Origin of the sequence: Nodularia sp. LEGE 04288 (assembly GCF_963896525.1) — a bacterium.
Taxonomy (GTDB): Bacteria; Cyanobacteriota; Cyanobacteriia; order Cyanobacteriales; family Nostocaceae; genus Nodularia.
Genome location: NZ_CAWQOY010000171.1, coordinates 57,672 through 107,325, shown reverse-complemented (window position 1 = coordinate 107,325; position 49,654 = coordinate 57,672). Strand labels below are relative to the sequence as shown.

Below are 49,654 nucleotides of genomic sequence, written 5' to 3'. Positions count from 1 at the left end.
GGGCAGGGGGGAATAAATTAGAATATCTTCATCCTTTCTCCTGGATGGGCGGGTTTATTAAGAATTTCGTCTGTCCACAGACTTACTGCTTCAACCCGCCCCTACCTACTCCCTACTTAAAAATATGGCAATTACTACTGGGCAATTAATTCAATGGAAACAACAGGGGCGGTCAATTGTAGCTTTGACTGCCTGGGATTATGCGATCGCTCAAATTCTGGACGCTGCTGGGATAGACTTAATCCTAGTGGGGGACTCAATGGCTGCTGTTTTAGGATACAAAACGACGCTACCAATTACCCTAGAAGAAATGCTGCATCATGCTAAAGCTGTGCGCCGTGGTGTAAAACAGGCTTTAGTTGTGGTTGATTTGCCATTTTTAACTTACCAAGAAAGTATCTCCCAAGCGATGCACTCAGCCGGTTTGGTGTTGAAGGAAACAGGCGCTCAAGCGGTGAAGTTAGAAGGTGGTTATCCGGCGATGCTGGAAACTATTGCTCGGTTGGTACAGGCGGGAATTCCGGTTATGGGTCATGTCGGCTTGACACCCCAATCTGTTCATCAACTGGGACTGCGACAACAGGGGAAAACTCAAGAAGCTGGGGAAAGAATTTTTAACGAAGCGATCGCACTCGAACAAGCCGGTGTATTCTCTATAGTGTTAGAGCATATCCCCGCAGATTTAGCAATGCAGATTACACAAAAATTGAGCATTCCCACCATTGGTATCGGTGCGGGAGTTCATTGTGATGGACAGGTGTTAGTTACCTCCGATGTCCTTGGTCTATCAGAGAAGCAGCCACCTTTTGCCAAAGTTTACACAAATCTGCGCGAGACAATTACCAAAGCTGTCCAAGATTATGCCTCAGAAGTGCGCGATGGGCAAAGCCCCCCCTCCGGGGATCGCCAATTTCCCTAACTGAATACTAGGAGTAGTTTTATGGTTCTACAAATTCACCCTACTCAGAAAACTCAAAAAGAATTAAATATTACTTGGGAAGCACTTCCCCCAGATTTTATTTTACCTGATGATCCAGTGGAAAATATTCAGCAACCGGCGATCGCATCAGCTTTGACAGATGCTTTAGGATCTGCACAACGCATCCAACCCCAGATGCTGATTGGCTCTAATTTTGGGCTTGTAGCCACAGTCAACAAAAAAATCGTTGTCAAAGCACCTGATTGGTTTTATGTGCCGCAAGTGCAGCCTGTAGCCCCAGGTGTAATTCGTCGTAGTTATACCCCCAATTTAGAAGGTGCGGCTGTGGCTGTGGTCATGGAATTTTTGTCAGACACGGAAAATGGCGAACTATCAATTCGTTCCACGCCACCCTACGGTAAACTGTATTTTTACGAGCATATTCTTAAAATTCCCACTTACGTCACCTACGACCCCTACGAAGTCATTCTAGAAGTACGGTGTTTAGAGAATGAAAAGTATACTTTGATGGCAACAGATGCCAATGGACGTTACTGGATTCCTGAGTTAGAATTATTTCTCGGAATTTGGCAGGGTGAAAGATTATGCCAAACTATGAATTGGCTGAGGTGGTGGGATAAAGAAGGCAATTTGCTGTTGTGGAGTAGTGAACAAGCCGAACAAGAACGCCAACGAGCGGAACAAGAACATCAACGTGCGGAAATGTTAGCAGCAAAGTTACGTGAGCTAGGTGTTGACCCTGAAGCGATCACTTAAAATATATAATTTATACAATACCTTTGCCAAAATAAGAGGTTACAACGATTTTGGCAAAACTGGCAAAATCACCCATACATAGGCATTTCGCTAAAAAGGTAGTTTTTCATCTCAAACCCTTATACTGCGGTTAATACGTTAAAAAACCTTTGTGGGAAACCTTGAAGGAATTTTTATGACCTATTGTTTTTGCCAAGCCTCAAAGAAATGGGAATTAATGGTTAATGCATAATCAACTCACCCTCGTAAATTGGCGAAGGTAGTAAGACGCGAAACATGGGGTGAAAAAGGAAAGCTTGACACTCCCCGCGATAAATCGACGGGGATTCTTGGTTCAACGAAACCACTTAACCTAGAGTCCTTGCGTTGTCTAAACCAGAGGTGGGATTCTCCCCAAGCGTTAATTCGGGTATGCCCTACCCTATTTGCATGAGTGCAAGTCCTGTTTGGTTTGAAACAATTTGTTTCAAAATGCTGATTCGTCTAGCCCCTATGAATCTTTTACCTACTGCTAGGAGGAAACTAGAACAATGCAGTAGAACCGCATAGATGAGGCAGTGCGGTCTTGGGGTCTCCCCAATTAGAGCAACTGCCGTTCAATTATCAAGGTTCAGGCTTTGTCTTTCGACAGCTAGGTTTTTTAAGTGGTTGATTACCTTTCCACCACAATCAGTATAGCAGCACCTTAGTACATTAATGAATTAAAAGCCGTCGTAGAACGACGGGGCTTTAAACCCAATTTTTCGGTAAGAAAATTACTGGACAACGCCGCAGAGGTAGGGTTAAACTTACGTGTGGATTAAGATTCAGACATCACACGCTTGTGTTATGTAAGGGCTGGATACTTGGATTCACTAATTAACGAATCGTACTTAGGGTGATAGTTTATGAGTCCTGAAGTTTTAGATACTTGCATCTCACAGCAAGTGAGTAGTGTTGTAGTTATTCAAGAGCCAGAAAGAATTTGTGATACAGATCATGGCTATGTTCGAGGCTGGGGTGTAACTGAAGAAACTGCCAAATCAAAGCACCTTAGTATGGCTCACGGCATAATTCCTCCAGGAGCAGGTGCAACCCCACACTACCATCCTTTTGAGACTGCGATATACATTATTACGGGAACGTGCAGAGTTTTGCTAAATGTTGAGAATGATACATTTGTAGATATCAAAGCAGGCGATTTCCTCTATATTCCAACTGGTGTCGTGCATTGTCCGGTTAATTGCGGGCAGGAAGTGATGGAATATATCGTTGCCCGAAGTTCGCCACAAGAAATTTGTCTTTATCCTGAGCAAAAATTCAGAAAATAAACTTTAGCTCATGATTTGATGCAGAGTTGGATTTCGCTTTAGGCTATAACGCTTGAATTGGCGTTACGTTTGGCTCAATTTATGGATTCAAGTCACACAAATACAACACCCATTTTTTTCTAATAGGATAGCTTGTATTAATTGCCTGATGAGGCTTCTAGCGATCGCCCTCTCGGAGAGTGACAGAAGAGGGATAAAAAGGCAGTATCAGCAATACCGTTACCATGTTATATGCACATATTTGATATTTTAACGGGAAAAGACGAGCATCCAGCCTTGTTAACACCCGATGAACTGACTCTGACATATCAGCAACTACGGGCGAATGTAGCTTCTCTCGTTGCACAGTTGCACAGCTTTGGCTTAGGTAAAGGCGATCGCATTGCCATTGCCATGACTAACGGTTCTTCAATGGCGTGTATATTTCTTGCAGCTAGTCTATGTGGAACTGCTGCCCCCCTCAATCCCAAATACAAACAAGAAGAATTTGCTTTTTACTACGAAGACCTCCAAGCCAAAGCATTAATTACCTTACCTGGGACACCAGAGGCGGCTATAACTGCCATTCATCCTGATATGCTACTCATCCAGGTAATAACAAACGCTGACGGTACATTGAGTTTGGAATTGAGTCAGGAAGTCACTCAGCCACAAAGAGAAAATTCTACCCCTGACCTTCCCCAAGATGATGATGTAGCGATGATTCTGCACACTAGTGGAACTACTAGCCGTCCCAAGCGTGTTCCCATTCGACACCGTAATCTCATCGCCTCTGCCCACAATATCATCGGTGTCTACAACCTTACTCCTAACGACACCAATTTATGTCTGATGCCACTATTTCACATTCACGGATTAGTGGGGTGTTTACTATCCACCTTGGCATCGGGAGGGACATTTATTTGTCCCACAGGGTTTAATGCCTTAGAATTTTGGAAACTGGTTGAGCGTTACAAACCCACTTGGTATTCTGCCGCACCGACCATACATCAAATGATATTAGCGCGAGCCAGTCGCAACGAAGATATTGTTAAATCCCATATCTTCCGGTTTATTCGTTCTAGTAGCGCACCGCTACCGCCAGTAATTATCGAACAAATGGAAGCAGTTCTCAACGTGCCAGTGGTAGAGTCATACAGCATGACAGAAGCTGCACATCAGATGACATCCAACCCCTTACCGCCCAAAATCCGCAAACCGGGAAGCGTTGGCTATGGACATGGTGTAGAAGTCGGGATTATGGATGAAGATGGAAACTTGCTTTCCCAAGGTAGCCTCGGTGAAGTAGTAGTAAAAGGAGCCAATGTTATCGATGGTTACGAGAATAACCCCCAAGCCAACGCCACCGCCTTTGTTAACGGCTGGTTTCGGACAGGTGATCAAGGTAAACTCGACCCAGACGGCTACCTTTACCTGACTGGTAGAATCAAAGAATTAATCAACAGAGGTGGGGAAAAAATTTCCCCCTTAGAAATAGATGATTTATTGCTGCGTCATCCTGCGGTAGCTGAAGCCTTAGCTTTTGCAGTTCCTCACAAAACCTTGGGAGAAGAAATTCATGCTGCGGTTGTACTCAAAAGTAATACAAGCGAACAGGAATTAAAATCCTACTGCTCCCAACACTTAGCAGAATTCAAAGTACCAAAGCAAATTCATATTCTCGAAGCATTACCCCGTGGCGCTACAGGGAAACTGCAACGGTTGAACATGGCCAAATTCCTAAAATTAGACACTGACAAATAGAAACACTCAAAAAGCTAACTTATTGACATACGCTCTCGCTCTCTTCCTTATTGCTCAGTGTTCTCTGCGCCTCTGTGGTTCGTTTATACATTTAATTGCGAAGAACCGCGCCGAATTTCAAACTAGATCCCCGACTTCTTCAAGAAGTCGGGGATCTGAACCTTTAAAAAATCCCTTAACAGCAAAAAGTCTATGAAAATCTGTATTGTCGGTGCGGGTGCGATCGGCGGTTATTTAGGAGCGAAACTAGCTCTAGCAGGTGAAGAAGTCACCTTAATTGCGCGTGGACAGCATCTCGAAGCAATTCAAAACCAGGGACTAGAGCTAATCATGTCCGATGGCTCAAGTCATGTAGTAAATCCATCTTTAGCCACCAGTGATATCAATCAAGCAGGAACTCAAGATGTGGTGATCCTGGCTGTAAAAGCTCAGAGTTTACCTGCGATCGCATCTGCTCTACCATCACTCTACAATCCTGATACAATCGTAGTCACTGCCCAAAATGGTATTCCTTGGTGGTACTTCCACAAGCATGGTGGAGAATATGAAGGACAACAAATTCACGCCGTTGACCCAGAAGGGATAATTGCCGCCAACATTGATGTAGATCGGGTAATTGGTTGTGTAGTGTATCCCGCCGTAGAACTACAATCACCAGGAGTAATTCGTCACATTGAAGGCGATCGCGTCAGCCTCGGAGAAATCGATAACACCAAAACCGAACGCATCCAAAAACTAGCTCAAACCTGCAAACAAGCCGGATTAAAAGCTCCAGTGCGGTCTAAAATTCGCACAGAAATCTGGATCAAATTATGGGGAAACTTAGCCTTTAATCCCATCAGTGCCTTAACTCGCGCCACTCTAGAGCAGATTTGCCAGTACCCCTTGACCCGTGAACTGGCAAGGCAAATGATGATGGAAGCCCAAACCATAGCTGAAAAACTGGGGATTGAATTCGGGATCAGTTTAGAACAGCGCCTCAATGGGGCTGAAAAAGTTGGCGCTCATAAAACTTCTATGCTCCAAGATATCGAAGCCGGTCGGGCTACAGAGGTAGAAGCCATCCTGGGATCTGTGATTGAACTCGGCAAACTCACCCACATCCCTACACCCTATATGGATACGGTCTATGCTAATGTCAAACTACTAGAAAAAACTTTACTGGTTTATTTATAAAAATATTAGGTTTTTCACCCTAGACATGGTTTATATTACCGTAGGGGTGGCACAAAATAACCACTCGTCTTCAGATACCAGGAGGCATCACCAGACTATCTCTGCAATTGATACTTTAAACCTTGAGCATAAAAGGTGAGTGAGGACGAGGTTGATATTCAAATGCCTAATTTTTGCTGAATTGCCACAGATAAAGACTAAACTAAAAAGTCTTGTGCAGCAAAACCTGTAACGTTAAAAGAAATGAAGTAATCATGTCCAAGGTTCTCGTCTCCGATCCGATTGACCAAGCTGGAATTGACATTCTGACCCAAGTTGCTACTGTAGATGTCAAAACAGGTCTCAAACCAGCAGAACTGATCGAAATTATTGGTGAATATGACGCGCTAATGATTCGCTCTGGTACGCGCGTTACACAAGAAATTATTGAAGCTGGGACTCAGTTAAAAATCATCGGTCGTGCCGGTGTGGGTGTGGATAATGTCGATGTTCCCGCAGCTACCCGCCGAGGAATTGTCGTTGTCAATTCTCCAGAAGGTAACACAATCGCCGCCGCTGAACACGCCCTGGCAATGATGTTATCTTTATCTCGTCACATCCCCGATGCTAACGCTTCCGTTAAAAGCGGTGAGTGGGATCGCAAAAGCTTTGTGGGCGCGGAAGTTTATAAAAAAACTCTCGGCGTTGTCGGCTTAGGTAAAATTGGTTCCCATGTGGCGACTGTAGCCAGAGCAATGGGGATGAAACTCCTAGCTTACGATCCCTTTATCTCCACAGAACGCGCCGAACAACTTGGCTGTCAGTTGGTAGATATGGATTTGCTGATGCAGCAAGCAGACTATATTACGCTGCACATCCCCAAAACACCAGAAACAACCCACTTAATTAACGCTAAAAGTCTGGCAAAAATGAAACCCACAGCCAGAATAATCAACTGCGCTCGTGGTGGAATCATTGATGAAGCTGCTTTAGCCGTAGCGATTAAACAAGGTCAAATTAAAGGTGCAGCCTTGGATGTGTTCGAGTCAGAACCACTGGGTGAATCTGATTTGCGATCGCTTGGTAAAGAAGTCATCCTTACCCCCCATTTAGGAGCCTCCACAACGGAAGCACAAGTCAATGTGGCTATTGATGTTGCTGAACAAATTCGCGATGTTCTCTTAGGACTAGCAGCCCGTTCCGCAGTGAATATCCCCGGATTTGGCCCCGATGTCCTAGAAGAACTCAAGCCTTATATGCAACTAGCCGAAACCCTCGGTAACTTGGTGGGACAGCTAGCTGGTGGACGGGTAGAATCACTGACTGTCCGACTACAAGGCGAACTAGCAACCAACAAGAGTCAGCCTTTGGTTGTGGCTTCCCTGAAAGGACTACTTTACCAAGCCCTCCGGGAACGGGTAAACTATGTCAACGCTACTATCGAAGCTAAAGAGCGTGGCATTCGGGTGATTGAAACCCGTGATGCTTCAGCTCGCGACTACGCTGGCTCGTTGCATTTGGAAGCGACAGGTACTTTAGGTACTCATTCGGTCACAGGGGCTTTATTGGGCGACAAAGAAATTCATCTCACCGATGTTGATGGTTTCCCCATTAATGTTCCACCCAGCAAATATATGCTGTTTACCTTGCACCGTGATATGCCAGGAATTATCGGCAAACTCGGTTCTCTACTGGGCAGTTTTAATGTCAATATTGCCAGTATGCAGGTAGGCCGGAAAATTGTCCGTGGTGATGCTGTGATGGCTCTGAGTATCGATGATCCCTTACCTGATGGCATTTTGACGGAAATTGTCAAAGTATCTGGAATTAGGGACGCATACACAGTAACTTTATAAACTGCTGCGTGACTGAATAAAAAGTGCTGAGTGAAGCAAAATGTGAGTAGTAACTCCATAGCTGTTAACTCATAACTCTGTTAGACTCAGCAATGGCTCACGCCCTGCTCCGCTAACAGCACTCAGCACTCAATATGGCAAACACTTGGTGGGAACTACAGATTTTATGTGATCCAGCGCTGGAAGAGACAGTATTTTGGCGACTGGAGGATTTTAGCAGCCGTGGTACAGCGAGTGAAAGTAAAGGTAATTTCTGTCTAGTCAAAGCTTACCTACCGAGATTTCAAGCACAGTTACTAGATTTGGCGGCGCTATCGCTGTGGTTGCGTCAAGATGCCCTTTGTATCGGATTGTCTATTCCTACCCTAAACTGGGAGTTAATCGATGAGGAAGATTGGGCTACTAGCTGGAAACAATACTGGAAACCTGAAGAAATCGGCGATCGCTTTTTAATTAATCCTGCCTGGCTACCCTTACCAGAAACAACAGAACGGTTAGTGATTCGTCTTGATCCTGGGGTAGCATTTGGTACGGGAAATCATGCCACAACTCAATTGTGTTTGGAATCGCTAGAAATGCGGTTAAGTCAAATACCTGCTTCTTTTGTGGGTAAGAGTGTTAAACAAGAGCCTCTGATCATTGCGGATATCGGCTGTGGTTCTGGTATACTTTCCATTGGAGCATTGCTATTGGGGGCTGAAAAAGTCTATGCAGTGGATACTGATCCCTTGGCGGTGCAATCAACCTTCAGCAATCGCGCCCTGAACGACATTAAGCCAGAACGCTTGGTATCAGCAGAAGGTAGTGTAGACATGATCCTCAAATTGGTGGATAAACCAGTCGATGGTATTGTCTGTAATATTTTGGCTGATGTCATTATTCAGTTGGTTCCAGAAATGAGTGCGATCGCTAAACCCAGTACTTGGGGAATTTTTAGCGGGATTTTACTCGAACAATCTCAAGCGGTTGGTGATGCGTTAGAAAAAAATGGTTGGATTGTTGCTACCCTGTGGAAAAAGAAAGAATGGTGTTGCTTGAATGTGCGACGTTCTTAACGCTATGCAGATCAGAAACAAATAGCACATACTAATTTGCATGAACTTTCTCAAAAAGAGATACAAGACGTGACTTTAGATTATTCATTGGCAGGGTATGATTACGCATTACCAACCGAACTTATTGCCCAAAATCCGGTATTTCCTAGAGATAGTTCGCGTTTATTAGTAGTGGATTCTCCCACCACAGGCCAAGAAACTGCACCTCTACACCAGATTTTTCGAGATTTACCAGAGTTATTACGTACTGGTGATTTATTGATCATCAATGATACAAAAGTGATTCCGGCGCGGCTGTATGGTCGTAAATCCACTGGTGCAGAAATCGAGGTTTTGCTCTTAGAAGAACGTCAATATAACTGTTGGTTAGCTTTAGTTAAACCAGGAAAACGCTTCAAACTAGGAACAGAAATAATTTTTGAATCGAGGGGATTAGGATTGAGGAATCAAACAGATTCTCAGCCACTCCCGACTCAATTAACAGCGACAGTTATGGAAACAGACGCAGCCACGGGAGGGCGTTTATTGCGTTTTGATGTGCCTGAAGGCAAAGCTTTGGTAGAACTGTTAGATCAATTCGGTGAAATACCCCTACCGCCTTATATCACGGCATCGACTGCTGCTGATGAACAATATCAAACAGTTTATGCACAACAGCCAGGAGCGATCGCTGCGCCGACGGCAGGATTACATTTTACCCCAGAGTTGCTGTCAAAGTTACGCGATCGCGGCATAAATCAAGCTTTGATCACATTACACGTTGGCGTAGGGACATTTCGCCCCGTAGAAATAGAAGAAGTCACCAGCCACCAGATGCATGAAGAATGGATTTCCGTTCCCCCCGCCACAGTCGAACAAATCCGCGCCACTAAAGCTGCTGGGGGTCGAATTATTGCCGTGGGGACAACAGCAGTCCGCGCCTTAGAAGGGGCAGCAAAATCTGGGGATTTACACCCATTTTGTGGGAAAACAGACTTATTCATCTATCCCGGTTATCAATGGCGGGTAGTAGATGGACTGATTACCAATTTTCATTTACCACGTTCTAGTTTGCTAATGCTGGTCAGTGCCTTGATTGGTAGACAACGTTTGATAAATATATACCAAGAAGCGATCGCCTCGAAATATCGCTTTTATTCCTTCGGTGATGCCATGCTCATTCTTCCAGAAGCTAGAGGATGACTGAGTTAGGAATTTTTAATTTTTAATTTTTAATTTTGGCTCTCGTTGTGGGTACTCTGAGTTATAGGAATATAAAAAACTACAAAAGTGCTATTTATGTATAAACAGCATACAATTCGTCAGTGGTTCTGCCCGGTGATCAATTGGCAGCAGCTGCATCTAGGACTTCTCTGTGCTACCTCTGTGTGTTTGGTGTTGGCTGCACCGACCATCTTGCAATTACCAGAAAGCCAGCTGCTGGCACAAAAAGCAGTTTCTCAGGACTTGGAAACAGCTAGCCTCTACCAGCAAGGAGTCACACGTTACCACCGAAATGATTTCCAGGGTGCAGAATCTGCCTTTCGTCTAGCCTTAGAGCGAGATCCGAACCTCGGCATAGCACGCAATTATCTAGGTAATATTTTGCTGATGCAAAATCGCCTGGATCTAGCAGTCAAAGAATATCGACAGGCGCTCAGAATTAATCCCAATCTGAGTGAAACTTACTATAATTTAGGGTTAGCATTACACCGACAAGGGCAAGAAGCAGCGGCGATTCCTGCTTATAGACAAGCTTTGTCCATCGATCCTACAAGGTCGGCAGCACAGTATAATTTGGGATTAGCGCTGTATGAATTAGGACAAGAGCGGGAAGCGATAGCCGCCTACGAAGCCGCAATTAATCTCGATAGTAGTAATGCCAACGCTTATTATAACTTAGCGATCGCCCAGCAGGAGCAAGGAGAAATAGAGCCTGCGATCGCCGCTTATCGGCAAGTCCTAGAACTTGAACCTCAAAATGCCACAGCTTACCATAACTTAGGAGTTATTTTATACAATCAAGGTGAACTCCAGGAAGCTAACGGTATATTCAAACGCGCCTACACAGCATACAAGCAGCAAGGCCAGTTAGAATCAGCCGAGAAAATGAAGCAATTAATCCAGCAAATTGCCTTGGTGATAGAACAACAGCGTCAAGCCACTCAAATGGCTAATCCCGCCGAAAATCCTCCGCCTACAGGTAATACAGTCATGCCTGAGATAACTCCTGAGTTTGTGCCAGTGATTTTCAATAAATAGCCGACTTCAACGCATCTAGTCCGATAAAATAACCCGTAGTGGACTGACAAGCTTAAAATAGTGTATTGTGTTTCTCTTGTGGAACAGGCAAGATGCCTGTTCTGGGCGGGCTAGAAGCCCACCCCACAGTATTTATGCTTATGTACTAATTTAAGCTTGCCACGCCAGTAGTGTGTGTTGTCGCCCAGCGCAACGCACCATCCTCATCTAAGCTAATCGGCATTTAAGGGACTTTTGTACTGAGCAGTTTATTTTTTTGTATCCTGACCAAACGGTAAATCCTGATTAATCGCTTCCATCTCCTGCTGTTCTAATTGATTGACTTCCCGAATATAAGGGCGAAGAATTTGGTCTAAACGACTATTGTAAAAGCGGTGCAAACTGTAATTAGGCATAGCCGGAAAACCGCGACGTTTTTTGTGTCGTCCCCCAGCACCGGGATCGAAACTTTGAATCCCGTGAGCGATCGCCCACTCAATGGGTGTATAGTAACAAGCATCAAAATGTAAGCAATCTATATCTTCCAAACTACCCCAATAACGTCCATATAAGCGATCGCCTTTAAATAAACAAAAGGACATCCCCACAGGTTGGCTTTGATCTTCTTCTGTATATGCTGGGAAAAACACCACTCGATGGCGATAATTCGTGTGTAGCTGCTCAAAAAACTGCTTTGTCAGGTATTTACTACCCCACCAGCCGAACTTATCACAAGTATCAGCATAGAAATCGTACATCAACGGAAATAAAGACTGCGGAATTGCATCACCAGTCAGTGGTTGTAATCGTAAACCCACTTTTTCCACAGCTTTGCGTTCTCGCTTAATATTGCGGCGCTGATTGGCGTTGAATAATGCTAAATAATCATCAAAAGTTTTAAACTCGACATTTTCCCAAATGTAGCTATGGTGTAACCAAGTTGTAAAACCTTGCCGTTCCAGGACTGCACGCCATTGGGGATCGACGTAGAGAAAATGACAACCAGAAATCCGATGTTTAGTGCAGAAAGCATCAATCTCATGCACCATTTTGGCAGTAATTTCATCCTCATCTTCCCCAGGGGCGATTAAAAACCGATAACCTTCAGCCGGGGTAAAGGGAGTCATACCCAGCAATTTAGGATAATACTCTACACCAATGCGATCGGCTAATTCTGCCCATTGGTGATCAAAGACAAATTCGCCATAACTATGGCCTTTGAGGTAAAGTGGCGCAACAGCAATCAACGTCCTGTCTCGCCAAAGAGTTAAATGATTGGGTAACCAGCCGGTTTTAGCTGTAGCACTCTGGGAAATTTCCAAATTATTCAGCCAATCCCATTCTAAAAACGGCGTTTTCAGTGGCATTGCTAAAGCATCCCAGGCATCTTGGGGTACTTCCGCGATTTTGTTAATCCAAAGGCTAGAGTAGCGAGGCTTGATTTGTTCCACCATTATGAGGCTGTTCTAGAAAGGAGTAGGGAGTAGGGAGTAGGGAGTGGGGAGTAAAGAATTTTGGATTTTGGAGAAAGCGATTTTAGATTGCAGTCTAATCCAAAATCTAAAATCTAAAATCTAAAATTGATTGACCAATGACTATTAGCGTAGTCTAATTTGCTCAACGTTGCAGCCGATAGTGGAGAAACACCTCTTGTTCAACTTGATGAACTTCTAAAAGTTCTAATTTGGGAGCGAATGGAGCTAAAAATCCGACCCCTTCTACTGGTGTGGGTGCAGATGCACCGCCTAAAATCAATGGACAGACTGTCAGCCAGAGTTCATCAATTAAATCTGATTGCAACATAGAAGCTACTAATTCACCGCCTCCTAATACAGCCAAGCGTGTTATATGTAGAGATGCCAGGTGTTGCAAAGCAGCAGACGTGTCAACCTTTCCCGTTGGTGTGTCAAAAACTATAATCTGATCAAATTTCGCCGGACACTCCTGTGCGGGTGTTAACCTGGTTGAATCCAGTGTCTGTTCTCGTTTGTGCCAAGAACGTTCCCCGATTGTTGTTGTCAGCAACCAGCGTTCGATTGGCTGTTGAAAAAACTTAATTTCCGGATTGAGATTAGCAGATTGTGTAATGACTATATGAACCGGCTGGGCGGGCTTACCCCCTTTTATTCGATGTTGCAGCAGTATTGGTTGTGATACGGTAAGTGTTGTACCGTAAGCACGAAGAGTACCAGCACCTAGTAAAACGGCATCAGAGGCAGCAATTTGTTTTTCCAGGTGCGTTTTATCGGCTCCTGAGCCAAAGCGAGCGGGCGATCGCCTGAAATCTGCTATTTTGCCATCTGCACTCATTGCCAAAACTACTGTGGTATGAGGACGAAGTTGCATCATTGGGTTGGTTTGATAGTCTTGAGATTTTGCTTGTTAGTGGATTGATTGGAAAAAATATTTACCCGCAAGCTCCCGTTTAGTATTTTCATAACTGTATCTATATGCAACACCAGTCACTTTCACATCTAGCCTGTATGAGTTTTGCTATGGCTGATTCCTTGTTATCCCTTCAATATTTGCAACTTTTGAGAGTTGACAAGAAAACTCTTATAACTTAGCAGAATATCTCCTTGAGCGGTTCTAATTGCACATCGTTACTTTTGTGGTTTACAGATGCAAAGTGAGATACTCGATGGCCAAGCCTCGTCAATCATCCTTTAGACGTATTTTAGTAACAAAAATTTTGCTGTTGTTTGTCCCAGTTTTATTGCTGGGGGAGCTTGTGGCGTTGAATAAAGCCAGATCAAGCCTGTTGAAAACTGCTAGTCAAAATCTGACAGAGAGTGCGATCGCCAAAAGTGAGAAAATTGCTCATGCGATCGCCACCCTGAAAATTCACTTGCTAACTTTCAGTCAAACAACCGTTATTCAGTCTGGTTCGGCTAACAAAGAAGTACAACAATATCTGACTCAGCTAGCAACAGAATTGCCCACCTCCATTGAGTGCCTGCAATTAACTGATCTACAAAGCAGTAAAATCATTGCCAGTAGCTGTGGTAACCAAGAACTTACAGAATGGAAATTATCTTTTCCTGATCGAGGAAAAAAAATTGATATCAAAAAAATCTTTCCTCCCAAGGCAGGAACCACAGGACAAAAAAATCCCTATAATCAACTGCAATTGTTGCTATCGATCCCAGTTTACAGTCGCACTGGGGAAGCCCGATATGCTTTGAGTATTCAATCAGCACTATACAAACAAACCAAAAATCAGCCGGGTTCGTTAACTGGCGCTACCCTCGTAATTTCTGAAAACGGAACAATTCTCGCACATCCATCAGCAGAGCTAGTTGGGAGGAATATTCACGAATACCCAAAGCCTGACCAACTGCAAGACATTGTGAAAAAGGCCTTGGCTGGAAAAAGTAATTCCATAAATTTACTTTCTCAAGAAGGCGAAGAATTAATAGTTGGTTACACAGCTATTGCCAATCCCATTACACAAGAGCCGGGTCAAAAATGGATAGTCCTAGCTGTGACAACAGTCGATAATGCTCTGCTGGGTTTAGAAGAAATCAAACTGATCCTGATTGTTTTAACAGTTGGTTTGATTGGTGCGAGTTTGTTGGCATCCCTATATCTAGCCCCTTACCTAGCCAATCCTCTAGAAGAATTGCGAGACTATGCCCTGAATCTCCACAGCCACCACGCCGCACAACCAGTACCACGCAACTTCAAAATTCGCGAGTTCAACCAACTAGCGCAAGCAATAGAGCAAATGGTTGAGAGACTCAAAGCCTGGGCAGAAGAACTAGAAATAGCTTGGAAAGAGGCAAAAACCGCCAACCAAATCAAAAGTCAATTTTTGGCTACCACTTCCCATGAATTGAGAAATCCCCTCAATGTAATTATTAACTGTGTGCGCGTAGTTCACGAGGGTTTGTGCGATAGCCGGGAAGAAGAAATAGAGTTTCTCAAACGTGCCGATGAAACAGCGATTCACTTGCTAGGTATTATCAATGAGCTACTTGATATTTCCAAAATTGAAGCTGGTAAGCTTTCAGTAGTGAAAGTACCGATTGATCTCCAACAAACACTGCTGGAAGTGATTAATTTACAATCAGTAAATGTGCAGAAAAAAGGCTTGCAGTTAAAAACTGATTTAGGTACTGACTTGATTCCCGTAGCAGCAGACGCAGCAAAATTAAAGCAGGTACTCATTAATATCATTGGTAATGCCACTAAGTTTACCGATGCGGGCAGCATCACGATTGCTACAGCAACTTCCAAAGACAGTGAGGATCAATCTCAGGTGATTGTCAGCGTCACAGATACCGGTTTAGGCATTGAACCTGCCCAGCAGCACAAATTATTTCGCCCCTTCGTCATGCTAGATGGCGGTGCGACACGCAAGGTTGAAGGTACAGGACTAGGACTAGCGATTTCCCGAAACTTAATTGAACTTATGGGAGGTAGCATTACTCTGGAAAGTGCAGGTATAAATCAAGGCACGACCGTGAAGATTACCTTGCCGATGATTGATAGCACCCTATTAACTGCTTCAGTAAAAGAAGAGGATTTAAATCATTGGGGTATTGCTTCTGGGGATGAGGAAGTCAGGGAGATCAACTTATCGCCGATTCATCGGGAAGAGACCCGGCAAAACTCCAACGAGATCAATGGATCTCAGAACCCAGATTTAGATACTGACATTTCCGAACTATCACTGATAGAGAATAGTGAGAAGGTTTGGCAATTAGGTGAGGTGCATGATAGCTTGCGTGGTGTAGCCATAGAAATCAGAAAGCGTTGATTGATAAAATAATCGGTTGTCCTCCCTGATTCAGAGATGCTGTCAGACCAGTGAGAATCTGTACTAAGGTAGTGCCTACCCAACCAGATGAGATGTCTGGGGCGGTATTCTCGATCATACTGATAATAAAGCGATCGCACACCCGCTGCAATGGTTCGCCCGGATTTAATTCCAGCACCTCTCGTTTTTGATTCACAGGCAAAAACTGATTTCCCTGACGTTCAAACTCACCATGTAACAAAGTTAAAGGTGATGAAGTGGACATTTCATCAAAAATCAAGCAACCACGGCTACCCACAACCGCCAGGCGGCGCTGTTTATCAGGATTTCCCCAGCACAGGTGAATATATACCTGAAAGCCATCCGGATATGTCAGTGTTACCCAGACTAAATCGGCTAATCCTGATCCAGAGTGGTTAAATTCCCCATTCCCTTGTAACCACACCGTACCCGTAGCCTGTACTTTCACTGGTATCTGACCCAGCCAGGTATTAAAAATAGCAATATCATGAATAGCCAAGTCCCACAAAGCATCTACATCTTGGCGGACTGGCCCTAAATGGGTACGTGTCGCATAGCCATAGCGTAAGCTCCCTAATGTACCGGACTTAATGACAGTTTGCCCTTGCTCAACAGCTGGATGAAATAAATAAGTATGGTCAACCATCAGGATTAAATGCTGTTTTTCTGCAATCTGGCAAAGTTCCAGACATTCTACTGGGTCTAGAGTTAAGGGTTTTTCTGCCAAAACATGGTATCCTAAATTCAGCGCTTCCTTAATTAAGACATAGTGGGTTGTAGCTGGAGTGGCGATCGCAACTGCTGTCAGCCCCGCTACTTGCTGTAAATCTGACCACTGAGTAGTCAATAATATATTTTCATCTAAATTAAACTGTTGCTTCACTGCTGCTAATCTTTCGGCTTGGGGGTCTACTACCGCCACCACACTCACCAGGGGATGTGCTAAAAAATTTCGCAGTAAATGTACTCCCCAACGTCCCACACCAACAACAGCAATTTTCATCTTATTTTTACAAGAAAAACCTAAGCGTGGAGTAGATTACCACAGAATTAGGCCTTTTAACTGATGTGGGCAAGAGCAGATATGCAAATCTTAAGTTTCCGGATTTTCCGGCTGAGGAATGGCTAAAAAAGCTACTTTCGCTGCGGCTTGTTCTGCGGCCTTAATTGACCGTCCTTTACCTTCACCTAGTTTGTTCTCATACAGCCAAACTTCAGCAGCAAAACGCTCTTGATTTTGGTTAGTTTGATTAACCTCAGTGACGCGATACTCAGGCAAAACTTTAAATTCTGCTTGTGTCCATTCTTGCAGGGCGGCTTTGTAATTAAGTCTAGCGGGATCGAGGCGAATTTCCGTTGCTAACTTTTTAAAGTGAAAATCTAGCCAAGGACGAATTAATTCCAGATTCTTCGTGCTGAGATAAAGCGCACCCAGAACAGCTTCAAAAGCATCTGCCAAGCGTGATTCTTGACCAACTTTATCACTGGTAGCACTACCAGCCACCAGTAAGTATAATTCCAAACCATATTCTCTGGCCAGTTGAGCGAGGATGCGATCGCTGACCAACACTGAACGAATTGCCGCAAAATCCCCCACAGGACAATCAGGATAGGTTTCCCACAACACTACCGCCGCCGCTAGTCGCACCACTGCATCACCGACAAACTCCAATTGTTCATAATTTGCCGATTCCGAAACAGTAGGATGAGTCAGCGCCAAATCCAACAGTTCCCACTTAATGGGTAAACCTGTTGGCAGACCTAACCTTCTGACTAAACTTTCGAGCTGTCGCTGACGGCGTGGATAAACAAGTGTCATCAAGGGGATGGGGGAGATGGGGGGGATTAACTTCCTTTGTACAGACGCGATTCATTGCGTCACTACTCAGCATTTAATAAAGAGGGGAGAGAGTCGGACATAAGCCGGGTTCTGTTCTCGCCAATGTTTAAAAACACCGTTGAGGGCAGTTATCTATCTGGGACGCTTGTTACCAAACGCCTCTAGCGGCTCTACTTCCGGAAACTGGTAAAAGACCAACCATAGTCTCCATTGCCTTGCTCCCAACCGGGGTTTACCGAGCCAGCGCCTCTCGACGCTGCTGGTGCGCTCTTACCGCACCTTTGCACCCTTACCATTATCAGTTATCAGTTGTCAGTTATCAGGTTTTCACTGTTCACTGTTCACTGTTCACTGAAGATGGCGGTATCTTTCTGTGGCACTATCCTCACGATCGCTCGCACTGGGCGTTATCCAGCAAGTTTGGTCTTTCGGGAGCCCGGACTTTCCTCAAACCAGTCAATCTGACTGATCTGCAACCGCCTGCGCCTACTCCCTCTCCAACTCCAGTGTAATCTGGGATGGCATCATGTGTCCGGTTCGGATTACTTCTTTTTCTTCCAAGGCAGAGCATAAGTCCAGGGTAATTTTCTAATCGTGAAGGGACAGTTGATAATGCACATCGGGGGGATATTGACACCTGGAGCTAGACCTACACGGACTTCAGAGATGCGTAGCACCAGCTGTAGTGAAAATTCCAACTCCTTTCTTTCTTGCATAAAGTCGTTATATAACTTTTTTTGCGGTGGTCCACCTTTGCTGAGACTGGTAATGTTAATTATGGGTTTTGTGGCTAAGTAGGTTCCATCTTTACGCTCAAAAACATCTTCTGCTGTGACTGTTTCCGAAAGTTTTTTCTGCGGAGCAATCAGACTAGGACTTTGCGGGACAGCTAAGTCACGGGTTAAGTCTGGTGATTTACGAATGACTCGGCGCGATTGCTTGCTATGTTCGACAACTAAAGAGCTATTATCCCAGTCAACATATATAGCTATATTGTCAGATTTATTCTCGATACTCAGGGATAAATCTTTAAGATCGTCTATGGGATATGAGGCTTTGAAGTTAACAGAAATCCCCACTTGGTCTTGGAGATTTTGTTCTTTGAGTTGCTCATCAACGACTGCTTTTTTAAATTCAAATTTAATTTGATCGTCGATAGACTCAACCATGCGGTTAAAGACGTAGGAAACGCCAATAATATAAAGGGTCAAAATAACTAAATTTTGGTCACCACTCCTCATAACTGTGAATTTTAACTCCCTGTAATATTTTTGTATATTTGACCAATAATTTCTTAATGGTACAATCCTTCTGATTTATCTGTGGGTCGAACCAAAATCTAAAATCTAAAATTGTTTGACTAATGAGCTATTTCCCATCTGGGTTAATTGTGGAAGAATTCTTGAGCCAACCTCGCCGCCAGAAGAAGAATAGCAAACCAAAAGCGATCGCTGCCATCACTGCCAAGCAAATTGGATAACCCCAATACCAATTCAGTTCAGGCATATTGTATGGAGATTTTTCGGTATTAAAATTCATCCCATATATTCCAGCTACAAAAGTTAAGGGAATAAAGATGGAAGAAATCACCGTTAGCAGCTTCATGATTTCATTCATTTTGTTACTCACTGAGGACAAATAAACATCCATTAATCCAGATGCTAGTTCCCGGTAATTTTCCACCATATCCATGACTTGCACGGCATGGTCGTAACAATCTCGCAGATAGATTTGCACTTCCGCTCCTATGAGTTCACTGCCATCTCGAATTAAAGAACTAGTTGCATTTCTCTGAGGCCAGATAGCACGACGTAGTTGCAGTAGTTCTCGCCTAACTTCATATATTTGTTGTAGTGTTTTTCGGGTAGGATTGAGGATGACTTCCTCCTCTAACTCTTCCATTCGCTCCCCGTACATTTCCAGTACTGGAAAAAAGCCATCAATAATGGCATCAAACAGGGCATAAGCTAAATAATCGGCTCCTTGTTTGCGAATGATCCCTTTACCTCTAGAAATTCGTAACCTCACTTCTTCAAAGCAATCATGCTCTGGTTCTTCCTGCACTGTGAGCAAATAATTTTTTCCCAAAACAAAACTCACTTGCTCGCTGTAAAAACCACAGTTGTTTTCCATTGGAACTACCATCTGGGCGATTATGAGTAATTGGTCTTCATAATCTTCAATTTTGGGACGTTCTCCCATATTGACTACATCTTCTAAAACTAGAGGATGTAAATCAAAAACTTTACCCAATCGTTGTAATGTGTCTGGATTACCTAATCCCTGTACATCCACCCAAGAGACAGATTCTTGATCTAGATAAGTCGCACATTCTTCAGGAATTTGTATTTGTTTGCGAATGAAGTTTGTTTGATTATAATCAAACAAAATAATTGTGGTATCTTCAGCATTTTCGTCAATGATGATCGTCCCTGGCAGAGTTCCTGGTTTGTGATAAAATTCCTTGTCGTAGAACTTTTTCACTGCTTTGGGTATACGGCGAAATTTTCTTACCATGCATTTTTTCCTAATACTTAATAGTCATTAGTTTATGATCAAAAACTTTCAATTTGGAACTTTTGACTTTTAAGGTTTTGTCAAATATTACATCAGTATGTAAGCGGTTATCATATCACTTGATTGTATTTGAATCAGCAAGGGTATAAAAAAACAGTTTGCCGTAACCAGACAAACTGCTGAAAAATATTTACATGAGGCTACAGAGTTTAGAACATACCCATGCCGCCCATGCCGCCCATACCGCCCATACCGCCCATGCCGCCCATGCCGCCCATGCCGCCCATATCAGGGGCTGGAGCCGCAGATTTTTTCTCTGGTTTTTCGACCACGATGGCTTCGGTGGTAATCACCATACCAGCAATGGAACCGGCATTTTGCAAAGCTGAACGCACGACTTTAGCAGGATCGATGATGCCAGCAGCAATCAAATCCTCAAATTTTCCAGTAGCGGCGTTGTAACCGATATTGCCACCGCTTTCTTTGACTTGAGAGACAATCACAGAACCTTCGTCACCAGCATTATCTGCTATTTGACGTAAGGGAGCTTCCAAGGCTCGTTTGATAATATCTGCGCCAATTCTTTCTTCTTCGCTCAGGCTGGCTTTGATTGCGTCTATTTTGCTAATCAAGTTAATTAGGGTTGTGCCACCACCGGGAACTATGCCTTCTTCCACGGCTGCTTTAGTGGCGTTGAGCGCGTCTTCAATCCGCAGTTTGCGGTCTTTGAGTTCGGTTTCTGTGGCTGCACCCACTTTAATGACTGCAACACCACCAGCTAGCTTGGCAATGCGTTCTTGGAGTTTTTCTTTATCGTAGTCAGAATCAGTTTCTGCTAATTGCTGACGAATTTGAGCAACCCGTGTTTGGACTTCTGGTTTGGTGTCACCAGCCGCGACGATTGTGGTGCTTTCTTTGTCAATGGTGATTTTGCGGGCTGTTCCCAGCATTTCCAAAGTAGCGGTGTCTAGGCTTAAACCGATTTCTTCAGAAATCATCTGTCCATCGGTGAGAATAGCAATGTCTTGTAACAACGCTTTACGGCGATCGCCAAATCCCGGAGCTTTAATCGCAGCCACAGCTAGGACACCGCGGGCTTTGTTGACTACCAAAGTTGCCAAAGCGTCGCCTTCTACGTCTTCAGCAATAATCAGCAAGGGTTGACCCAGACGGGCAACTTTTTCCAACACAGGAACTAAATCCTGAATGCTGCTGATTTTTTTGTCGGTAATCAGGATACGAGGGTTTTCAAATTCTACGAGCTGCCTGTCGTTGTTGGTGATGAAGTAGGGAGATACATAACCCCGGTCAATCTGCATCCCTTCCACAACTTCCAGTTCTGTGGTCAGAGATTTGGATTCTTCAACAGTGATTACACCGTCTTTGGTGACTCTTTGCATAGCCTCGGCAATCATCGCGCCGACTTCTTCATCATTACCAGAGGAAACAGTGGCAACTTGAGCGATCGCACTGCCTTCTACTGGCTTGGCCATTTGGGCAATTTCTTTCACCAGGGCTTCAATGGTTTTGTCGATTCCCCGCTTCAAGCTGATGGGGTTAGTACCAGCTGCGACGTTCTTCAAACCTTCTCTAATAATCGCCTGTGCTAAGACTGTGGCTGTCGTAGTGCCATCACCAGCGATATCCTTAGTTCTGGATGCCACTTCCTGAATCAGTCTCGCACCAGTGTTTTCTAAAGGGTCTTCTAATTCAACTTCTTGGGCGACAGTGATCCCATCATTGACGATTTGAGGTGCGCCATATTTTTTTTCTAACAGGACGTTGCGGCCTTTTGGCCCCAAGGTAATTTTCACTGCATCAGCCAGGGCGTTGACTCCCCGTTCTAGCGCCCGCCGTGAATCTTCATCAAAGGAAATAATTTTTGCCATGTTTAATCTCTCTAGCGGTTCCCTTAGACAATTTAGCACTCACAAAGGCAGAGTGCTAATCACCCAAGCAGTTCAGATTATAAATGCAAATAAAAAAAATTGATTAATATTACAGTTGATACTCATATAGGATACTGGCAGTAATGCTTGAATTGGGGGATGAATTTATACAACTTTCTTGAGTCCCTCGGCATTGCCGACCCTCGCGGCTCCGGCTGGTTGGCAGTATTATTTACATTTCTTTTGGCTTGGCTGGTAACGTGGCGTTTGATTCCCACAGTCCGCCAATTTGCCCTGCGGGTAGGTTGGGCTGACCAACCAAACGCTCGACGACTCAACCAGCAGCCCTTGCCCAATGCCGGGGGTTTGGCTATTTATGCGGGAGTAATTGCCGCAATGGTACTAGCTACCCTGTTACGACCTATTGCCCTGCAAAACGTATTGGCTCAAGTGCTAACTATTCTACTAGGAGGTTCAATCCTAGTGCTTGTCGGTTTTATTGATGATCAGTTCGGGTTACCGCCCTCTGTGCGCTTGTGGGCGCAGATTGTTACGGCATTGTTGCTGTATGCGAACGGCATCAGTATTGAGGTTGGTTTCAGTACACCCATTGACTCGCTGCTTTCTATTTCGGTGACGGTACTTTGGGTAGTTGGAATCACTAACGCGATCAATTTGATGGATGGTATGGATGGATTAGCGGGGGGAGTTAGTTTTATCACCGCTATGAGTTTATTAGGGGTTGCAGCCCAATTTCCCAATCGCGCCGCCGCTATTTTAGTGCTAGCAGCTTTAGGGGGTGGAGCCTTGGGCTTTTTGCGTCATAACTTCCACCCTTCAAAAATTATCATGGGTGATGCGGGTGCATACTTTTTTGGTTATGTGCTGGCTGCAACCAGTATTTTAGGTAATCTGCAAGAAAGTACCATTTTCGCCCTGGGACCGACAGTGTTATTTGTGCTGTTGCCTGTACTGGATACTACACAAGTGTTTATCCGCAGGTTATTGGCAGGAAAAAACCCTCTCAGTACCCCAGGTAAAGACCACCTACACCACCGTTTATTGGCTTTGGGATTTTCCCAGCCCCGTGCGGCGTTAACTCTGTGGTCAATCACTCTCGTTTTTAATTTGCTGGCCATGAGAATACAAGGCATGAATTTTGTGGTGATAATTTCTACCGCCATTAGTATTGTTTTTCTGTTGGGCTTTACTGTCTGGCGAAAAAATAGCCAACCATCTTGAGTTATTTCATGTCTGGTTAAAGACTTAACAGGGTAGCAATTTTACTTAAATAAACCACAATGTAGGGGAAAACAATTTGCACCCCTACAATATTTTGTGGTGCAAATATCTGAATTATTCAGCATGGCGCTTCAGATCCCCGACGAATTGAAGAAGTCGGGGATCTTTAAATGAATAAGCTTGATAACTGTTTACTGATTATGCCATGACCATGCCACCATCAACGTTAAAGACTTGTCCGGTAATATAAGCCGCAGCAGGATCGGCTGCTAGGAAGCGCACCATGCCGGCTATTTCTTCTGGTTGACCGTAGCGACCGAGGGGGATATATTTCAAAATATCTTCGGTGTTGCTGAGGTTGCTGGTCATGTCTGTGGCGATGAAACCAGGGGCGACGGCGTTGACTGTAATCCCACGCGAGGCTAGTTCTTTGGCGACGGTTTTAGTAAAACCAATGACTCCGGCTTTGGCGGCGCTGTAGTTGGCTTGACCTGGATTTCCCATTTGTCCGGCGACGGAGGCGATATTTATAATCCTTCCAGAACGTTGTTTGAGCATTATTTTACTGACTGCGCGTGTACATAAGAATACACCAGTTAAATTGAGGTCAATCACGGCTTGCCAATCTTCTGGCTTCATGCGTAATAGTAAGGTGTCGCGGGTAATTCCGGCGTTATTGACGAAGATATCAATGCGCTTGAATTTATCCATGACGGTGCTAATTAGTGTATCTACTTGCTCGGCTTTGGATACGTCTGCTTGGAGGGCGATCGCCTGACCGCCGGCGGCATTAATTTCTGCAACTACAGTGTCAGCAGCACCGCTAGAACTAGCATAATTAACTACGACAGTCGCGCCCTGTGTCGCTAATTCTAATGCGATCGCCCGGCCAATTCCCCGTGAAGCACCTGTAATAATTGCGACTTGTTCCTGTAAGATTCCCATAAATTAATCCTGTTGCTTTTTAAATAACCGCGCTAATGATCTTATGGTGATTTGTGCCTATATTTAAAGGATTTTAGATTTAGATGCTTCCTGAATCAGACATCTATACCTTTGGGAACAGTGGGAAATTAAGCAACAATAAAAACAAAATGATCATATACCGATTCTTTGAGGTACACATTACCATTGAAAGCAATCAATAAAAATTTGGTGTGTGTCACATGGCTACAAAAAAAGAATTCAACAGTTTTGAAGAGATGTTATCTGGTTCTGATGTCCCAGTGTTAGTAGATTTCTATGCTGATTGGTGTGGCCCTTGTCAGATGATGGTGCCAATTTTAGAACAAGTTAATGCCCAACTCCAAAATAGTTTGCGTATTGTCAAAATTGACACTGAAAAGTATGCGGGGCTAGCAACTCAGTACCAAATTAATGCCTTACCCACATTGGTACTATTTAAGCAGGGTCAGCCAGTAGAGAAAATTGAGGGTGTGATGCAAGCAGAACAATTGGTGCAACATCTTAAAAATTTCATTTAAGAAATATTAAGTGTAGAGGCGCGAAACTTTGCGTCTCTAGATATGAAAAAAATAAATTTTCTGCAATTGAACGTTAAGATTAATTAAATAATCTGACATCAAATTTAATTTATAATTAGAACTTAAAGCACTTTCAGAGTTCCGCAAAAGATAGCTTGACTACATTTGTTCTCAGCTAGGGACTTTATATTTAAGGTATTTATGACATTTTGAAATCAGGCGCGAGCCAAGAGGATCGCGGTTCAAGATATCGGGATTCCGGAACTTTGAAATCTCAAATGTCATCAGGGTCTGATATCAACTCTGACAGATTAATAGTGCTGAGGAAAGTCATGCTTCCAGGAAATAAAAACACAGTTGTGATCACAGGAGCATCAACAGGAATTGGTGCGGCCTGTGCTTTACTCTTAGACGAGTTGGGCTATTTTGTGTTTGCTGGTGTGCGTAAAGATGAAGATGCTCAAAGACTTCAAGAACAAGCATCACTAAAATTGAGACCAATCTTTTTAGATGTGACTGAGGCGGAATCGATTAAATGTGCAGTTGAAACAGTCACAAATATCGTTGGTGATCGGGGAATTTTAGGTTTAGTAAATAATGCGGGTATTGCCGTTCCTAGCCCATTAGAATTATTACCAATTGCTGAATTTCGACAGCAGATGGAAGTTAATGTCACGGGACAATTAGCTGTTACACAAGGATTTCTGGATTTATTACGCCTGGGTAAAGGTAGAATTGTGAATATGGGTTCCATTAGTGGTAGAAGTGCTGCGCCGTTTCTGGGAGCTTACAATGCTTCAAAATTTGCCCTGGAAGCACTAACCGATGTGATGCGTATGGAGTTGCGACCTTGGGGAATTTCAGTTTCAATTATAGAACCAGGTGCGATCGCTACCCCAATTTGGGAAAAATCGTTTCTGCTAGTGGACACAGCACGGAAAAACCTCCCACAATCAGCAGAAACACTTTACGGTGAAGCCATGAGTGCTGTACGTCAGAGAGTGGGGGCGATCGCATCTGGGGGAATTTCTCCGGATCTCGTCGCCCAAATTGTGATTCAGGCGCTGACTGCAAAGCAGCCCAAGACACGCTATGTTGTGGGAAAAGACGCTAAAATTGCCGTCCTACTGAAGTATCTTTTGCCAGATCATCTTTATGACCGGGTAATGTTATATTCAATGGGCTTGTGATTGAGTAGCAGTGAAAAAATTGGCCTTTTCGCTAAAAAAAGCAGTTTCACCTCTGACTCCTTCACGAAGCTTGCCGTTACATGAATTTACAATGAAGTTTTCAGCAGTTAAAGATATAACTTATTGTCATGTAATTGTACTGAAAATATCTTTGAGGTAATTGGAAAAATCAGCGCTGACACTCTTGGTATATTTGAGTTTTTTCTCTCAATACCCTGTGATTTATACAAGTAATTCCTTTGGGAAGTGATGTGCCATTATTTGCTGCTATGTAGTGAGGATACGCAACTGGGATGTAAATTAGCATAACAGGGGAGCATTAATCATTATAAAAATTGGGTAAACCTCCCCATACAAAAACGGGTGCTTTTACCCTACCGGAAACAGCAAGCTATTTACGAAGATAGAAATGTAGGATGGGCTTTGATCCCCAGCAGCAACTATGGAATATTTGTATTACCTGGCAAATGCCAGTCTAACTCTGAGAATTGTACAACATCTGCACGCCAGACCTCAGATGCCCGTTTCTTTCGTCACCGTGATTCATCAAATTGACGGCTGGGTGGTGAGGATAAAATTCAAAGAACAAGTTTCGCTTCAAGAAGATGGGGACTTTCGGGCTTTTCTCAATGAATTAGGAATTAGCTATAAGCCACCGATGCGCGTGCAAATGGCACTTTGGAGTTTAGAAGCCGGACAAACCCCTGTAGACGTAATGCGTCGCTACCAAGTTGCGATCGTTTCTCATGGTAGTCCAGAGAGAGAAGAAATTGAAGCGTTCCGGCAACAATTCGTGCGGGGGCTGGGTTACTGTCCAGAAACACTGGCTTAATCTTCCTCAGATTCAGCGCTGCTACCAGATAGGTAATTTTGTGGCTAATGAACGAGACAACTAAGTAGATTTTCACCAGACTAATCTAAAATCATCAGCTAGGCATCAATTGCAGAGTCAAAAGCTCCTGGTAGATATTCTTGCAGATAAAATTGGTATCCATCTGCTGATAAGCTAGCTAAAGCTTCAGAAGTCAATTTTAGCTCAGGGCGCTGTTTGGAGAGGCGCTGACAGGAGACAATCGCAACATCAAAGCGACATGGGTAGTCTGCTTTTTCCGGATACTGAGCTAAAAATATTCTCGCCGTCCGTCCAATTTTTGCCTGCTTTTGTTGTGTGATAGCACTTTTACCTCCAACATCCCAATTACCTTGACTACGGGTTTTCACTTCTACAAATGCTACTTGGGGTAATTGGTTAACCAAGAGATTCTGTTCACCGCAGACCTGTTTTTCATCAAGCTGGGCGATCATGTCGATTTCTCCCCAACGGCTGGAAAAGCGCCGATGTAAAATCTTCCAGCCGGTAGACTGTAACCATTGTGCTACGAGGTCTTCTCCTAATTCACCAATATCGGGATAATGAGAGGGATGAGGGTTCGCCATTGGTTAAAAATATGATGAATAATAAATTAAGTAATCGAATTGGAGCCAGTATACTCAGTGTATTACTTTGGGTAGTAGTTGGCATCACAGCAATTGTCGGGTATACGCCAACAGCTTTCGCCCTGGAATATAACAAAGAGATTTTGGTAGAGGCTGATTTTTCTGGACGTGATTTAACAGACTCTAGTTTTACCAAAGCTAATCTCCGCCAGAGTGACTTTAACCATGCTAATTTGCGTGGTGTCAGCTTTTTTGCGGCAAATTTAGAATCGGCAAATTTGGAGAGTGCTGATCTCTCATTCGCCACTTTAGATTCAGCGCGATTAATCAAAGCTAATTTGACCAATGCGGTTTTAGAAGGTGCGTTTGCTTCTAACGCTCGGTTTGATGGTGCGATTATTGATGGAGCAGATTTTACTGATATTCTGTTGCGTCAGGATGAGGAAAAAAAATTGTGTCAACTGGCTAAAGGTACTAATCCGGTGACTGGTAGAGATACCAGGGATACGTTATTTTGTCCGTAGTTTAGATGGTGGGTTACGGCGCAAAATTGAACATCTTCATCTTGATCATTGATCTCGCCTAACCCACTCTACTGGACTGACACGCCTAAAATAGTGCATTATGTTTCTCTTGTGGAACAGGCAAGATGCTTGTTCTGGGCAGGCTAGAGAGCTTACCCCACACTATTTATGCTTATGTACAAAATTAGATTCACCCTATCCTGATCATTGGATTTTCAAAAGTTAAAACTTGATGGCTCTATGGTATGAGATCATTAGAGCATCAAATATGTCACAAGACGATTCATGCAATTTTAATAAAATGGCACAAGATCAGAAGTCAACAGTCGTAATCACGGGCGCTTCCTCCGGGGTGGGTTTGCAAGCCGCGAGAGCGCTTTCCCAAAAGGGGTGGCACGTGGTGATGGCTTGTCGGAATTTATCCAAGGCGGAAGAAGCTGCTAAATCTTTGGGGATGGAGCCGGATAGCTACACAGTCATGCACATTGACTTAGGCTCTTTAGAGAGTGTGCGGCAGTTTGTGAAGGACTTTAAAGCCAGTGGTAAGTCCCTGGATGCTTTGGTTTGCAATGCGGCAATTTATATGCCTTTAATCAAGGAACCATTGCGAAGCCCAGAAGGATTTGAATTGAGTGTGGCGACAAATCACCTTGGTCATTTTCTGCTGTGTAACCTGCTTTTGGAAGATTTGAAAAATTCACCTTCTTCTGAGCCGAGGCTGGTGATTTTGGGAACTGTTACCCACAATCCGAAAGAATTGGGCGGTAAGATTCCACCCCGTCCGGATTTGGGCAATTTGCAGGGTTTTGCAGAGGGTTTTAAAGAACCGATCGCCATGATTGACGGTAAGAAGTTTGAACCTGTTAAGGCTTACAAGGATAGCAAGGTATGTAATGTGTTGACGATGAGGGAGTTGCATCGGCGCTATCACGAGTCACACGGTATTACTTTTAGCTCTCTTTATCCTGGTTGTGTGGCGACAACGGCGCTATTTAGAAATCACTATCCTTTGTTTCAGAAGATTTTCCCTCTTTTCCAAAGGTATATTACTGGGGGCTTTGTGACTGAGGAAGAATCTGGCGATCGCGTGGCGGAAGTTGTCAGCGATCCTCAATATAATCAATCTGGTGCTTATTGGAGTTGGGGAAATAGACAAAAGAAAAATGGTAAGTCTTTTCTGCAAGAGGTTTCCAATGAAGCCAGCGATGATGATAAGGCTGAACGGATGTGGGAGTTGAGCGCTAAGTTGGTGGGATTGTCTTAATACTTTTCCTAAGTTGAACCACAGATGAACACCGATAATTTAATTTTGAATTGTTTATCTGTGGTTTTTTTTGTTGTTTACAGGGATTCCCCATTTTAATTTAGAGAGTAAGTTTATCAGTAAATTGTGATTTGATAAGGTTGAGATGGAATATGTTGGGGTCGCACCGAGCGCTCCTGGAGAAGATTTATATGGTTTCAGATTTTCACGACAAGCAGCAGCAGTCTTCTGTCAGCGACAAGAACGCGAATGGGGAGTACCACAACTATTTGACTAGCAGTGAAATCAAAGCAGGTTCAAAAGTTGTTATGACTCACGCCGAAAGGCAAGCTTTTATGAAAACATCTCCTTTAGGACAACTATTTGGAGTGTCACATTTACTCCCTGAAGTTGAAGGTTTAATGAGCAGCAACCATTGACCTATTTTTTAGGAAATACCTGAGATAAATCCAAAACTAAATCAGGGAAAACGGACAGATTCACTGTCTCGTTAGGCAAGAAAATTAATTTGCAGCGATAACCAAATTTGTCTTGGAAATCTTGATAAGGCTCGCTGTAGCACTCTAAATAATTATCGACTAAATTGAAGATCCAATAATTAGTAATCGCTGCTTTTGCATAAATCGGTAATTTTATTTCTTGGTCATATTTTAAAGAGGAATCAGCAACCTCAATTACCAGCAATATATCAGATGGCTGAGGATGAGCCGAAAGATAATTATCATCAACATTACGCACAATGGTTAAATCTGGTTCAGGTTCACTGTGTTGGGAGATGATAATTGGTTGTTGATTTCGTACTAAAGCACTGTCTGCTACAAGCTTGATTAACTCCCTAAATAAAAGTGTTTCACAAACAGAGTGTGCTGTACTTTTAGCCACCATCTGGACTATTTCTCCTTCAATTAGCTCAACTCGGTCATCTTCGGTGAAGAAGCTGAGTTCTGCCAGACGGTGATATTCATCTATGGTGAAGCGTTTAGCAGTACTTAGGCTCATAACAGCTAAGGCATACAGGATTATTGTAATCTTACAGGAGTTTCTAGCACGTTTACATCAACTAAGGGTGTGGCGTTAAAATTTTGTTTTAATAATTGAGTTTGAATTGATTGGGTGAGGCGATCGCGAATTTCTTCACTAGATGCTGTAATTTGCGGTTGACGCTGCACGTAAATCACACAAAGTAGAGTATTCTGACCAGCAATATTAGCTCTGGTAAAGCGTACATTTGATTCGACTAATTCTGCTAACCCAACTTCTTCTACAGTTTTTTGGACTTCAGCGTTAGCACGTTGGGCTAGACTAGAGCGTTGGAGATTGGGAGAATTAATAAATTGCCAACTTAGCAAACCGCCCAAGCCGATGACAGTGATCACCAAGGCAGAAAAGAATATCTGTTTTTTACCACGCTGATAGCGAGTTCCTTGGGGAGACAACCCGAACACTCGAAACAAGAGGGCTGCTGAAAGATTAATGCCACATAGTTGCAAAAACAGTAAGAACAGCCCAGAAATTACCATATCCCATCTGCCTACTGCACTAGCCATACCGATAATTCCCGCAGGTGGAGCTAAAGAAGCGGCAACTAGCATTCCTGTTGCTGCCCCAGATACTAAACTACTCCGTTCTGACTGAACCAAGTTAAGCGCTCCTGCGGCTCCAGCTGCTAGTGGTAAAATTACTGCTACTGCTGAAATTTGACTGTTTTCTACCATTAAACTCGTCGGAATTTCTTGCCGGAGGACGAGGCTAAGTAAGCAAGTAGTAATTATGGTGACGGCTAAAGCTGCAAAATAGCGTAGAATACTTCTTCCTAAGAGTTTGCGATCGCCCCATGCAGTACCAATGGCTGTATTCATCGCTGGGCCTGCAAACGGTGCAATCAGCATCGCCGCCACTAGTAAGTAAGTTGTATTAGTATACAAGCCAATCCAGACCACAAAACCTGCGAGGACTGCATAACCAAGAAAGCCTCGCCATGAGCCAACACTTTGCAAACCAGAGAGAAAAATCTCAATTGGACTGCGTTCTTCCACATCTATCACCTGCTGCGGCGTTTCCGATACAGGTGGTTGCAGAGCCATCACACCAGTTGGTATTATAGTGATCTGTACTTTGGGCAAGTCTTGCAATTCCTCTAGGACTTTCCCAACTTCTCGATTGGAAACGTGAACAATCACCACATCAATCGGTTCGTCTGCATTCCCTTCAAAACGTGCAAGGTTTGAACCGTTATGAGATTTGGCGATATTAATAACTGCTTTTCCGTTTCCGCGTGGCACTTGGATAATGAGTTGACGCATTTTCACCTCCCATAGCTCACTATCTTGTTTTTTCAGGCGATCGCTCTACTACCTAAAGAAGTATGTTTGGAAAAATATATCTTATACTCGGATTTCAATACTTTTCGGTTAAGGAGTGTAGAGACGTTCCATGGAACGTCTCTACAAGGGTTTTCGGCTTAATATTACTTAATCTTGGGAAAATTTATTAGTGAAAATGTTTTTTTCGATATTGAAGATATTGAATTAATGAATAACTTAGAAATGGCTATTTTTCTTCTAACAATACTTGTCCTGTACTTGTAACCTTCCAAGGAAAATCAAAATAAGGTTGAATCTTTTGCAGTTCATGGATAGATTCTATAAAAAACGATTTAATAACAGATAGTTGCTCTTCTTGAGATAAAAATTCTTGTAGGCTTTTGCGATAAGAAATGCTAGACCATGCTGGAGCAATAGTTAAATTATGAGGAGTCCATTTATCAGGGTATTTTTTCACTATTTCCTGCATTGTTTGAATAAATTTTAAACGTTCTTTAAATTTATCAGAAACTCCTAAATATATCCCCAAATTTGGATAATCAGTCAAATTATCCGGATTTAAATTAAAATATCCCAGACCACACCAAAAATTCGCATTAGGATACAGGTTAGTGTAGATAATATAATTGCTATCCCTTATCCAGAGAGTTATATTTTGTGTGGCTCTGATTACATTATCAAAAACTATACTAAATTCTTTTTCTACTTCTTCGCTGAGAGTAGCTTTCATAAAATTAAAGGTTTTTGTGAAATTGACCATTGTCAATAAATCAACAGATGAAAGCTGATTAGTATGAGACATTCTGTGAAACTCCATAAATTTTAATATCTCTTTAGCCAAAGTATCAGTTTCGTACTTCTTCAAGAAGCCATAAAACTGATACCACCTCAATTGAAAAAATTTTACGTTTGGGAGTAATTTTTGAATTTCTTCCTTTGGTTCGTAATCACGAGTGATGTAAATTAGAGTTCGCTGTTGAGGATATGATAAACTGCTCAAAATCTCAGCATACCTTTTTAATTGTTCCCATCCTTCAGTAGAACCAATTTTTGATTCAATAAATATAATATCTGTCTGATTATCATGTTCTAATTTAATAACAATATCAGGTTTACTACCGCTATGATGATGTTTAAGTGGCTGATAGAATTCTTGAGTTGAAAGGTTGATATTTATTTCATTTTCATCACCAATAATTGATTCATGTTTGAGCCAAGCGATTAAAATATCGTGATTGATATCTAGAAAATAAGCAATAATTTCTGTAAAAAAGTCTTCAAGTGGTTTATTTGCTGAATGCAAATTCAGTAAGTTTGTAAATAATGACATTTTTTAGAAAATCAATATTATTACGCAAAAGCTACACATAATCACTCAAGCGATTGTGTATATTGTTGCGGGATATTTATTTTAAACTTGTATAAATTTTAACTTAATAAATATGGTTTGGCAAGATTATTAATGGAAAGAACCTCACCCCAACCCTCTCCTTACTAAGGAGCTACGGTGTACACACAAGTCCTATCTGTCTGCCTTTGAGCCTATTTTGCCCCTAAATCCCCCAAGTTTGGGGGACTTTGAAAATTCTTGTTCCCCCATAATTGGGGGTTAGGGGGCGATTCGATCACTTGTGTATACACGGTAGTTACTAAGGAGAGGGAGCAGGAATTTTGTTTTTTTGCTGAACAATAGGGAATTTAGAATACTTTTACTAAGCTGATAATCTCTGAGGGATAATTTGTAATTTAAATTATTATTAATATTAAATTAAATCTGTAATTGAAAATTGGCGTTGGCGGTCTAATTCTTGTAGTCGCATTTTTTCATTGTAGAAAGATTGATAGTATGATTGCCATTTTTCTGGTTCGGCTTCGGGGTCGGTTTGTTCCCAAAGTTCTAAGAAATAACGATAGCGTTTTTCTATTAATACTCTCTCCATACAAGCAACAGCAGCTTGAACTGCTTGGGGTGTCCGCAGTATTTCTTTCTGACTTTTCTCGTTCAAATGAAATAAATGGGAAATTGATGCGATTTCTGCTGATGATTCTAAATATCTATCTTGCAAACTTGATATAATTTCTACTTCTTCTCCCGTTGATTCTAAAATCTTTTGCCACAATAATCGATGATGGGAAAAGCTAAATTCTAAATTTCGTTCTTCTAAGGTGTTAACAATAACTTGACGCTGTTCGGGACAATGCAGGTAAATTCCTAACAGTAAGGATTCTGCTAATTCTAAAAGACCTTTATCCCCTGGGACTGTTGACTGGGGAGGTTCGTGACTATCCCGTTTTTTCTTACCAGATAGAGGTTGATTTTTTCTCGCCGTGGTGGGTGCAATTTGAGTTAACAGATTCTCTGCGCGTAGGGGTGTCATTCTCGTATCACCCAAACTGAGGATTTCGGCACAGTAAGAAACGTAATAATTTCGCGTATCACTGTTATCTATGTTTTGCAGTAATTTTACTATCTGCTGGCTCACTTGCTGAAAATCGGTAGCTTGTTTTAAGTCCCGGTCTTGAATGATTTGCTCAATCTGCCAGTTAAGCCACAGTGGAGCATTTGCTAACAGTTGCTCATAGTCTTCTCGTGTATGAGTATATAAGTATTCATCAGCATCTTTGCCATCGGGGATATTGAGAATTTTCAGTTGCACTTCGCCTTTATATGCTAATGCGGCAATTTCTCCAATGGCGCGTTCGGCGGCGATATTACCGGCTTTGTCAGCATCAAAGTTGAGGACTAATTGTTTCGATTCGGTGTAGCGTAAGATTAATCTGACTTGTTCAATGCTTAAAGCTGTACCCAGAGAAGCCACAGCGTTAGTAATACCCGCAGCATGAAGGGCGATCGCATCAAAATATCCTTCTACCACTACGGCTTGATCCAGTTTGGAAATTCCGTCTTTGGCGTGATCCAGGGCGAATAGAGTTTTACCCTTACTAAAAAGCTCAGTTTCAGGTGAATTTAAATACTTCGGTTGTTCTTCAGATAGAGTTCTCCCACCAAAAGCAATTACCCGCCCTTGGATATCGCGGATGGGAATCATCAGGCGATCGCGAAACACATCATAATAACCGCCGCCTTCCTTCCGGGGCTTAATCAATCCGGCTTTTTCCACCAGTTGCACTGGGTAATGTTTATCCTCCACCAGATAGCGATGCAGAGTTTCCCAGCCTGCGGGTGCATAACCTAAGCCAAACTGCTGAATAGTTTCTTCCCTAAATTGGCGTTCAGATTGCAAATATTCATATGCTTTTTGTCCTTGGCTTTGTCTGAGGGCGTGTTGATAAAACTGTCCAGTAGAAGCCAGAACCTCATATAACTGTTCACGTAAAGAAATCTGACGCTGTAATTCTTGGCGTTGTTCTGGTGCGAGAGTTTGCACAGGAACTTGGTAACGTCTGGCTAAATCTAACACCACCTCTGCAAAAGATTGTTTTCCCAAATCCATTAAAAACTTAATGGCATTTCCCCCGGCTTGACAGCCAAAGCAATGGTACATTTGCTTGGTTTGACTGACTGTGAAACTGGGAGTTTTTTCATCATGGAAGGGACACAAACCCACAAAATCTTTGCCGCGCTTACGTAAAACTACGTATTCTGAAACGACATCAACAATATCAGCACGTTGTTTAATTTCCTCAATTGTATCTGGGTGCAAGCGGGGAATTTGCATTTTAGTCCATTGCTTCGTAGTGATAAATGCGGTGAGTCTACCCACTGATAGCTATTATATTCTTGTTGCCAAGCCAACAATCATGTATAAAATTGCTTCAGTTTAATTTTTCGAGGAAATACTGACGATGGGACGTATTTTTATTTCGGCAGCTCACGGAGGTAAAGAAGCAGGAGGCATAGATCCTGGCTCCATAGCAGGTGGTACAACCGAAGCCAGAGAAATGATTCTGCTGCGGGATTTGATTGTAACAGAATTGCGATCGCGGAGTTTTGATGTTTTGGCAGTCCCCGATGACCTCAGCGCCGCCGAAACTATCGCTTGGATTAATTCCCGTGGTCGTCGGGTTGATGTCGCCTTAGAAATTCATGCTGACACTGCTAGCAGTCCGACGGTGCGCGGTGCGGGTGTCTTCTACATCGCCAACAACCAGGAGCGTAAATCTAATGGTGAATTGGTCTTAATGGGGCTTTTGCGCCGTGTAACTCAGTTACCCAATCGGGGAGTTAGGCCAGATACAGATAGCGGTTTGGGGAGTTTAATATTCTGTCGCCAAGTCGTAATTCCTTCTTTATTAATGCAAGTAGGCTTTCTCAGCAATCCAGAAGATCGCTCTTTGCTGCAAAATCGTCGCCGTGATTTCGCTGTGGGAATTGCCGATGGGATAGCATCTTGGAGCCGAGTCATTGACCCAATTTCTGTAACTCCTGTTGCACCAACTTATCCAGCAATTAATATTAATATTAATGGGCAGAAATACGCTGAAAAAGGAATATTAGTTAATGGTAATTCTTACATTCCTATTGATTTAGTAGATCAGCTACGAATTGATTTATCAAAATCACCTAATGTCAACCGCATAAGTTATCAAAAAATCGTTTATATCAAAGCAGTGGATTTGAGAGATTTTAATGTGACTATCGGTTGGGATGCGCCAACTAGCACAGTTAATTTACGCTCAAATTTATCAATTTGCGTTGATCAACTTGACCGGATTATGTCACGGGGAAATACATCAGAAGTTGAGTTACAATTATTCCTGAGAAATAACAATGAAAGTGGTTTACTTAATTTTCCTGACATCCCCAAATTGTATCGAGAAGAAGGTAACGCCGAGGGTGTGAACTATGATATCGCTTTTTGTCAAATGTGTTTAGAAACTGGATTCTTACGCTTTGGGAATGATGTCAGACCTGAGCAAAATAACTTTTCTGGTTTAGGTTCTATTGGTGGTGGTGCAGAAGTTGCATCTTTTTCCAGTGCTAAAATTGGTGTGAGAGCGCATATTCAACACTTAAAAGCTTACGCTAGTTTAGAACCTTTAGTAAACGAAGTTGTAGATCCACGATTTCGCTTTATTACCCGTGGGGTTGCGCCATCAATTTATCAGCTTTCTGGGCGCTGGTCAGCAGATTTAGACTATGGTACAAAAATTCTCGCCATGATGAAACGATTGTATGAGTCAGCAAGACTTCTGTAATTCGTAATTAAAAATGTCACATTTTAAAATTTACTAAATTAAAGGGTATTGGGAACTTTATATGCTCCCAGTACCAAATACCAGAGGAATATCTTAATTTATTACGGTTTTTTGTTATGGTAGAGATTGTATGATTTGTTCCGCCACAAACTCAGGTATTTGAGTCGTATTTTGTAGTAAATTGAGATTGCTTTCAGGAGTTGCTGACATCTGGATATTTTCTGCCTTGAACCGTTCCTGAATCATCTGAATCACATCTGCATGAACTCCCCAAAAATCAACTGTTTTAGTCCAACCACTAATACCTATAGAAAAATAATACTCTTCCAATGACCAGAGAACTTTTCCTGGCTTGGGATCTTCCAGAACTTTCGGGTGTGATTTCATAATTTCCAGCAGTAAGTTTTGGATGCGTTCTAAGTCTTCATTCAAGCCAACCCGCAACCAAATCGATACTTTACGGATTTCCCTATGAGTCAGATTTTCGATCATTCCCTCCCAAACACTATTATTAGGAAGCACATATATCTGACCTTGAAAACCTTCAATTTTAGTACTGGCTAGAGAAATAGAATCAACATAACCCCAAATACCACCAACTTTGATTTCATCACCAATATCAAAGGGTTTGTTAATCATAATCATCAAACCACTAGCAAAGTTACCCAAATTGTTTTGTAGGGCAAAAGCTAACACGAAACTTGCACCCCCAACCAAGGCTAAAATTGGACCAAGGCTGACTTCTAGTGCTGTCAGTGCCAACATGACACCGACCACAACACCACCACGCTTGATAAGCATAACTATAAACTCGCGTAATAGCTCAGATGCACCCCCAATCTGTTTTAAGGAGCGATTCAGGATCATTCCTAGAATCTGAGAAACAATGATGGAGAGAATCACAATACCTACGAATTTACCGATGTGATCCGCCCAGCGTAAGCCACCTTCTCCTGATTGCACCCAGCTTATCAAGCGAACTAATAGACCTTCCGTATCTTGTAAGTCAACTGCAACCATGCTGATGGCTGTGATGTATTTATGATAGGCTTCAGGTTCTCCTCCTTTGCGTTCTAATTCTGCAAGCACAACTTTAAATCTGTCAACTATGGCTGTGCGATCTGATTGCAATTCTGTAACGTAAACTACCATTTCATTTTTAAATTTCGCTTCTGCATTAGCATTTTCATCTAATTGTTCTCCGGCTTGTTCTAGTTTATCTTCCTGAGATTTGAAACTTTCTTGATTGTTAACAGTATCAATTGATCCAGCAACTTTGGTACTACCATCACCTTCAATTTTGGTATTCTCCAACAAACTTGCAGCTTGATTTAGATCTCGAGAAGATTTTTTAGTAGTATCTGGGGTTCTAAACCCTTCTATTTCTTCTATTACTTGCTTGAGAGATTTTTGGGCTGCATCTAGCTGTTCATTCGCTTTTTTAAACTGAAGTGAATCACGAACAGATTCTTTTTTTTTGGTTTGGGCTTCTTCAAAAGCTGTGATTGCTGCATCTAATTTATAAATCTTATTTGTAGCATCATTATAGTCAAAAGAACCAGCAATGAATTGTTCTCGCTGTTTCTTGGTTGCATCTAATACAGCTTTAGCTTGATCTAATTCTGCTGTCTTTTGAGCATTTTCTAGGGCATTTTTTAAGGCATCATCTTGTTGAATATCCTGTTTAGCTTTCTGAGCCTTCTGAATAAATTCCTGTCCTTTTTTCATATCTTTTTTGGCTGCTTCTAATTCTTTTACAGCCTCTCCGTATTCTGGAGAACCAGGAGTCGCAGTCTTGAATTGTGCTTCTGCTGCTTTGAGTTCTTCCACTGATTTCAATAAGAAAGCAGATGCTTCTTTCTCTTGGTTGATGATTCTATTTTCCCGTTTAATAGCTATTTCAGCATTACTAATTCTTTGAACTTTATCTTTGAGCAAGATTAGCCAAGCGGCTGATTCATTTTGCAGTTCTTCTAAAGTTAACGGCTTAACTAATAGTTGCAATTCGTCAGTAGGAACTGTAGGATCTTGAGTCGTAATTGCAAATCTCGGATCTCCATTAACCGCAGGTTGAACTTGTTCTGCTGTTGGTTCTTCTGTTGGCTGTTCTTCCGTTCTTCCTGGTGTACTCCATAATGCGAATACACATACTACGCCAGCGACAATAGTACGAATTCGGTAGTGCATGAATTTTTTCCTGCTTTTTTACAAAAAATAGATAATCATGATTGATAAAACCAGAAAATATCATACTCTACGGTCATAAAATTTACAAATAAATGGTGGAATTTCAAAAAATATCTTAATTTTTATTTAGTAAAAATGCCAAGATAATTAAGTTTTATTTAAACAGGAAAAACCTGTGCGATAATGAGTAGCCTCATAAATTTTGCAAGTGCCTAAACATCGCGTGGCTAAGTTTGGGTGGTTCCGCGATTTCTAATCGCCAGGGCTAGATGCAAGATATGAGCGCCCCAGGAGGGGAAGTCAAAAATCAAAAATCAAAAGTCAAAAGTATTAAATCCCGTCGCAACGAATGAAACAAACACATTTTTCTGGTTTGGCTAAAAACCTTGCTATATAAGGGTTATAAAATGTGTTTGTTAGGAGTTTTCATCTACTAACTGACTCAGTTGATTGACGCAATGCTGTATTAGGCTGTTTTGAAAAAACGGATAATTTCACGGACATGATCGAGAAATTGTCCATCAGTGGAAAGTTGCGCGATCGCACTTCTGGCTTCTCTAGCCAAACGTTCATGTTCAATTTGATTTGTGGCACGTAATTCTTCTAAACTAGCAGTTACCCTGGCTAAATCTCTGCGCGTTTCTTCCGTAAAGCGTTGTTGATTTGCGGGTAATGAGTAATCTAGTTCGGGATTGAGTTGTTCTTCTAAGCGTTTAACTGCGTCCTCTAGGTGAGCAAAACGATTGCGGAGTTCCATCACATCCTCACGGGGATATTGAAATTCTTGGCGAATCATCCTCAAGCGTGCATATAAATATTCGTAGGCGCGGATAGCTGGACGCAGGATGGTTAATAATAAAGCCGCACCAGAACTGATATATCCCACAGCGCTGATACCAGTAGCTGCAAGAGTATAAAGACCCACGGCTGAGAATAAGTGTAAACCAATGGCTACCCAAAGCGATCGCTTGGCTAAAACTCTGACATAATTGATTTGTTTTTCATCTACGGGAATTTGTTTTTCCGTAGATTGTGCGGCTTCTGCTAAGACTTCCTTCGCTTGAAAATGTACACTCCAAGGTACAGTCACAATCACTAATAACCACCAAAAACTTGCACCACCAATTACCCAATCAAGGAAGCTACCAGCAGGTATTTGGAACCATTGCAGTCCGCCAAAACCCAGCAGTACTGCTAGTACAATTAGCACGATAGAATTAATCACAAATCTGAAATTCATTTGCCTAACCCCTGGTGAAATTATCACCTCGATCATGGCTGTGCCTATGAGTTTCTACGGTAAAGCTTATGATAGTTTTTTGAGATGCACATCACCTTAGAGGATTAAATAGCTGCGCCAAGTCTTTGGAGAATCTTGGCTATCCAGTGCCGGAACTAGCAAGCGCCAGCTTTTACCTTCTTGCTGAATTTGCAGATAAACTTCAAAAGGTTGTTGCAGTTGTTTCAACTGTCTTTTTGGGAGATTCAAAATTAAATCGTAGGTTCCCCGCACCCGAAAAGCGGGTAAACTTTGAATCGTCAGGGGTTGTTCCTGCTGAATTTTTAAGCGTTTGATTTCAAAGCCCTGAAAATCCAGATCCAGTTTTTCGTTGAGTTGCTGCTGAGTTTGCTCAACCTGGAATGCGATCGCCTTTTTGACTAACTGAGTATTTGGTAGCAGTCCAATACTTCCACACCCCATCAATAACCCCAGCAAAATCACCGTCACAAAAAGCCGCACCATGTTTTTTGACACACCACACGCCAGCGATAGTATACAACACAATCCAGGTTTTTTGTCAAAAAAAACTCAGCGTACCTTTGCGTTAAAAAAACACTAAGGTCTCATAGCCCCACCTGCAAACAGTTCCCGAAACACATTGCGCCGTTGCTGTGGTGATTCTGGCGTAATCGAACCCCATAAACTTTCCCAGTAAAAAAACGAAATACCGGGAAAAGTGCGATCGCGCACCGTCTCAACCTGTTCTCTAATTTGGGCAATATTCACAGGAGTCTTAGAAGTTCCCGTTAATATCCCAATCCCCACCGGAATGCGAGACCGAGCAAACTTCACTGCTGGTTGTTCTAATTCATTAATAAAACTACTTTGATTATTGCGATATACCTGCAAAATCAACTCATCGACCAAACCTTTCCTCACCCAAGTTTCCCAATCTTGCAAATAGTATTTATAGGAAAAACCTTGTGAATTAGGCGAAAGCGAAACTATAGCATTAGGTTTAACTGCTTTCACACTTTCATATATTTCCGCCATAAAATCAGTAATCTTATTAGCACGCCAACGCATCCATCTGGGATTAAAAGGATCACTAGGAGGACTATTCCCTTGATGTTCTTGGCGATAGAGATCAACAGTGAAAGCATCATAACCAAATTTTACAGGCATTCCAAAGTGATCATCCAACTGAATACCATCCACATCGTAACGACTCACCACTTCCATAATTAGCCCCAAGATAAACTCCTGAACCTCCGGATGCAGAGGATTTAGCCAAGCTTGCTGATGGGCTGAGTTGTCGTTAATTTCCTCCAAAGGAACTTCATTTGTAGATTTTGTTCCTTCTTGACCCATAGTTAACCAGTCTGGATAACGCCGGGCTAATTGAGAATGAGGTGGTGTCATAAAACCGTATTCAAACCAGGGAATCACACTTAAACCTTGAGGTTTAGCAAGTTTGATCAGCTTTGCTAAAACATCCTGTCCACCGTGGATTAAATTAAGTATAGGGTCAGCATCTGAGCCTGTAACCATTTTAGCTCTAGGACTCTTATAAAAAGTATTGCCTCTATTCCAAACTACAGGATAAATCGTATTAAACTTTAGTGCTGATAGTTCGTTAATAGCGCGATTAATTCCCCAAGGTAAAAATAGGACACCACTAGCAACATTAGTTAGCCAAACGCCACGAATTTCCGTTATAGTAGGTAAAATTTTCGGCTGATAAAAAAGTGGTCGCGAAGGAAATGAAAATACTGTTAAGCACACCATTAAACCCAAGCACAGGAAGTAACTAAAGCCACGTCTATTCAACCGATTCATTTCTGCGCTTGACTTTTTTTAGAGCAATACTTGTCACTACAAAGCAAAATTCCATCCCTCCGGAATATGTAGAGATATCATTATCTATTAATTTATAACCCCAGTGTATTAAATCAGTGAACAGTGAACATTTATCAATTATCAAAGCATAAGCTGGGAGATTTTGACCCAATTATGTCTCTTATACCAATTTAATATAAAGATGCATAAATAGAATTTAACCAGAAATCCAGTTCCCCTCCTCGCTTGCGGGGAGGGGTCGAAATAATATGCAGCCTCACAAATAATTGGTATTAACTGATAACTATTCACTGATAACTGTTAAAATTTTTCCACCCCTGCAAACTGCTTCAGGCTGACAGCATTTGCTGCTTCACCACAAGTTCGGGGCGTGGGGAAAATCTTATCAGGATTTGCCAAACCCTTGGGATTAAAAACGAATCTTACCCATTGCATACTTTCTAAATCAGCAGCGCTAAACATATCTGGCATATAGCATTTTTTATCTGCACCAATACCATGTTCACCAGAAATACTACCACCTACCTTTACACAAAGCTTGAGAATTTCCCCGCCCACTTCCTCAACTTTTTCCAACGCGCCTGGAACCGCATTATCAAATAGAATTAACGGGTGAAGATTGCCATCACCAGCGTGAAATACATTGGCAATTTTATAACCAAACTTTTGACTTAACGCCTCAATCTCCTGCAAAACGTAAGTTAATTGAGTTCGAGGAATTACACCATCCTGAACATAATAATCCGGGCTTAAATGTCCAGCCGCAGCGAAAGCCGCTTTCCGACCTTTCCAAAGTTTCAAACGAGTTTCCGGGTCACTAGCAGAAGTGACATTACGCGCGCCATTCTTTTGACAAATTTCCGCCACACGTTGTTTGTTTAGCCCAACTTCCACATCTAAACCATCGATTTCTACTAATAAAATCGCCGTAGCATCGCGAGGATAACAATTTGTCGCCACCACATCCTCAACTGCATTGATGCTAATGTTGTCCATCATTTCCATACCACCGGGAATAATCCCCGCACTGATAATATCAGAAACAGTTTCCGCAGCCGCCTCCACACTGGTAAAATCTGCTAATAAAACACAAATTGATTCAGCACTTTTGAGGATTCGCAGAGTAATTTCTGTAGCGATACCCAAAGTTCCTTCAGAACCCACAAATACACCTGTTAAATCATAACCAGGCATTTCTGGTACTTGTCCACCTAAATCCAGAATTTCCCCGGAAGGGGTGACAATTTTTAAGCCCAAAACGTGGTTAGTGGTAACACCGTACTTGAGACAATGCACCCCACCAGAGTTTTCCGCCACATTACCCCCAATTGAGCAGATAATTTGGCTAGAAGGGTCTGGTGCATAATAAAATCCCGCACCACTTACAGTTTGCGTTACCCAGCTATTAATCACTCCTGGCTGTACCACAATGCGCTGATTATCTAAATCAACATTGAGAATTTGCCGCATTAAGGAAGTGACAATCAAAACCGAATCTTCTGAAGGTAAAGCTCCACCAGATAAACCAGTACCAGAACCGCGTGCGATAAAGGTTACAGAGTATTTGTTGCATATCTTCACCAGTGCGGCAATTTGTTCTGTAGTTCTGGGCAAAACTACCACAGCCGGACGTTGACGATAACTGGTTAAGCCATCGCACTCATAGGTGATGAGTTCTTCCCGACGCTGCACTACACCATTTTTACCAACTACAGCCTCAAATGCTTTAATAATAGGTTTCCAGTTGTATTGCTTTTTCTCTTGGATAAGCATAGTTTTTTATAGTTAGAGGTAGATATATCACCATTGTGACCAGAATAATGCTTTAGGGGAAGTAATAATGCATAATCAACTGGAAGTTGTATTTCTTCTTTTGCGTCTTCTTGTATGTAATAAGTCTAAATTTTTGCTTTCTGGCTCTTTGGGAGTTAGTGGTTGCTGCTGAAGTTTTACATTGGTCGTGGCTAATGGTTTTATGTTAACATTAGAATTGTAATAATTGACTGTTGTACCGGAATGGTCAATATATTTATAATTTCTCCCAACTTTTACTCTGGCAATACCGTCAGAAAAACTCTCAGCATAATCAAATTGGGGAAAAATGACGAGTTGACCTGACAAATTAATATAGCCCCATTTTTTCCCAACTTTTACGGCTGCTAAGTTCTCTGAAAATTTTTCTATATAATCATATTTAACTGGGATAATAGCCTTTCCAGATAAATTAATATAGCCATATTTGTTCCCAAATTTGACACGAGAAATACCTTGAGAGAAACACTCAGCCCAATCAAATTTATTGTTAATTACTAGCTTACCTGTTAAATTGATATAACCCCAATGTAAATCAATTTTTACCAATGCTAATCCTTCCGAAAATTCGTAAGCTTTACTAAATTGCGCCGGGATAACTATCTTACCAAGTTTATTTTTATAACCGTGTTTTTCTCGATGTTTAAAACGTTTTAAATCTAGGGGTAAATTTGGGAGATTTTCCAATTCTTTTTGAGGATTAGCCAGAGGATCACTGAATGCAGATACGCTCATTTCATGAGATAGTTCCTCAGCCTGAATAAATTGTAACTGAATAATGGTTCCTGTTTCGTCAATATGGTGAATTTCACCATCAATTTTTACTTGTGCAATTCCGTTATTAAATTGACTAGCTTCATTAAAATTCGGTGCAATAATAACTTCTCCCTTCTGGTTTTTATAACCCCACTTATTTCCCTGGTTAAATGGTCTTAAGATATGATTCATCTGTTTTTTATAGCCCCAAGCAAACAGCTAAGTAAACTATAACAATATTTCCGCCTGCAATACTTAGTAAATTTACGTATATTGCCCATTGCTTGAAAGGACTTGAAGCAACGAACCCAAATTTCTCATGTATATTCTTAACCCTGTATCTCTGCGTCTCTGCGCGAACTAAAAAACTCCTTCACCTCCCGCCACATTTGCGGAAACAAATTAAGCTAGAAATAACGCTCTTAAATAGTGGATAAAATTATGGTTGAGCAAATTCTGATTAATACAGATGATTTTTATGTGCCAGATGCCAACCTACTAGTTACCGAAGATGATACACCTGTGGACAATTTCGCATCTGCCAAACAACAACGCTTATTAGTCGGTTCTCTTTTTAGTTCTTTACAAAATCAGACTTTTTTAGCTGAGGCTAATGTGGGTGTTTACTATACAGACCTTCAGCCCCCCATTGTACCAGACGTTTTTCTGAGCTTAGATGTCCAAATTCCAGAAAAGTGGTGGGACAAACACAATCGTTGTTATATGGTTTGGCGTTTTGGTAAACCTCCAGAAGTTGTGATGGAAATTGTCTCTAATAAAGAAGGTGATGAATTAGGTAAAAAGTTAGAAATTTATGAGCAAATGCGGGCGAGTTACTATATTGTCTATGACCAAAATCAGCAATTAGGAGAACAAGCATTACGGATTTATGAACTCAGGGGAAGACGTTATTTTGAAACTTCAGAAACTTGGTTAGAACAAGTCGGTTTAGGTTTAACTCTGTGGTCAGGGAAATTTGAAGGTAGACAAGATAATTGGTTACGCTGGTGCTACCAAGATGGAACTATTCTACCTACTGGAGATGAACGGGCTGAACAAGCTGAACAGCGCGCCCAATTGTTAGCAGAAAGACTCAGGGCTATGGGCATAGATCCTGATACTGTTTAGAAACGGTATCTAATTTTAATCAATTAAGCTAGAAATAACGCTCTCAAATAGTGGATAAAATTATGGTTGAGCAAGTTCTCATCAATGCAGATAATTTCTATGTGCCAGATGCCAACCTACTAGTTACCGAAGATGATACACCTGTGGACAATTTCGCATCTGAAAAACAACAACGCCTCTTGGTTGGCTCTCTTTACAGTTCCTTACAAAACCAGATTTTTTTAGCAGCCGCTAATGTGGGTGTTTATTATGCATACAGAAAACCGCCTATTGTCCCTGATGTTTTATTTAGCTTAGATGTCCAAATACCCGAAAAATGGTGGGACAAGCAAAATCGTTGTTATATGCTTTGGGAGTTTGAAAAACCTCCAGAAGTTGTGATGGAAATTGTCTCTAATAAAGAAGGTGATGAATTAGGCAAAAAGTTAGAAATTTATGAGCAAATGCGAGCGAGTTACTATATTGTCTATGACCCTAATCAACAATTAGGAGAACAAGCATTACGAATTTATGAACTCAGGGGAAGGCGTTATTTTGAAACTTCTGAAACTTGGCTAGAACAAGTAGGTCTGGGTTTAATTCTGTGGTCAGGTGCATTTGAAGGTAGACAAGATAATTGGTTGCGCTGGTGTTACCAGGATGGAACTATTCTACCTACTGGAGATGAACGGGCTGAACAAGAAAAGCAACGCGCCGAACAAGAAAAGCAACGGGCTGAACAAGAAAGGCAACGGGCTGAAGAAGCTGAACAACGCGCCCAATTATTAGCAGAAAGACTCAGGGCTATGGGCATAGATCCTGATACTTTGTAGAGGCTTTGTAGAGATGTTTGATGAAATGTCTCTACACATTCTTCGTAAATTCTTCTACTCGTTGCCAAACCTTTTCTAATAAATCAGGATCATCGGCATCAAACCACTCAATTTGGGAATACGCCTTAAACCAAGTACGCTGTCGCTTGGCAAATTGTCGCGTGTGTAAAACCGTTAATTCCTTTGCTGATTCTAAAGAAATTTCACCTGCTAAATATTGCCTGATTTCTTGATATCCCAATGTATTCAACAAAGGTAAATCAGTTCCGTATTTTTGACAAAGATATTCTACCTCAGCTACCAAACCATCAGCGATCATTTGTTCTGTGCGCTTGTGAATGCGTAGCCTGATTTTTTCGACTTCGCAATCTAAACCAATTTGCAAAATTGGATAATCTGGGGGGTTCTCTCCTTGCTGCTGGGATATGGGAATTCCAGTGATGTAAAATACTTCTAATGCTCGTAAAGTCCGCACAGTATCATGAGGATGAATTTTCTGGGCTGCGATCGCATCTACTTGTTGTAGTATTCCATATAGGGTCGTTTGTCCTAAAGATTCCAGCTGCGATCGCAATTCCTGATCTGGTGCAACTCTGGGAATTTTCATCCCTTGAACAATAGAACGTATGTATAAACCCGTACCTCCAACTAACAGCAATGGCGCAACCCGAAGAGCCGTAATTAAGCCTTGTGCTTGTTCCTGATAGTCTGCTACCGTCATAGTGTCTGTGGGATTGCAGATATCTATTAAATAATGTGGCACTAACTTTCGTTCTGCCAATGTTGGTTTAGCCGTACCAATATCAAATTCTCGATACACCTGACGGGAATCTGCACTCAGGATCACAGAACTTAACCGCATCGCCAAATTCAATCCCAAGCCTGACTTACCAGTCGCCGTCGCACCACAAATTACAATCAATTTAGTCATTAGTCAATCAATTTTAGATTTTAGATTTTAGATTTTGGATTAGACTGCAATCTAAAATACTCGCTGCCGCTAACGCCAATTCAAAATCCAAATTCTTTGGTCATTAGTCAACACTTCCCATACTCCGGACTCTCCCGTAAAGCTTTTGTGATAAAATCTTAAAGCTTTTATATCGTTTTTGCTGATGGGCAGTTTCAGCCCAGGCATTAAGTTAATTTTTATCACAAGCATGGGATGCAATTGTGTTGTTTAATTGAACTTCGCGTTGCGGTTCTCTGACACAAAACTTTATAGTACAGAAGCAATCTAGGAAATCTCAATTTTTGAGGCGATAAATTCAAAAAACTTATGGGGTTACATCCCCTATATAAACTTCTCATAAAATTGGTCTACAGTCGCCAGTAACCCTTTTGTGTTAGAATTTTGGTGTGTTTTGACTTTTTTGTTTTTGGGCGACTTTAAACCCACGCATCAGGAGAATTTTCATGACGAGCAGTTACAGTGCCGATCAGATTCAAGTTCTGGAAGGTCTGGAAGCCGTCCGCAAACGGCCAGGGATGTACATCGGTACTACCGGGCCGCGAGGACTCCACCATTTAGTTTATGAGGTGGTAGATAACTCTATTGATGAAGCTTTGGCGGGTCACTGTACCCATATAGAAGTGGATATCAATGCTGATGGTTCCGTGACTGTCACAGATGACGGTCGGGGTATTCCGATCGATACTCACTCGCGAACTGGTAAATCGGCTTTAGAAACCGTGTTAACGGTACTACACGCCGGTGGTAAGTTTGGCGGTGGTGGTTACAAGGTTTCCGGCGGATTGCACGGGGTCGGTCTTTCTGTGGTTAACGCCTTGTCAGATGTGCTGGAAGTAACAGTTTGGCGAGATAACAAAGTTCATGTCCAGCGCTATGAACGAGGTGTACCAGTTACTGAACTGGTAGCCAAGCCTGACAAAGAAGGGAAAACGGGAACTTCTATCAAGTTCAATCCTGATAGCCAAATTTTTATCAATAGCGTTGAGTTTGATTACATCACTATCGCGGGTCGCCTGCGGGAGTTGGCTTATCTGAATGCAGGTGTCAAAATTACCTTTGGCGACCACCGTTTAGAACTGCTGAAAAGCGATACACCCAGAATAGAAACCTACGAATACAAGGGTGGGATTAAAGAGTATATCGCTTACATGAACCGCGATAAGCAACCACTGCACGAAGAAATTATTTATGTGCATGGGGAACGCAATAACGTCCAAGTGGAAGTTTCTTTACAATGGTGTACTGACGCTTACACAGACAACGTGCTGGGTTTTGCGAATAATATTCGCACCATTGATGGTGGTACTCACCTCGAAGGTTTGAAGGCGGTTCTGACTCGGACTTTAAATGCGATCGCACGTAAGCGCAATAAAATTAAAGAAAATGAATCTAACCTCAGTGGCGAACACGTCCGGGAAGGTTTAACAGCAGTCATTTCCGTTAAAGTCCCAGACCCAGAATTTGAAGGACAAACCAAAACCAAACTCGGTAATACTGAAGTTCGCGGTATTGTTGATTCCTTAGTGGGAGAAGTTCTCTCTGAATACTTAGAATTTCATCCGGGAATCGCTGACTCGATTTTAGATAAAGCTATTCAAGCCTTTAAAGCCGCAGAAGCCGCCCGTCATGCGCGGGAATTAGTCCGACGCAAATCTGTCCTGGAATCTTCGCCATTACCTGGTAAATTGGCTGATTGCAGTTCTCGTGACCCCAGCGAGTCAGAAATCTTTATCGTGGAAGGCGACTCAGCGGGTGGAAGTGCGAAACAAGGACGCGATCGCCGCACCCAAGCCATCCTCCCCCTGCGTGGTAAAATTCTCAACATTGAGAAAACAGACGACGCGAAAATCTACAAAAATAATGAAGTCCAATCTTTAATTACAGCCCTCGGTTTAGGCGTGAAAGGAGACGAATTCGACTCCACCCAACTGCGCTATCACCGCATCGTAATTATGACCGACGCTGACGTAGATGGCGCGCATATCCGGACACTGTTGTTAACTTTCTTCTATCGATATCAGCGCGCACTGATTGAACAGGGTTTCATATATATTGCTTGTCCTCCACTATTTAAAGTAGAACGAGGCAAGAATCATGAATACTGCTATAGCGAACGGGAACTGCAACAGTACCTGGGAACACTTCCCAGCAACGCCAACTACAACATCCAACGCTTCAAAGGTTTGGGGGAAATGATGCCTCAACAACTCTGGGA

At 42.3% G+C, this 49,654-nt stretch carries 41 protein-coding genes and 1 other RNA gene (1 of these 42 running past the window's edge); 21 read left to right on the top strand and 21 right to left on the bottom strand.

Annotation, left to right across the window (positions count from 1 at the left end; genetic code table 11):
- Window positions 1-124 precede the first annotated feature (124 nt).
- From panB to AACX33_RS25085, 9 genes are all read left to right on the top strand, one after another.
- Entirely contained in the window at window positions 125-919 is a 795-nt protein-coding gene (panB, locus tag AACX33_RS25125) for a 3-methyl-2-oxobutanoate hydroxymethyltransferase (RefSeq protein ID WP_194002852.1), read from the top strand.
- Window positions 920-940: 21 nt separating this feature from the next.
- The gene (locus AACX33_RS25120; RefSeq protein ID WP_194002854.1) at window positions 941-1,696 is read left to right on the top strand and encodes a Uma2 family endonuclease; all 756 of its coding nucleotides are present in this window, start codon (window positions 941-943) and stop codon (window positions 1,694-1,696) included.
- Between the two features lie 887 nt (window positions 1,697-2,583).
- On the top strand, window positions 2,584-3,006 hold the full coding sequence (locus AACX33_RS25115) for a cupin domain-containing protein (RefSeq protein ID WP_194002856.1): 423 nt from the start codon (window positions 2,584-2,586) through the stop codon (window positions 3,004-3,006).
- Window positions 3,007-3,237: 231 nt separating this feature from the next.
- Complete coding sequence (locus AACX33_RS25110; protein WP_194002858.1) at window positions 3,238-4,749, top strand: acyl--CoA ligase; 1,512 nt, start codon at window positions 3,238-3,240, stop codon at window positions 4,747-4,749.
- A 192-nt stretch (window positions 4,750-4,941) separates the two neighbouring features.
- A complete protein-coding gene (locus tag AACX33_RS25105) occupies window positions 4,942-5,925 on the top strand; it encodes a 2-dehydropantoate 2-reductase (RefSeq protein WP_194002860.1) in 984 nt (327 codons plus the stop codon).
- Window positions 5,926-6,179: 254 nt separating this feature from the next.
- Window positions 6,180-7,760 (top strand): phosphoglycerate dehydrogenase, encoded by a 1,581-nt coding sequence (gene serA, locus AACX33_RS25100; RefSeq protein WP_194002862.1) that lies wholly within the window; start codon window positions 6,180-6,182, stop codon window positions 7,758-7,760.
- A 134-nt stretch (window positions 7,761-7,894) separates the two neighbouring features.
- A complete protein-coding gene (prmA, locus tag AACX33_RS25095; RefSeq protein ID WP_194002863.1) occupies window positions 7,895-8,815 on the top strand; it encodes a 50S ribosomal protein L11 methyltransferase in 921 nt (306 codons plus the stop codon).
- Window positions 8,816-8,875: 60 nt separating this feature from the next.
- The gene (gene queA, locus AACX33_RS25090; protein ID WP_194002977.1) at window positions 8,876-9,997 is read left to right on the top strand and encodes a tRNA preQ1(34) S-adenosylmethionine ribosyltransferase-isomerase QueA; all 1,122 of its coding nucleotides are present in this window, start codon (window positions 8,876-8,878) and stop codon (window positions 9,995-9,997) included.
- Window positions 9,998-10,093: 96 nt separating this feature from the next.
- Window positions 10,094-11,056: a tetratricopeptide repeat protein gene (locus AACX33_RS25085; RefSeq protein ID WP_194002865.1), complete on the top strand. Its 963-nt coding sequence runs from the start codon at window positions 10,094-10,096 to the stop codon at window positions 11,054-11,056.
- 248 nt (window positions 11,057-11,304) lie between these two features.
- Here AACX33_RS25085 and AACX33_RS25080 read toward each other — a convergent pair whose 3' ends face one another.
- Together AACX33_RS25080 and AACX33_RS25075 are read right to left on the bottom strand one after the other, a co-directional pair.
- Entirely contained in the window at window positions 11,305-12,489 is a 1,185-nt protein-coding gene (locus AACX33_RS25080) for a GNAT family N-acetyltransferase (protein ID WP_194002867.1), read from the bottom strand.
- Between the two features lie 163 nt (window positions 12,490-12,652).
- Entirely contained in the window at window positions 12,653-13,384 is a 732-nt protein-coding gene (locus AACX33_RS25075; RefSeq protein WP_194002869.1) for a RibD family protein, read from the bottom strand.
- A gap of 292 nt (window positions 13,385-13,676) precedes the next feature.
- On the opposite strand from AACX33_RS25075, the gene AACX33_RS25070 reads away from it, so the two are divergent.
- Window positions 13,677-15,797 (top strand): sensor histidine kinase, encoded by a 2,121-nt coding sequence (locus AACX33_RS25070; RefSeq protein WP_194002871.1) that lies wholly within the window; start codon window positions 13,677-13,679, stop codon window positions 15,795-15,797.
- On the opposite strand, the gene AACX33_RS25065 is transcribed toward AACX33_RS25070, so the two are convergent.
- The 6 genes from AACX33_RS25065 to groL form a co-directional block, all read right to left on the bottom strand.
- On the bottom strand, window positions 15,784-16,821 hold the full coding sequence (locus tag AACX33_RS25065; protein ID WP_194002873.1) for a Gfo/Idh/MocA family protein: 1,038 nt from the start codon (window positions 16,819-16,821) through the stop codon (window positions 15,784-15,786). The two genes, AACX33_RS25070 and AACX33_RS25065, sit on opposite strands and share 14 nt — an antisense overlap.
- A gap of 90 nt (window positions 16,822-16,911) precedes the next feature.
- Window positions 16,912-17,637 (bottom strand): ribonuclease III, encoded by a 726-nt coding sequence (gene rnc, locus AACX33_RS25060; protein WP_194002875.1) that lies wholly within the window; start codon window positions 17,635-17,637, stop codon window positions 16,912-16,914.
- A gap of 85 nt (window positions 17,638-17,722) precedes the next feature.
- Window positions 17,723-18,151, bottom strand: an RNA gene (rnpB, locus tag AACX33_RS25055) — RNase P RNA component class A.
- A gap of 49 nt (window positions 18,152-18,200) precedes the next feature.
- Window positions 18,201-18,899 (bottom strand): hypothetical protein, encoded by a 699-nt coding sequence (locus AACX33_RS25050; RefSeq protein WP_194002877.1) that lies wholly within the window; start codon window positions 18,897-18,899, stop codon window positions 18,201-18,203.
- 127 nt (window positions 18,900-19,026) lie between these two features.
- On the bottom strand, window positions 19,027-20,175 hold the full coding sequence (gene corA / locus AACX33_RS25045) for a magnesium/cobalt transporter CorA (RefSeq protein WP_194002879.1): 1,149 nt from the start codon (window positions 20,173-20,175) through the stop codon (window positions 19,027-19,029).
- Window positions 20,176-20,384: 209 nt separating this feature from the next.
- Complete coding sequence (groL, locus tag AACX33_RS25040) at window positions 20,385-22,064, bottom strand: chaperonin GroEL (RefSeq protein ID WP_194002881.1); 1,680 nt, start codon at window positions 22,062-22,064, stop codon at window positions 20,385-20,387.
- Window positions 22,065-22,223: 159 nt separating this feature from the next.
- Between groL and AACX33_RS25035 the strand changes: the two genes are divergently transcribed.
- Window positions 22,224-23,306 carry an MraY family glycosyltransferase gene (locus tag AACX33_RS25035; protein WP_194002883.1) on the top strand — a complete coding sequence of 361 codons (1,083 nt, stop codon included), beginning with the start codon at window positions 22,224-22,226 and terminating at the stop codon, window positions 23,304-23,306.
- 198 nt (window positions 23,307-23,504) lie between these two features.
- Here the strand turns inward: AACX33_RS25035 and fabG are convergent, their stop codons facing one another.
- A complete protein-coding gene (fabG, locus tag AACX33_RS25030; RefSeq protein ID WP_194002885.1) occupies window positions 23,505-24,251 on the bottom strand; it encodes a 3-oxoacyl-[acyl-carrier-protein] reductase in 747 nt (248 codons plus the stop codon).
- 221 nt (window positions 24,252-24,472) lie between these two features.
- Here fabG and trxA point away from each other — a divergent pair, with 221 nt between their 5' ends.
- From trxA to AACX33_RS25015, 3 genes are all read left to right on the top strand, one after another.
- Window positions 24,473-24,790, top strand: coding sequence for a thioredoxin (gene trxA, locus AACX33_RS25025; RefSeq protein WP_194002887.1), 318 nt, complete (start codon window positions 24,473-24,475; stop codon window positions 24,788-24,790).
- A 278-nt stretch (window positions 24,791-25,068) separates the two neighbouring features.
- Window positions 25,069-25,980 (top strand): SDR family oxidoreductase, encoded by a 912-nt coding sequence (locus AACX33_RS25020; RefSeq protein ID WP_227788823.1) that lies wholly within the window; start codon window positions 25,069-25,071, stop codon window positions 25,978-25,980.
- A 442-nt stretch (window positions 25,981-26,422) separates the two neighbouring features.
- Window positions 26,423-26,812: a hypothetical protein gene (locus AACX33_RS25015; RefSeq protein ID WP_194002889.1), complete on the top strand. Its 390-nt coding sequence runs from the start codon at window positions 26,423-26,425 to the stop codon at window positions 26,810-26,812.
- Window positions 26,813-26,910: 98 nt separating this feature from the next.
- On the opposite strand, the gene AACX33_RS25010 is transcribed toward AACX33_RS25015, so the two are convergent.
- On the bottom strand, window positions 26,911-27,417 hold the full coding sequence (locus tag AACX33_RS25010; protein WP_194002891.1) for a YraN family protein: 507 nt from the start codon (window positions 27,415-27,417) through the stop codon (window positions 26,911-26,913).
- Window positions 27,418-27,431: 14 nt separating this feature from the next.
- Between AACX33_RS25010 and AACX33_RS25005 the strand changes: the two genes are divergently transcribed.
- The 3 genes from AACX33_RS25005 to AACX33_RS24995 all read left to right on the top strand — a co-directional run bounded on the left by AACX33_RS25005 (window position 27,432) and on the right by AACX33_RS24995 (window position 29,624).
- Complete coding sequence (locus tag AACX33_RS25005; protein WP_194002981.1) at window positions 27,432-27,941, top strand: pentapeptide repeat-containing protein; 510 nt, start codon at window positions 27,432-27,434, stop codon at window positions 27,939-27,941.
- Window positions 27,942-28,242: 301 nt separating this feature from the next.
- Complete coding sequence (locus AACX33_RS25000) at window positions 28,243-29,205, top strand: protochlorophyllide reductase (RefSeq protein WP_194002893.1); 963 nt, start codon at window positions 28,243-28,245, stop codon at window positions 29,203-29,205.
- A gap of 191 nt (window positions 29,206-29,396) precedes the next feature.
- Complete coding sequence (locus AACX33_RS24995) at window positions 29,397-29,624, top strand: hypothetical protein (protein ID WP_227788822.1); 228 nt, start codon at window positions 29,397-29,399, stop codon at window positions 29,622-29,624.
- A gap of 1 nt (window position 29,625) precedes the next feature.
- Here the strand turns inward: AACX33_RS24995 and AACX33_RS24990 are convergent, their stop codons facing one another.
- The 4 genes from AACX33_RS24990 to dnaG all read right to left on the bottom strand — a co-directional run bounded on the left by AACX33_RS24990 (window position 29,626) and on the right by dnaG (window position 35,209).
- A complete protein-coding gene (locus tag AACX33_RS24990) occupies window positions 29,626-30,204 on the bottom strand; it encodes a Uma2 family endonuclease (protein WP_194002895.1) in 579 nt (192 codons plus the stop codon).
- Window positions 30,205-30,224: 20 nt separating this feature from the next.
- Complete coding sequence (locus tag AACX33_RS24985) at window positions 30,225-31,508, bottom strand: TIGR00341 family protein (RefSeq protein ID WP_194002897.1); 1,284 nt, start codon at window positions 31,506-31,508, stop codon at window positions 30,225-30,227.
- Between the two features lie 247 nt (window positions 31,509-31,755).
- The gene (locus AACX33_RS24980; RefSeq protein ID WP_194002899.1) at window positions 31,756-32,859 is read right to left on the bottom strand and encodes a PD-(D/E)XK nuclease family protein; all 1,104 of its coding nucleotides are present in this window, start codon (window positions 32,857-32,859) and stop codon (window positions 31,756-31,758) included.
- Between the two features lie 433 nt (window positions 32,860-33,292).
- On the bottom strand, window positions 33,293-35,209 hold the full coding sequence (gene dnaG / locus AACX33_RS24975; RefSeq protein WP_194002901.1) for a DNA primase: 1,917 nt from the start codon (window positions 35,207-35,209) through the stop codon (window positions 33,293-33,295).
- Window positions 35,210-35,336: 127 nt separating this feature from the next.
- Here dnaG and tftA point away from each other — a divergent pair, with 127 nt between their 5' ends.
- Window positions 35,337-36,689: a hormogonium tapered terminus morphoprotein TftA gene (gene tftA / locus AACX33_RS24970; protein ID WP_194002903.1), complete on the top strand. Its 1,353-nt coding sequence runs from the start codon at window positions 35,337-35,339 to the stop codon at window positions 36,687-36,689.
- 114 nt (window positions 36,690-36,803) lie between these two features.
- Here tftA and AACX33_RS24965 read toward each other — a convergent pair whose 3' ends face one another.
- From AACX33_RS24965 to AACX33_RS24940, 6 genes are all read right to left on the bottom strand, one after another.
- A complete protein-coding gene (locus AACX33_RS24965) occupies window positions 36,804-38,876 on the bottom strand; it encodes a mechanosensitive ion channel family protein (protein WP_194002905.1) in 2,073 nt (690 codons plus the stop codon).
- 466 nt (window positions 38,877-39,342) lie between these two features.
- Entirely contained in the window at window positions 39,343-40,116 is a 774-nt protein-coding gene (locus AACX33_RS24960; RefSeq protein WP_194002907.1) for a hypothetical protein, read from the bottom strand.
- Window positions 40,117-40,212: 96 nt separating this feature from the next.
- A complete protein-coding gene (locus AACX33_RS24955) occupies window positions 40,213-40,620 on the bottom strand; it encodes a hypothetical protein (RefSeq protein WP_194002983.1) in 408 nt (135 codons plus the stop codon).
- Between the two features lie 93 nt (window positions 40,621-40,713).
- Window positions 40,714-41,937 (bottom strand): glycoside hydrolase family 10 protein, encoded by a 1,224-nt coding sequence (locus AACX33_RS24950; RefSeq protein WP_194002909.1) that lies wholly within the window; start codon window positions 41,935-41,937, stop codon window positions 40,714-40,716.
- A gap of 321 nt (window positions 41,938-42,258) precedes the next feature.
- Window positions 42,259-43,731, bottom strand: coding sequence for a glycolate oxidase subunit GlcD (gene glcD, locus AACX33_RS24945; protein ID WP_194002911.1), 1,473 nt, complete (start codon window positions 43,729-43,731; stop codon window positions 42,259-42,261).
- 75 nt (window positions 43,732-43,806) lie between these two features.
- Window positions 43,807-44,718, bottom strand: a complete 912-nt coding sequence (locus AACX33_RS24940; protein WP_194002913.1) for a WG repeat-containing protein — start codon at window positions 44,716-44,718, stop codon at window positions 43,807-43,809.
- A 249-nt stretch (window positions 44,719-44,967) separates the two neighbouring features.
- On the opposite strand from AACX33_RS24940, the gene AACX33_RS24935 reads away from it, so the two are divergent.
- Together AACX33_RS24935 and AACX33_RS24930 are read left to right on the top strand one after the other, a co-directional pair.
- Complete coding sequence (locus AACX33_RS24935) at window positions 44,968-45,654, top strand: Uma2 family endonuclease (protein WP_194002916.1); 687 nt, start codon at window positions 44,968-44,970, stop codon at window positions 45,652-45,654.
- A gap of 62 nt (window positions 45,655-45,716) precedes the next feature.
- Window positions 45,717-46,466 carry a Uma2 family endonuclease gene (locus AACX33_RS24930; RefSeq protein ID WP_194002918.1) on the top strand — a complete coding sequence of 250 codons (750 nt, stop codon included), beginning with the start codon at window positions 45,717-45,719 and terminating at the stop codon, window positions 46,464-46,466.
- Window positions 46,467-46,497: 31 nt separating this feature from the next.
- Here AACX33_RS24930 and miaA read toward each other — a convergent pair whose 3' ends face one another.
- On the bottom strand, window positions 46,498-47,397 hold the full coding sequence (gene miaA / locus AACX33_RS24925) for a tRNA (adenosine(37)-N6)-dimethylallyltransferase MiaA (RefSeq protein ID WP_194002920.1): 900 nt from the start codon (window positions 47,395-47,397) through the stop codon (window positions 46,498-46,500).
- A gap of 485 nt (window positions 47,398-47,882) precedes the next feature.
- Between miaA and gyrB the strand changes: the two genes are divergently transcribed.
- Window positions 47,883-49,654: the 5' portion of a DNA topoisomerase (ATP-hydrolyzing) subunit B gene (gene gyrB, locus AACX33_RS24920; protein ID WP_194002922.1), read on the top strand. 166 nt of this gene lie beyond the right edge of the window; only the first 1,772 of its 1,938 coding nucleotides appear in the window; the start codon lies at window positions 47,883-47,885; its stop codon lies beyond the right edge, outside the window.

Bases quoted from the DNA above. Each gene is read 5' to 3' on its own strand.
- tftA (WP_194002903.1), top strand. From the start codon at position 35,337: ATGGGACGTATTTTTATTTCGGCAGCTCACGGAGGTAAAGAAGCAGGA.
- corA (WP_194002879.1), bottom strand. From the start codon at position 20,175: ATGGTAAGAAAATTTCGCCGTATACCCAAAGCAGTGAAAAAGTTCTAC.
- AACX33_RS25115 (WP_194002856.1), top strand. From the start codon at position 2,584: ATGAGTCCTGAAGTTTTAGATACTTGCATCTCACAGCAAGTGAGTAGT.
- trxA (WP_194002887.1), top strand. From the start codon at position 24,473: ATGGCTACAAAAAAAGAATTCAACAGTTTTGAAGAGATGTTATCTGGT.
- AACX33_RS24950 (WP_194002909.1), bottom strand. From the start codon at position 41,937: ATGAATCGGTTGAATAGACGTGGCTTTAGTTACTTCCTGTGCTTGGGT.
- AACX33_RS24955 (WP_194002983.1), bottom strand. From the start codon at position 40,620: ATGGTGCGGCTTTTTGTGACGGTGATTTTGCTGGGGTTATTGATGGGG.
- AACX33_RS24935 (WP_194002916.1), top strand. From the start codon at position 44,968: ATGGTTGAGCAAATTCTGATTAATACAGATGATTTTTATGTGCCAGAT.
- AACX33_RS24990 (WP_194002895.1), bottom strand. From the start codon at position 30,204: ATGAGCCTAAGTACTGCTAAACGCTTCACCATAGATGAATATCACCGT.
- AACX33_RS24930 (WP_194002918.1), top strand. From the start codon at position 45,717: ATGGTTGAGCAAGTTCTCATCAATGCAGATAATTTCTATGTGCCAGAT.
- AACX33_RS24940 (WP_194002913.1), bottom strand. From the start codon at position 44,718: ATGAATCATATCTTAAGACCATTTAACCAGGGAAATAAGTGGGGTTAT.
- glcD (WP_194002911.1), bottom strand. From the start codon at position 43,731: ATGCTTATCCAAGAGAAAAAGCAATACAACTGGAAACCTATTATTAAA.
- rnc (WP_194002875.1), bottom strand. From the start codon at position 17,637: ATGACACTTGTTTATCCACGCCGTCAGCGACAGCTCGAAAGTTTAGTC.
- AACX33_RS25005 (WP_194002981.1), top strand. From the start codon at position 27,432: ATGAATAATAAATTAAGTAATCGAATTGGAGCCAGTATACTCAGTGTA.
- AACX33_RS25050 (WP_194002877.1), bottom strand. From the start codon at position 18,899: ATGAGGAGTGGTGACCAAAATTTAGTTATTTTGACCCTTTATATTATT.
- AACX33_RS24965 (WP_194002905.1), bottom strand. From the start codon at position 38,876: ATGCACTACCGAATTCGTACTATTGTCGCTGGCGTAGTATGTGTATTC.
- AACX33_RS25105 (WP_194002860.1), top strand. From the start codon at position 4,942: ATGAAAATCTGTATTGTCGGTGCGGGTGCGATCGGCGGTTATTTAGGA.
- groL (WP_194002881.1), bottom strand. From the start codon at position 22,064: ATGGCAAAAATTATTTCCTTTGATGAAGATTCACGGCGGGCGCTAGAA.
- AACX33_RS25120 (WP_194002854.1), top strand. From the start codon at position 941: ATGGTTCTACAAATTCACCCTACTCAGAAAACTCAAAAAGAATTAAAT.
- AACX33_RS25010 (WP_194002891.1), bottom strand. From the start codon at position 27,417: ATGGCGAACCCTCATCCCTCTCATTATCCCGATATTGGTGAATTAGGA.
- serA (WP_194002862.1), top strand. From the start codon at position 6,180: ATGTCCAAGGTTCTCGTCTCCGATCCGATTGACCAAGCTGGAATTGAC.
- AACX33_RS24985 (WP_194002897.1), bottom strand. From the start codon at position 31,508: ATGCGTCAACTCATTATCCAAGTGCCACGCGGAAACGGAAAAGCAGTT.
- AACX33_RS25015 (WP_194002889.1), top strand. From the start codon at position 26,423: ATGGAATATTTGTATTACCTGGCAAATGCCAGTCTAACTCTGAGAATT.
- AACX33_RS24980 (WP_194002899.1), bottom strand. From the start codon at position 32,859: ATGTCATTATTTACAAACTTACTGAATTTGCATTCAGCAAATAAACCA.
- panB (WP_194002852.1), top strand. From the start codon at position 125: ATGGCAATTACTACTGGGCAATTAATTCAATGGAAACAACAGGGGCGG.
- AACX33_RS24960 (WP_194002907.1), bottom strand. From the start codon at position 40,116: ATGAATTTCAGATTTGTGATTAATTCTATCGTGCTAATTGTACTAGCA.
- AACX33_RS25075 (WP_194002869.1), bottom strand. From the start codon at position 13,384: ATGATGCAACTTCGTCCTCATACCACAGTAGTTTTGGCAATGAGTGCA.
- miaA (WP_194002920.1), bottom strand. From the start codon at position 47,397: ATGACTAAATTGATTGTAATTTGTGGTGCGACGGCGACTGGTAAGTCA.
- dnaG (WP_194002901.1), bottom strand. From the start codon at position 35,209: ATGCAAATTCCCCGCTTGCACCCAGATACAATTGAGGAAATTAAACAA.
- prmA (WP_194002863.1), top strand. From the start codon at position 7,895: ATGGCAAACACTTGGTGGGAACTACAGATTTTATGTGATCCAGCGCTG.
- fabG (WP_194002885.1), bottom strand. From the start codon at position 24,251: ATGGGAATCTTACAGGAACAAGTCGCAATTATTACAGGTGCTTCACGG.
- AACX33_RS25000 (WP_194002893.1), top strand. From the start codon at position 28,243: ATGGCACAAGATCAGAAGTCAACAGTCGTAATCACGGGCGCTTCCTCC.
- AACX33_RS25110 (WP_194002858.1), top strand. From the start codon at position 3,238: ATGCACATATTTGATATTTTAACGGGAAAAGACGAGCATCCAGCCTTG.
- AACX33_RS25020 (WP_227788823.1), top strand. From the start codon at position 25,069: ATGTCATCAGGGTCTGATATCAACTCTGACAGATTAATAGTGCTGAGG.
- AACX33_RS25070 (WP_194002871.1), top strand. From the start codon at position 13,677: ATGGCCAAGCCTCGTCAATCATCCTTTAGACGTATTTTAGTAACAAAA.
- AACX33_RS25080 (WP_194002867.1), bottom strand. From the start codon at position 12,489: ATGGTGGAACAAATCAAGCCTCGCTACTCTAGCCTTTGGATTAACAAA.
- AACX33_RS25065 (WP_194002873.1), bottom strand. From the start codon at position 16,821: ATGAAAATTGCTGTTGTTGGTGTGGGACGTTGGGGAGTACATTTACTG.
- AACX33_RS24995 (WP_227788822.1), top strand. From the start codon at position 29,397: ATGGTTTCAGATTTTCACGACAAGCAGCAGCAGTCTTCTGTCAGCGAC.
- AACX33_RS25085 (WP_194002865.1), top strand. From the start codon at position 10,094: ATGTATAAACAGCATACAATTCGTCAGTGGTTCTGCCCGGTGATCAAT.
- AACX33_RS25035 (WP_194002883.1), top strand. From the start codon at position 22,224: ATGAATTTATACAACTTTCTTGAGTCCCTCGGCATTGCCGACCCTCGC.